Annotated in this window: 24 protein-coding genes and 1 tRNA gene (1 of these 25 running past the window's edge); 15 read left to right on the top strand and 10 right to left on the bottom strand. The window is 45.2% G+C overall.

What is annotated here, in order from left to right; translation table 11 throughout:
• Nucleotides 1-523 carry the 5' end (the start) of a peptidoglycan DD-metalloendopeptidase family protein gene (locus tag B0E43_RS06790; protein ID WP_077347984.1) on the bottom strand. Its footprint begins 782 nt before the window's first position, so the window shows 523 of its 1,305 coding nt (coding positions 1-523); its start codon is at nt 521-523; the stop codon falls past the left edge of the window.
• A gap of 294 nt (nt 524-817) precedes the next feature.
• Here B0E43_RS06790 and aspS point away from each other — a divergent pair, with 294 nt between their 5' ends.
• Nucleotides 818-2,572, top strand: a complete 1,755-nt coding sequence (gene aspS / locus B0E43_RS06785) for an aspartate--tRNA ligase (protein ID WP_077347982.1) — start codon at nt 818-820, stop codon at nt 2,570-2,572.
• A 43-nt stretch (nt 2,573-2,615) separates the two neighbouring features.
• On the opposite strand, the gene B0E43_RS06780 is transcribed toward aspS, so the two are convergent.
• Nucleotides 2,616-3,305, bottom strand: a complete 690-nt coding sequence (locus B0E43_RS06780; RefSeq protein WP_077347980.1) for a lysoplasmalogenase — start codon at nt 3,303-3,305, stop codon at nt 2,616-2,618.
• A 348-nt stretch (nt 3,306-3,653) separates the two neighbouring features.
• Between B0E43_RS06780 and B0E43_RS06775 the strand changes: the two genes are divergently transcribed.
• The 7 genes from B0E43_RS06775 (at nt 3,654) to B0E43_RS06745 (ending at nt 16,223) form a co-directional block, all read left to right on the top strand.
• Nucleotides 3,654-6,944, top strand: coding sequence for a carboxypeptidase regulatory-like domain-containing protein (locus B0E43_RS06775; RefSeq protein WP_077347978.1), 3,291 nt, complete (start codon nt 3,654-3,656; stop codon nt 6,942-6,944).
• Nucleotides 6,945-7,177: 233 nt separating this feature from the next.
• Nucleotides 7,178-8,236 (top strand): DUF481 domain-containing protein, encoded by a 1,059-nt coding sequence (locus B0E43_RS06770; RefSeq protein WP_077347990.1) that lies wholly within the window; start codon nt 7,178-7,180, stop codon nt 8,234-8,236.
• A 174-nt stretch (nt 8,237-8,410) separates the two neighbouring features.
• Entirely contained in the window at nt 8,411-9,193 is a 783-nt protein-coding gene (locus B0E43_RS06765) for an alpha/beta fold hydrolase (protein WP_077347976.1), read from the top strand.
• An 18-nt stretch (nt 9,194-9,211) separates the two neighbouring features.
• Entirely contained in the window at nt 9,212-10,294 is a 1,083-nt protein-coding gene (locus tag B0E43_RS06760; protein ID WP_077347974.1) for an efflux RND transporter periplasmic adaptor subunit, read from the top strand.
• 3 nt (nt 10,295-10,297) lie between these two features.
• The gene (locus B0E43_RS06755) at nt 10,298-13,360 is read left to right on the top strand and encodes an efflux RND transporter permease subunit (RefSeq protein ID WP_077347972.1); all 3,063 of its coding nucleotides are present in this window, start codon (nt 10,298-10,300) and stop codon (nt 13,358-13,360) included.
• Nucleotides 13,360-14,703 (top strand): TolC family protein, encoded by a 1,344-nt coding sequence (locus B0E43_RS06750; protein WP_077347970.1) that lies wholly within the window; start codon nt 13,360-13,362, stop codon nt 14,701-14,703. Before B0E43_RS06755 ends, B0E43_RS06750 begins: the two co-directional genes overlap by 1 nt.
• A gap of 125 nt (nt 14,704-14,828) precedes the next feature.
• On the top strand, nt 14,829-16,223 hold the full coding sequence (locus B0E43_RS06745) for a transglycosylase SLT domain-containing protein (protein WP_077347968.1): 1,395 nt from the start codon (nt 14,829-14,831) through the stop codon (nt 16,221-16,223).
• On the opposite strand, the gene B0E43_RS06740 is transcribed toward B0E43_RS06745, so the two are convergent.
• The 3 genes from B0E43_RS06740 to B0E43_RS06730 form a co-directional block, all read right to left on the bottom strand.
• Nucleotides 16,220-16,693, bottom strand: coding sequence for a RidA family protein (locus tag B0E43_RS06740; protein WP_077347966.1), 474 nt, complete (start codon nt 16,691-16,693; stop codon nt 16,220-16,222). The two genes, B0E43_RS06745 and B0E43_RS06740, sit on opposite strands and share 4 nt — an antisense overlap.
• A gap of 21 nt (nt 16,694-16,714) precedes the next feature.
• Nucleotides 16,715-18,028, bottom strand: a complete 1,314-nt coding sequence (locus B0E43_RS06735; RefSeq protein ID WP_077347964.1) for a gluconate:H+ symporter — start codon at nt 18,026-18,028, stop codon at nt 16,715-16,717.
• A 74-nt stretch (nt 18,029-18,102) separates the two neighbouring features.
• Complete coding sequence (locus tag B0E43_RS06730) at nt 18,103-20,409, bottom strand: T9SS type A sorting domain-containing protein (RefSeq protein ID WP_077347962.1); 2,307 nt, start codon at nt 20,407-20,409, stop codon at nt 18,103-18,105.
• 39 nt (nt 20,410-20,448) lie between these two features.
• On the opposite strand from B0E43_RS06730, the gene B0E43_RS06725 reads away from it, so the two are divergent.
• The 3 genes from B0E43_RS06725 to B0E43_RS06715 are packed head-to-tail and all read left to right on the top strand — an operon-like array spanning nt 20,449 to nt 24,404.
• Nucleotides 20,449-21,642: a DUF4105 domain-containing protein gene (locus B0E43_RS06725; protein ID WP_077347960.1), complete on the top strand. Its 1,194-nt coding sequence runs from the start codon at nt 20,449-20,451 to the stop codon at nt 21,640-21,642.
• A 59-nt stretch (nt 21,643-21,701) separates the two neighbouring features.
• Nucleotides 21,702-23,744 carry an excinuclease ABC subunit UvrB gene (gene uvrB / locus B0E43_RS06720; protein ID WP_077347958.1) on the top strand — a complete coding sequence of 681 codons (2,043 nt, stop codon included), beginning with the start codon at nt 21,702-21,704 and terminating at the stop codon, nt 23,742-23,744.
• A 24-nt stretch (nt 23,745-23,768) separates the two neighbouring features.
• Entirely contained in the window at nt 23,769-24,404 is a 636-nt protein-coding gene (locus B0E43_RS06715; protein WP_077347956.1) for a helix-turn-helix domain-containing protein, read from the top strand.
• Here the strand turns inward: B0E43_RS06715 and B0E43_RS06710 are convergent.
• Nucleotides 24,394-25,311 carry a 1-aminocyclopropane-1-carboxylate deaminase/D-cysteine desulfhydrase gene (locus B0E43_RS06710; RefSeq protein WP_077347954.1) on the bottom strand — a complete coding sequence of 306 codons (918 nt, stop codon included), beginning with the start codon at nt 25,309-25,311 and terminating at the stop codon, nt 24,394-24,396. The genes B0E43_RS06715 and B0E43_RS06710 overlap by 11 nt on opposite strands.
• A gap of 47 nt (nt 25,312-25,358) precedes the next feature.
• On the opposite strand from B0E43_RS06710, the gene B0E43_RS06705 reads away from it, so the two are divergent.
• The 3 genes from B0E43_RS06705 to B0E43_RS06700 all read left to right on the top strand — a co-directional run bounded on the left by B0E43_RS06705 (nt 25,359) and on the right by B0E43_RS06700 (nt 32,241).
• Nucleotides 25,359-26,393, top strand: coding sequence for an RluA family pseudouridine synthase (locus B0E43_RS06705; RefSeq protein WP_077347952.1), 1,035 nt, complete (start codon nt 25,359-25,361; stop codon nt 26,391-26,393).
• A gap of 1,255 nt (nt 26,394-27,648) precedes the next feature.
• Nucleotides 27,649-27,774: transfer RNA gene (locus B0E43_RS22920), tRNA-Asp, on the top strand.
• Nucleotides 27,775-27,927: 153 nt separating this feature from the next.
• Nucleotides 27,928-32,241, top strand: coding sequence for a hypothetical protein (locus B0E43_RS06700; RefSeq protein WP_139352685.1), 4,314 nt, complete (start codon nt 27,928-27,930; stop codon nt 32,239-32,241).
• A gap of 51 nt (nt 32,242-32,292) precedes the next feature.
• On the opposite strand, the gene B0E43_RS06695 is transcribed toward B0E43_RS06700, so the two are convergent.
• The 3 genes from B0E43_RS06695 to B0E43_RS06685 all read right to left on the bottom strand — a co-directional run bounded on the left by B0E43_RS06695 (nt 32,293) and on the right by B0E43_RS06685 (nt 56,546).
• Nucleotides 32,293-33,900, bottom strand: a complete 1,608-nt coding sequence (locus B0E43_RS06695; protein ID WP_077347949.1) for a hypothetical protein — start codon at nt 33,898-33,900, stop codon at nt 32,293-32,295.
• Between the two features lie 341 nt (nt 33,901-34,241).
• Entirely contained in the window at nt 34,242-43,193 is an 8,952-nt protein-coding gene (locus B0E43_RS06690) for a glycine-rich domain-containing protein (protein WP_139352684.1), read from the bottom strand.
• A gap of 903 nt (nt 43,194-44,096) precedes the next feature.
• Entirely contained in the window at nt 44,097-56,546 is a 12,450-nt protein-coding gene (locus tag B0E43_RS06685) for a PKD-like domain-containing protein (RefSeq protein WP_168171904.1), read from the bottom strand.
• A gap of 7 nt (nt 56,547-56,553) precedes the next feature.
• On the opposite strand from B0E43_RS06685, the gene B0E43_RS22915 reads away from it, so the two are divergent.
• Nucleotides 56,554-56,973 carry a hypothetical protein gene (locus B0E43_RS22915; RefSeq protein WP_168171903.1) on the top strand — a complete coding sequence of 140 codons (420 nt, stop codon included), beginning with the start codon at nt 56,554-56,556 and terminating at the stop codon, nt 56,971-56,973.
• Between the two features lie 187 nt (nt 56,974-57,160).
• Here B0E43_RS22915 and B0E43_RS06680 read toward each other — a convergent pair whose 3' ends face one another.
• Complete coding sequence (locus tag B0E43_RS06680; protein WP_139352683.1) at nt 57,161-57,520, bottom strand: hypothetical protein; 360 nt, start codon at nt 57,518-57,520, stop codon at nt 57,161-57,163.
• Nucleotides 57,521-57,671 lie beyond the last annotated feature (151 nt).

Below are 57,671 nucleotides of genomic sequence, written 5' to 3'. Positions count from 1 at the left end.
GTGAAATTCCCTGCTTGACCATGTCCACATAAAGCGACGTTTCGATTACACCGCCGATTTCCCTTTTCTTAATGATGGCCGGCTTTTCAGCTTTATAGATCTCCATGGAGTCGAGATTAAACACTACATACTCGGCGGGATTTGGCTCGTAAATAAAAAATTGTGCCTGAGTAGAGTCATTCGACTTGAGAATCGTGAATTTTTTATTTGCCGCGATCCATCTTACATCAAATACGCTTTTAGATTTTTTGGCGATTTCGTCAATGATTTGGTAGGGAACATTAAATGGGGAAAGAATGGATGCCAGGGTTTGATTTTTGCTTACGGTTCCTTCCACAATGCTCAGGCCAGTGACATTGATTCCATAGAGGAATACTTCTTTTTGTTTTTCAATTGCCGCGCTATCGGCCGTTGTGGTCAGGTGAGCATCATTCAGAGACTCGTTCCTTTCACTGATTTGGAAAATGGCACCGGCTCCGAGGGTGAGTGCAAGAGCCACAATACCTATCCATTTATTGTTCATTAATCACTAAGTTTTATGGGATGGGTTTAAAATAATTTCCAATCAAGTGAAATCAGGCCTTTTTTCCAAATGGAAAGCCTCATCACATGTAAAAACTGCCAATTTTCGTGCCGCAATGTTGCAGAAAGAAAAAGAAAAATGAAAAAAGCTGATTTATAACTTTTTAAAATTTTCTATAGAAAATGTGACTTTTTTAAAGAGAAATCTTCCATTAATTGCGAATCTTCAAATCAGAAATGGTGATCTCTGAATCAAATATTTATCTTTGACCTCCCAAAAAATCAAGGAATCAAAATGTTGAGAACTCATACTTGTGGCGAATTGCGCCTCGACCATGTAAATCAGGAAGTGACTCTTGCAGGCTGGGTACAGCGGGTCCGTAACAAAGGAGGGTTGATCTGGGTAGATCTTCGAGATAGGTATGGGTTGACTCAGTTGATTTTTGAGGAAGGCTCTTCTGAAAAGAGTTTATTGGAAAAAGCCGCTCAATTGGGTCGTGAGTTTGTGGTATCCGCGAGTGGTAAAGTAATCGAAAGGACCGCCAAGAACGATAAAATGCCCACCGGCTCCATCGAAATTAAGGTCAGTCAATTGGATGTACTCAATGCTGCCAAAGTTCCTCCATTTATCATTGAGGACGAAACTGACGGAGGGGACGAACTGCGAATGAAGTATCGCTACCTGGATCTGAGAAGAAATGTCGTTCGGGAAAAACTCCAGTTGCGTCACAGAATGATGCAGGAAACCCGAAAGTACATGGATGGGCAAAACTTCATCGAAGTGGAAACCCCGGTTTTGATTAAATCAACGCCTGAAGGCGCGAGGGATTTTGTCGTACCAAGCCGTGTGAATCCTGGAGAATTTTATGCTTTGCCTCAATCCCCACAGACTTTCAAGCAATTGCTGATGGTTTCAGGATTTGACCGATATTTTCAGATTGTGAAGTGTTTCCGTGACGAAGACCTTCGCGCTGACCGTCAGCCTGAATTTACACAGATTGACTGCGAAATGGCTTTTGTGACCCAAGAGGATATTCTGAATACTTTCGAAGGCTTAGTTAAGCATCTTTTTTCATCAGTAAAAGGCGTAGAACTGGGCTATGTCGAGCACATGACTTTTGCTGATGCGATGAAAGGTTATGGAAACGACAAGCCGGATCTTCGCTTTGATATGAAATTTGTGGAGTTGGACGACTTGGCCAAAGGAAAAGGCTTTGCAATTTTTGACAGTGCAGAACTGGTTGTCGGTATTTGTGCAAAAGGTGCAGCGGAATACACCAGAAAACAAATCGATGAGTTGACCGAATGGGTGAAGCGCCCTCAGATCGGTGCAAAAGGAATGATTTACCTCCGATACAACACTGACGGAACGCTAAAGTCAAGTGTGGATAAGTTCTATTCCCCTGAAGATCTTAAAACTTGGGCTGATGCATTTAGTGCAGCCCCAGGAGACTTGATGTTGGTGTTGAGTGGTGATGCAAAAACAGTCCGCAAGCAGCTTTCCGAACTCAGACTGAAAATGGGAGAAGACTTGGGACTCCGAGACAGAAATGTCTTCAAACCGCTTTGGGTTGTTGATTTTCCGCTTTTGGAGTGGGATGAGGATACCAAGCGCTTCCATGCAATGCACCATCCATTTACTTCACCGAAGCGTGAAGATATTCCATTGTTGGAAACTGATCCGGGTGCAGTTCGCGCCAATGCCTATGATTTGGTGATCAATGGGGTAGAAGTGGGAGGAGGATCCATCCGAATTCATGATCGTCCGACGCAGCAGCTGATGTTTAAGCATCTTGGATTTACGGACGAAGAAGCGCAGAAGCAATTTGGCTTCTTGATGGAAGCTTTCGAATACGGTGCACCTCCACATGGAGGAATTGCTTTCGGATTCGACCGGATATGCGCGATTTTCGGAGGTTCGGATTCTATCCGGGATTACATTGCTTTCCCAAAAAACAACTCAGGTAGAGATGTGATGATCGACTCTCCGAGTACGATTGCAGATGACCAGTTGGAGGAGCTTTCGATCCGAGTGAGTTTGAAGAAATAAGATGTTTCAGTCAAAAATAATGAAAGAGGCTTCGGCCTCTTTTTTATTTGTGATTAATCAGGAAAGAACGGATTCCCATCACAATCAAGAGTTGGGCGATGGCATAAGTCCCCATGATCAAGATTCCGGATTCAGGGAAATCAGCGAAAAACCTGCTGATGGCAATGGCACCATCTGAAATGAAGAATAGAATTGCGCCGACGAATACCTGCCAGAAGGAGGCAGGATTACATTTTTTGAACCGGTCCCTGGCGGTAACCACCATGCTAACGATCACAATGATGTAGGCAATGACCGGGATTTTCATGTTTCCCAGATTGGGATTGATGAGGTAGAAAACGAAGGCCGCAGCCAGAAATATGGGCAGATTGTAGAAAAAAGACTTTACAAAATTAACTTGATCCAGACGGGTTGGGCCATTTTGCGCAAGCTTGAATCCGATGATGTAACAGATATGGGCCATCAGAAAAGCCCCCAATCCATAAATGAAAAGGTGGGACCACATCAGGAGAATGTCTCCTATCCATGAAAAAACCAATGCTCCCAGGATAGATTTGGTTAACAAAGTAGCCGCAATTGGTTTTGTGATTCGGTAGAAATAGAGAATTAAGCCTAAAAGAATCAGGGGTTTCGAAAAAAATCTCAGGTCTGAATTCCCTTCGATCACGAAGGCCAAATCCGCCAAAGTGGCTATCAAAAACAAATAAAGCCAAATAATGTTCTTATCTCTCAAGGGAATAATATTCTGTGTTTCGACCCAAATATAATCGAATTAGCTGCCAAAAAATGATTTGACAAAGTTCTTATTCGGAGTTTGAGAAATGTGCAGTTTTCATGATTAGGGTCAAAATCTCTTACAAATTTTGAATTTTTTATTGACTTCTTTTGAAACGACTTTAAAAACTTGATTGTTTGACGATAAAAATTATAAAAATTGTTCAGAGAGGGGTGTTAAGCTTTCGTTAAAAAATGTGAAATTTGAGCTGCAAAACTTAACGTTTACTACCCTAAGGATCAGGTGGCCAATCTTACATTTGCAGAGATTTTCAATCAAAACCTACTTTCACCTAAACAAAAACTTATGAGGAAAAATTTACTGAAAAACTTGTTGACAGTGATGTTTCTTGTGTTCACCACAGGGATTGCATTGTCACAGGGTGTTACTACTTCCGGGATCTCGGGTGTAGTGACAGAAGCAAATGGTCAGCCGCTTCCCGGAGCGAACGTTGTTGCAACCCACCTTCCGTCCGGTACCCGCTATGGCGCGGTATCAAATCTTGATGGCAAGTATTCTATCCCAGGCATGAGAGTAGGTGGTCCATACCGACTATCTGTTTCATTTATCGGTTTTACCACTCAGGATGTAGAAGGAATCGTTCTTTCCCTTGGGGTGTTTTCCAATGTGAATGTGATCTTAGTGGAAGACGGACAGGAACTTTCTGAAGTTTTGGTGACCGCAAGTGCCAACAACCTGTTTTCCAGTGAAAGGACTGGCGCCAATACCTCTATTGACAACCAGGCAATCAGTAAACTGCCTACCATTTCCAGAAACATCAATGACTTCACCCGACTTACTCCTCAATCTAACGGACAGTCATTTGCAGGTCAGGACTCAAGATTGAATAACATCACGGTTGACGGTTCATATTTCAACAACTCTTTCGGTCTAGGTAGCGGAAGCAATCCAGGTGGTCGTACAGGGGTATCTCCTATCTCTTTGGATGCAATCGAGCAAATCTCGGTCAACGTGGCTCCCTATGACGTTAGACAAGGTAACTTCACAGGTGCAGGTGTAAATACAGTTACTCGTTCAGGCACCAATGAATTTTCAGGTTCTGCCTATTATTTCTGGAGAAATAACAACAACGTAGGAACTGAAGCAGGTGAAAACACATTCAATCCTGGTGATTTTAACTACAGCCAAATCGGTTTCCGTGTAGGAGGTCCCATCATCAAGGACAAATTGTTCTTTTTCGCATCATTTGAAGACGAGGCAGAAGCCCGTCCAGGCACTACCTGGAGAGCAAATAGCGGTAATGAGCCAATTGAAGGAAATGTGACCAGAGTACTGGCATCAGACCTTGATGGAGTGAGCACCTTCTTGAGAGATAAATTTAACTACGAGACAGGTCCATATCAGGACTATGACAATGAGACTGTTGGTACTAAGTTTTTGGTGAAATTGGACTATAACATCAACGACAAGAACAAGCTCAGCTTGAGATACAACCATCTTGATTCCTCTACTGATGTATTGATGTCCAATTCCACTTCGCTCGGTTTTGGAAACAGAAACTTGAGATCAGAATCCATGAGCTTCCAAAATTCGGATTACAGCATCATGGAAAACATCCGTTCGTTTGTGGCTGAATTGAACTCCAGGCTCAGAACCAACATGACCAACAGCTTGATCGTAGGGTACACCTATCAGGACGAAAGCCGTGGTTCTAAAGGCACTTTCTTCCCAATGGTGGATATTTTGAATAACGGTTCCACTTACATGGCTTTTGGTTTTGAGCCCTTCACTCCAAACAACGAATTGAGATATAAGACTTTCCAGATTCAGGACAACCTCCAGATTTTTGCAGGAAAGCACACCATTACTGCAGGGTTTAGCTATGAGCGCTATGAATCTGAAAACGTATTCTTCCCAGGATCTCAGTCAGTCTATGTGTATAACTCACTGGATGATTTCTACAAGGATGCCAATAACTTTTTGGCAAATGGAAATGCAACACCTTCTAACGTTAACCTGAGAAGATTCCAGGTGAGATGGAACAATATTCCAGGTTCAGAGAAGCCAATTCAGCCTCTTGAGGTCGATTACCTTGGCTTCTATTTGCAGGACGAAATCCAGTTTAGAAGCAATATCAAAGGTACTTTTGGTTTGAGAATGGACGTCCCATTCTTTGGAGAGACTGCCTTGAGAAATGAGGCTGTGGAAGATTTGTATTTCAGAAATCCAGGAAGTGCCTATGTTCAATTCAGAACTGACAAACTTCCGGATCCCAATATTCTTTGGTCCCCAAGAGTAGGTTTCAACTGGGATGTATTCAGCAACCTGAAGACCCAAGTACGGGGTGGAACTGGTATTTTCACCGGACGTCCAGCATATGTATGGATTTCCAACCAAGTGGGTAACAACGGTATCCTAACTGGCTTTGCTCAGGCTGACAATACTACTACCAGACCATTCAACCCTGATCCAAACGCCTATAAGCCTACGGAGGTTACTGGTGCTCCTGCTTCTTCCTACGAATTGGCTTTGACCGAGTCTACCTTTAAATTCCCTCAGGTTTGGAGATCAAACATCGGTATTGATCAGCAACTTCCAGGTGGAATAGTCGCCACTGGTGAATTCATCTATAGCGCTGATGTAAACGGAGTCGCCTATTACAACGGTAACCTACCTGTGCAGCAAACAAGATTCACAGGCCCGGATGACAGAGCAAGATGGACTCGAAACAGGATTAACAATAATATTCCTAATGCTATAGTTTTGGCTAATCAGGCAGTGGGTAATTCTTGGGTAGCTTCAGTTTCTTTGGAAAGACCATTTGCAAATGGACTTTTTGTCAAAGCAGCCTATAGCTATGGAGAGTCCAAAAATACTGTCGATCCTGGATCCATTGCAGCTGGTACTTGGTTTGGAAATGCCATTTCTGAAGATCCAAATAACCCAAGCCTAGGGTTCTCTTCAAACAACCTTGGACATAGAGCATTTGCAGTAGTAAGCTACAGCAAGGACATTTTCAAATTTGGTAACACTTCGGTGTCCCTTTTCTGGGAGACCAGAACTATCGGTAACGCCAGCTATGTATTCGGTGGTGATATGAACGGTGATGGTGGTACAGCAAATGACCTGCTCTACATTCACAAAAATACCGACGAAATGAACTTCCAGCAGTACACTGTAACTGTTTCAGGGCAGCCGGTGACTTTCACAGCACAGCAGCAAAAAGATGCTTGGGAAGCGTACATTCAGCAGGATGAATACTTGAGAGAGAATCGTGGTAAATATGCAGAAAGAGGTGCTGTGATCATGCCAATGGTTTCAAGAGCGGACTTTACTTTTGCGCAGCAGTTGTTTACCAACATCAGAGGCAAGCGCAATACCTTGGAATTTCGTTTGGATATCTTGAACGTTGGCAACTTGCTAAACCCAGATTGGGGACTCAGCCAGACCTTCAGATCTACTCAGCCTCTGGTGGTACCTTCCACTGCTCAGGGTGGACCGGCAAACGCTCAAGGTGTATCGCAATATAGACTTAGAAACTTTGGAGCGGACCTTATCTCTGAGACCTACACTCCTTCCGCCAACGTAAATGACGTTTGGAGAATGCAATTTGGTCTGAGATACATCTTCAATTAAAATATGATTTAAATCAGAATTAAAGCGCCACAATAGTTGTGGCGCTTTTTTTTTGTATTTTTCTCCCATCTGATAGGGCAATTTTAGCATCTGCTAATAGGTCAATTGGAGAATCTAACTACCAGGAATTCCGGACTTCTTCGGGCTTTCTGTTTAGATAATTTTTGTAAGTCTATGAAGAGGCAAAAAGGCCTAAATTCTAATTCTTAAAATAAAAAGCTGTTTCTATGAAAATGTGGAAGATTTTTTCACTCCTTTTCTTTGTCGTAAGTGGGGTGAACGCCCAGACCGATACCCTCGTGCTGAGCAACAACGACTTGATTATCGGCGAGATCAAGAGTATGAATAAAAATATACTCGGCATTGAAACCGACTATTCCGATGTGGACTTCAAGATCAAGTGGGGCAATATCAAGCGTGTGTATTCCAAAACAAATTACCTGATCACAATCTCAGACGGGAGCCGATACAACGGGAAAATCCGTAGCATTAATGACAGTATTATCGGAATTGATGCTGTAATGCCTGATTTGGTTTTAAAATTTTCCAAAAACCGGGAAGATATTGAACAACCTGTAGGTGGCAAAGTAGAAGTTCCCAGGAATCAGATTGTTTATCTCAACGCTTTGGATGAGGGCTTTTGGAGTAGACTTTCTTTGAATTTTGACATTGGAACTAACCTCACCAAAGCGAATAATTTACGGCAGTTAACCTTCAATGCAGGTGTTGGATATCTTGCAGATCGCTGGAAAGGCAATCTTACTTTTAACGCGCTGAGATCAACACAGGACGATGTCGAACCAATCAAGCGAACGGAAGTTGGAGCCATTTACAATTATTTCCTGCCAAAGGATTGGTATTTGATATACTCTCTTAATATGCTCTCTAATACAGAACAGCTTATTGATCTGAGAACCTCCAACATGGTGGGTGTAGGAAATTACGTAGTCCACACCAATAGGTCTTACCTGGGTTTTTCTGCCGGAGTCAACTTCAACAATGAAAAATTCCAGGGTGATGAGAAAGCCACACAATCCGGGGAGGCATTTCTGGGAGCCCAGTATAATATCTTCGATATTGGAGACCTGGATCTCTTGACCAATGTGACAGTCTACCCAAGCATGACGGAAAAGGGTCGATTGAGAACTGACTTCAAATTTGATATCCGGTACGAGTTCAAGTTTGACCTTTATTTTAAAGTCGGGACTACTATGAACTATGATAATCAACCAACCGAAGGAGCCTCTGAGTTGGATTACATTTTTCAAACAACCATCGGTTGGTCACTCTAAATCAAAACTTCAGGAGAAAATTTGTTGAAAAACAGGAATTCCAAATTAGCATCCCCTTTTTTTCCCATTGATAGCGAAGATTTGCCACCAGTATCTTTTATTTATCCTTGGTCTTAATATGCCGTATTTTAGCTATCCGGTAAACTTTTATCCTTTTTGGGAGTCTAAGCTGTTATGTTGTATTACAAAGAATTTATACATCCGCAGAGTACACAATGGGTGGTATTCATCCATGGTGCCGGAGGCTCATCTGCGGTTTGGTATAAGCAGCTAAAAGACTTCAAAAAAGAATTTAACCTCCTCCTGATTGATCTCAGAGGACATGGAAAGTCAATTGACCTTCCCCAGGCTATCTGGAGCGATAAATATACCTTTGAAGCCGTCACCCACGATATCATAGAGGTTTTGGATCACCTACAAACCCCTCCAGCCCATTTCATGGGGGTGTCTATGGGAACAATCCTTGCCAGGCAGCTGGCCGAACTTGAACCGAAACGGGTGAAGTCGCTGGTAATGGCTGGAGCTGTGACCAGACTCAATGTTCAAAGCCGGGTTTTAGTCTTTTTGGGAAATACCTTCAAGCAGGTGATCCCCTATATGTGGCTCTACCGGTTGTTTGCTTTTGTCATCATGCCGAGAAAACAACATGCTGAGTCACGTAATCTCTTTATTCTCGAGGCTCAGAAACTTTGTCAAAAAGAATTTATCCGATGGTTTAAGCTGACCAGTGAAATCAATCCGTTGCTGAAATTCTTTAAGGAAAAAGACCTGGGCATCCCAACGCTTTATGTGATGGGTGACCAGGATGTCATGTTTTTGGAACCCGTTAAAAATCTGGTCAAAATTCACAAAAACTCAATTCTCACTATTCTTGAGAAGTGCGGCCACGTCGTCAATGTGGAGCAGCCCGACCAATTCAATCATCTATCTCTGGCTTTTATTAAAAACCAACAGTAACCAGTCATCCAGCTTTCAATGAAAAAACAAACCAAAATTGCCCTTATAGTAGGAATTGTACTGATTGCAGCGATTGCATTTTTCTATCCAAGACTTAATCTCAAAGAAGAAATTGCCCCCGCTACTGCCTCAGGTTCGGGTGGCGGAGGATCAGATCAGCCCATTCCTGTCAATGTTATATTGCTTAAAAAAGACACTCTCCAGACACAACTCCAGGTAACCGGTACAATTCTTCCCAATGAATCGGTTAATCTTCGGTCTGAAATTTCCGGTTTGGTAAGCAGGATCGCATTCAAAGAAGGTCAGTTTGTCACCAAAGGTACTCCCCTGATCTATCTCAACGATGATCAGCTTCAGGCACAGTATCAGCGACTTCAATACACGCAGAAGCTTTTTGAAACTCAGGAAAACAGACAAAAACAGTTGCTTGCTCGGGAAGCGATTTCACAGGAGGAATATGACATCGCACTCAATCAGTTCAATACCGCCTTGGCGGATATCAAATTGGTGGAAGCCCAACTTTCAAAAACAGTGATCCGAGCTCCTTTCAATGGAATGTTGGGATTGAGAATGATCAGTGAGGGAAGCGTTATCGGTACCAATGACGTGATCACCTCCGTTGTCAATATTGACCCTATAAAAATCGAATTCTCAATTCCGGAGCGATATGCCACTCAGGTGAACGTCGGATCTCCGATCTATTTCTCAAATGAAGACGCCAAAGAGGAAGTCCAGGGGACTGTATATGCTTTTGAACCTCAGATTGATTTGGCCACACGAACCTTGAAATTGAGAGCTCAAAGTCCCAATAAGAGCGGCAGATTCCTTCCGGGTATGTTTGTGAAAATTCGGTTTATTCTGAACGTGACAGAAAGTGCGCTGATGGTTCCGGCTGAAGCCGTTATCCCGGAGCTTTCCGGTTACAAAGTTTTCATAGTAGGAGCAGACAACAAAGCTGAAGCGCGTCAGATTGAAATTGGAACTAGAACAGAGTCTCAGGTACAGGTCATTTCGGGATTGAACGAAGGGGATCTGGTACTCACCACAGGTGTAATGCAGGTAAGGCAGGGTATGCCAATCAAACCGAGTCAAATTAACTAAGCAATGGCTAGTTTATCCCAAATCAGTATCAACAGGCCGGTTTTGGCCATCGTGATGTCCTTGGTGATTCTCCTTTTTGGAGCAATAGGGATTTCATTTTTAGGTATTCGGGAATATCCGAGTGTGGATCCTCCTGTGATCAATGTGAGCACAAGTTACGTTGGAGCCAATGCAGATGTTATTTTGGCTCAAATCACCGAGCCATTGGAAGAGCAAATCAACGGTATCCAGGGGATCAAGTCACTGACTTCGACTTCTGCAGATGGCAGAAGTAATATTACAGTGGAATTTGAAGTAGGAGGTGATTTGGAAGCAGCGGCCAACGATGTGAGAGACAAAGTTGCCGGTGCACAGCGAAACCTACCTCCCGATGCCGAGCCTCCGGTTGTATCCAAATCTGATGCGGATTCCCAGCCTATTGTGGCAATCAATGTAAAAAGTGAAAACAGGAATTTGTTGGAGCTCACTGATATTGCCACCAATATTTTCAAAGAGAGATTGCAGACCATTCCTGGGGTAAGTAGAGTTCAAATTTGGGGAGAAAAGCAATATGCCATCCGCCTCCGAATGGATCCTCTGAGAATGGCTTCGTATGGAATTACTCCTTTGGATGTACTTCAAAAGGTACAAAGTGAGAACGTGGAATTGCCATCAGGGCGGATTGAAGGAGAGAGTATTGAGCTCTCCGTAAGAACAAAAAGCAGGTTGAGCTCACCTCAGGAATTCAATAACCTGATCATCAAAGAGGATCAAAATAACATTGTCCGATTCCAGGATATTGGTATTGCTGAGTTGTCTGCACTGAACGAAAAGACGCTCCTGAGAAGAGATGGCGTACCCATGGTAGCTGTGGTATTGGTTCCGCTTCCTGGGTCAAACAACATTGAGATTGCTGACGAATTTTACCGTAGACTTGAATTCATCAAAAAAGACCTTCCTGCGGATGTGGGAGTGGAGATTGGCTTTGACAGTACCAGTTACATCAGGCAATCCATCGCCGAAGTGGAAGAGACCATCATCACCGCATTTATCCTGGTGGTTGCGATCATTTTTGTTTTTCTGAGAGACTGGAGAACTACATTCATTCCAGTGGTTACCATTCCGATTTCTTTGATAGGAGTGTTTTTCATTATGTATCTTATGGATTTTTCCATCAACGTATTGACGTTGTTGGGGATAGTCCTTTCCATCGGTCTGGTAGTGGATGACGCGATTGTAGTGCTTGAGAATATTTACGCCAGAATTGAAAAAGGGGAAAGCCCCAAAAAAGCAGCCGAGGAAGGTTCAGAGGAGATTTTCTTTGCGGTAATTGCGACTACTGTGGCTTTGGCGGCAGTATTCCTTCCGGTGATTTTCCTGACTGGGACCACCGGTCGGCTTTTCCGGGAATTCGGAATTGTGGTTGCCGGTTCGGTAATTATCTCCGCATTTGTAGCATTGACTATGACCCCGATGCTGAGTGCCAAAATGCTGAAAAACAGGAAAAAGCAGAACGCGATTTATACCTTCACAGAGCCGTTTTTTGTTTGGTTGAATGACCTGTATGACAGAAGCCTTTCTCAATTTATGAAAGTGAAATGGGTTTCATTTCCGATTATCTTAGTGATGATTGGGGGGATTTATTTCTTTTTCTCTCAACTTCAAACCGAGCTTGTCCCCATCGAAGACCGTGGCGAACTGCGAGTGAACTTAACCGGTCCCGAGGGAGCCACTTTTGGTTACATGGATAAGGTAGTCGATGAACTTGCCAAAGAATTGACGGAGGTAATTCCACAAGAGGAAAGGATTTCTATTACGACAGTCACCTCTCCTGGTTTTGGTACTGCAAATACCAATTCAGGATTTGTACGATTATATCTTACTGATGCATCCCAACGGACGCGTACCCAGCAGGAGATTTTCAGTAGCATTAATGCCAAGTTGAAAGATGTTACCTCCGTTCGGGCTTTTGCTCAGCAACCCCCATCAGTAGGTGATCGCAGGGGTGGTCTACCGGTTCAATATGTGATTCAGGCTCCTACTCTGGAAAAACTGAAAGAGGTTATCCCTCCTTTCATGGAGAAGGCCGGCCAAAGCCCCGCATTCATCTTTACCGATATCAACCTGAAGTTTACCAAGCCTGAACTTGAAATCGAGATCGATCGGGAAAAAGCCAGAAATTTGGGTGTGTCGGTTCAGGAAATTGCCCGTACGCTTCAGCTTTCTTATTCAGGTCAGCGTTTTGCCTATTTCATCATGAACGGCAAGCAATATCAGGTGCTTGGAGAAATGAGGATACAGGATAGAAATGAACCTGTTAATCTGAGAATGCTTTATGTAAGAGGAGGAAATGGTCAGCTTGTCCAATTGGACAATTTGGTCAAAGTGTTGGAAAAAAGTACCCCTCCTCAACTGTATCGTTTCAACCGCTTCGTAAGTGCGACCGTTTCTGCAAACCTTGCAGAAGGATATACCATTGGCGCAGGTTTGGACGAAATGGATCGGATCGCGGGAGAAGTATTGGACGGGTCATATTCCACAGACGTGGCCGGAGCTTCCAAGGAATTCCGCGAAAGTTCCAACAGTTTGTTGTTTGCTTTCATCTTTGCCCTGGTCTTGATCTATCTGGTTCTTTCAGCCCAGTTTGAAAGTTTCACTGATCCACTTACGATTATGTTTACGGTACCACTTGCCATCTTTGGTGCGCTTGCCACTCTTTGGATCTTTGATTTCACCCTGAATATCTTTAGTCAAATTGGTATAATTATGCTGATTGGTCTGGTGACCAAAAATGGGATTTTGATCGTGGAATTTGCCAACCAACGGAAATCTATGGGATTTAGCGTTGAGGAAGCTATTTTCGGTGCCGCAGTATCGCGATTCCGACCTATTTTGATGACAAGCTTGTCTACCATTTTGGGGATTTTGCCGATTGCTTTGGCACTTGGCGCCGGTGCAGAGAGCAGGGTTCCTATGGGTGCAGCCGTTATTGGAGGATTGACCTTTGCGACCATTTTGACTCTGTTTGTTATCCCGGGCATTTACACATATCTCACCTCTAAAAAGGGAAGCTTAGCAAGAACTTAATGAAGAAATTAGCCTTTTTATTCGCCTGGGGAAGCTTACTGACCTCTGTGTCGGTTTTTGCCCAGGAAAATTTAGATTTGGAAAAAGCAATCCAAATTGGTCTTGAAAATAACCTTCAAATCAAGATTGCTGTCGAAAATGTCACCCTTCGAGAAGGGGATCAAAAGATTGGTGTGGGGGAACTGTTCATGCCAACAGTGGATGCTACTTATCTGCGCTCATTCAGCAACGAGGACGTTGTTCAGCGATTTGTGAATGACCCCGCGCCTCGGGAGATTGATAATGCGAAATCCAGAAGTGAAAACTTCAACGTCGTGGGCCTCTATGGCTTCAGGCCAGAATCCGTGGTCATCATGAAGCGTCTGGGTCAATTGACAGAAATCAGTGAACTGGATGCCAAAATCGCTGTTGAAAATACTGTAGCAGGGATTTCTACTACCTACTACCGCCTGATCCTCGAGCTTCAGCGATTTCAGGTATTAAAAGAAACTCTAAATCTCAGCCGTGCGCGACTTAACATAGCAAAGGCTCAATATGAACTTGGTGGTGCCGGAAAAAGAGACTACCTCACTGCAGAAGTCGATTACAATGCTGACTCAAGTTTGTTATTGACCCAGGAGCAGATTATCCAAAATGCACGGGTTAATCTCAACGAATTGATGGCAGTGGATGCCCAAGAGGAGTTTGTGGTCAAGGACACCATTCTGGTGGGTGAAATTCTCACCCGATTGGATTTGGAAGAAAATGCGTTTTTGGAAAACAAGCAATTGCTCATCAATCAGCGACTTAACAATGTCGCTTTTCTCCAGACCAGAGAGCTTCAGGCATCTAGACTACCGATGCTCAACATAAACGGAACCTACGTCAACAACACATCCAATTCCGACGCGGGCATCGTAGCACAAAACCAACGTGCGGGATTTAACTACGGTGGAAATATCACTGTGAATCTGTTTAGTGGCCTAACACTCAACAGACGGATCCAAAATGCAAAAGTGCAGCAGAGGATTCAGGAAGACGCCTTGGAGTTATACGAAATCCAACTAAAATCCGACATAGCCAGGGCCTATAACACCTACGCCAATAACCTCCGGCTGTTGGAAATTGAGCGCAAAAATTATCAGGTAGCCAGAGAAAATACCGATATCGCCTTAGAGCGATTTAGACTTGGGATTGCCTCCTACCTCGAATTTAGAGATGCCCAGGTGAATCTCCTGACAGCCGAAAACAGGTTGATCACATCTATTTACCAGATCAAAGAACAGGAAATCGAGTTGCTCAGACTCTCGGGAAAAATTTTCTTTGACAACAGTATGGAACCTCTCCAACTGCCCGAAAATTGATCAGGGAACGGAAGTCTGTCAGGCTTCCGTTTTTTATTTGCTTTTTTTAAGAATCGCTTTGTTTTTATATTGGCATAGCGTTTGCCAATTGGGCTTCAGAACCATCAGGGGTTTTCCCCCTTGGAATGAAAAAAGCACTAATTGCGGCATGTTGTACATTAATCTTGCTCGTTTCGGGAGTACAATGTACTTTCTTGGAAGACCGATTTGATCAGGTACTTCATCACTCCTATATGTTTGATTTGCCCGAAATCAAGACCCGGGGATCAATCAGAGTCGCTGTGGATAATAATTCCACTTCCTATTATATCTACCGGGGTAGACGAATGGGTTATGAATTTGAGCTCTTAAGGGATTTGGGAAAAACCTTGGGCGTCCAGTTGGAATTGGTCGTGTTAAGCGACATCGAAAAAGCATTTGACTATCTTGGATCAGGCAAAGTTGACCTGATTGCAATGAATCTCGATATCAGCAACATCCAGCGCCAAAACCGATCGGCATTTACCCATTATTTAGGAACCAGAAGTACAGTAATTGTCGGCAAAAAGCCGGCAGAAAAAAATTTGGACTGGAGCGATATTGGTATCGATACCATTTTTGTAAGGAAGGGAACAGTTTATCCTTTGCAACTTAAGGAAATCCGTGATTCACTCAATTTGGGATTTACTGTATTCGAATCAGAGGATCATGAAGAAAACCTGATTGACCAAGTGGCTGAAGGGAAAGTCAAGTGGACTGTAGCTGACCGGAATATTGCCAAAGCCAACCAAACTTACTACGAGGGATTAAATGTGTCTCTCAAGGTCTCAGAAAATGGTGCAGTGGGTTGGGCGACACGAATAAACTCACCTAAACTCCTGGAAGAGATTAACAAATGGCTTGCTGAAAAAAAGAAACGATTCATTCCGGAACTCTATGCAAAGTATTTTTTGAGTTCCCGCAACACGTATTTCAGAACGACCAGTCAGTTCTCTTCCGTAGCAGGCAGCAGAATATCTGTCTATGATGAAATAATCCGGGAAAGTGCGGGAGAATTGGGATGGGACTGGAGACTTCTGGCCGCTTTGGTATACAAGGAGTCAGGATTTGATACCACAGCGATGTCGTATGCCGGAGCGGAAGGGCTACTTCAGTTGATGCCTGTGACCCTGGAGCGGTTTGGCGTCACGAATCCAAACGATCCGGTGCAGTCGCTCAACGGAGGGGTAAGGTACCTCCAATACCTCGATAAGTTTTGGAGGGAGCGCGTACCGGATACCAATGAAAGGATCAGGTTTATTCTTGCCTCTTATAATATCGGTCAGGGACATGTGGAGGATGCCTGGAGGCTGACGCTGAAGTATGGCAAAAACACCCAAAGTTGGAAGGATGTGTCCTATTTTCTGAATCTAAAAAGTGATCCCGAATATTATCGGGATCCTTTGGTCAAAAGTGGGTTTGCCAAAGGCCATATCGCAGTCAATTATGTCCGCGATGTACTTAGCCTTTTTGATTCGTATAAGGCACTGGTTGAACCTTAATGTCCCTCGTGAAGCTCAAACAAAGCTTCGATTTCCACCGGGATATTGTCAGGTAATGAACCCATTCCCACTGCCGATCGTACCCCGATTCCGTTTTCCTCTCCCCAGACACTTGCAAAAAGTTCACTGCATCCGTTGATAACAAACGGGTGTCTTTCGAAATCCGGCGTACAGTTTACCATTCCCAGAACTTTGATTACCCGTTTGATTTTATTAAGTGATCCGATATTCGCTTTGATGGTAGCAAGCATGGCAAGCCCGACTTGTCTTGCAGCCAATTTTCCCTGATCGATATCCAAATCGACTCCGATTCTTCCAATGATCAGACTTCCGTCCGGTTTCACTGTTCCGTGCCCGGACAGGTAAAGGTATTTTCCATCAATCAGGCAAGGTTTGTAAACGCCAAGTGGCTTAGGGGCAGGAGGAAGTGTCAATCCCAGCTTTGCAAAGTTTAATTCAGGTGTTTCCATTGGGTAAATTTTGGATTGAAATTAGACAAAAAGATCCAAAACAAGGACCCCAAACAGTCCGGCAACAGCTACAATTGTCTCCATCAAGGACCAAGATTTGATGGTGTCCTTGATACTCACATTGAAAAATTCCTTGTACATCCAGAATCCGCCGTCATTAAAATGGGAAAACATCAAACTCCCTGCGCCTATCGAAAGGACCAGCAAATTAGGATCTACGTTCATGGTCGTCACCAGTGGGGCGATGATTCCAGCCGTGGTCAAACCCGCAACAGTTGCCGATCCCACACAGACCCGGATCACTGCAGTGATCAGCCAGGCAAGAATAAGGGGGTGCATTTCCCAGGTTTTCAGTCCTTCTGCGATCGTCAGGCTTACACCTGTGTCCGTGAAAATCTGCTTTAAGGCCCCGGCTCCTGCCACGATCAGCAGGATCATGGATACGTCTTTGGTGGCTACGGTATAGATATCCATCAGCTTCACCATATTGGTTTTTCGGCTTAAGCCCAGGGAAAAAGTGGCATAAAGCAAGGAAACCAACATCACCACTCCCGGATCTGCTATGAATTTTACGATTGGACTTAATGGATCATCTTGGGAAATATTCAAGCTCAAAGCTGTGGTTCCAATCAACAAAATCACCGGCAGAAGCGCAGTGAAAATGCTGTTCCCGATACCCGGAAGTTCATTTTCAGGTTTGGGTTCTGCCTGAAAGGTCTTTAATGGTTCGGATTTGATGTTTTTTAGAAATGGGGCGAACAGCGGTCCCGCAATGATGATGGTAGGAATTGCAATCAAAAATCCATAGAAAAGGGTCAAACCCATATTGGCTCCAAACTGTGCCACCAAAGCAGCAGGAGAGGGATGCGGAGGCAAAAAGCCATGCGTCACCGAAAGAGCAGCAAGGAGTGGAATTCCTACATAAACTGCAGGAAGCTTGTATTGGTAGGAAACAGTGAAGGCGAGCGGGACCAAAAGGACAAATCCCACATTGTAGAACAGGGGAATACCTACGATCAAACCAGTAAATGCCATTGCCCAAGTCATGTACTTTTCCCCGAAGATTTTCATAAGAAATCCTGCAATCCGCTGTGCAGCCCCACTTTCGGCGACAAGTTTTCCAAGCATTGCCCCCGTCACAATCACGATGACCAGATCGCCCAACATGGCACCCATTCCTTTTTGAACGGATTTGGCAACTTGGTCTGCAGGAAGTCCCAGCATCAAACCGGCAGAGATGGATGCAATCAGAAAGGCAAGAAATGGGTTGAGCTTGGCCCACACGATCAATAGTACCAGGATCGCGATGCTGAGCAGGACAAAAACAAAGGTCATAGGTTGGATTGGGGTTTGTGGAGAAAGATAGGAAAATCAGGGAAAAGTGCCTTTCTGCTCAAAAAATAATGAGATTATTTCCTGATCAACTTTCCCGAAAACAGCCGATGATCATACACTACATGGATTATATACAGTCCAGGCGCAAGGTTCTGTACTACTTGGGTGAAGCTGTATTCATCATAAATAAAACTGTAAATCAATTTTCCTTGGCCATCAAAAACAGTCAGCATAGCTTTGGAACCCTCTTCAAAATTCGGAATAAATAAATTCAGGTCCCCTGACACATAGGGATTCGGATATATGACCAAACCTTTTGCAAAAGAATCGGTTGATTTGGATGCTTTGGTCACCTCACTCCAGGAGTATCTTCCGTCCCAATCTACCTGTCTGATTCTGTAATAGTATTCTTTGAACCGATCGGCGGAAGTATCCAGAAACTCATATTCATTGATAGTTTCGCTTCGTTCATCTGAATTTACCAATCCGACTTTCTCCCATTCAGTCATTGGAGTGAGGCTTCTGTAAATTTCAAAAAGGTGGTTGTCTTTTTCTTGTGCAACTTTCCAACTGACTAAAGTCCCCTTGTCTGTGAATTTAGAACTCATTTCAAGCCAGGTTACGGGCAAAATAGAGAGAGTCCGATAGCTTCCAACAGTGAAGTTTATGTCTTCAAGGTCTGCAAAAGTCAGGCTTCTTCTCGCCCAGAGCTCCACGGGATCCGATCCTGGAAGGTGCGATCCCGGTGCGGCGTATCCGGTGCCTACAATCCGAAGATCATCGACATTGTCAACGATGAGCTTGTCTGCCGAAATTCTCATTTCAAGATCGTTGGCGCTAGGACTTAGACCTGAAAATTGGAAGTAGCTAAAAAGGCGGTATAGAATATCCGTGCCATCAGCATCATCAAAACCGGAATTGTACTCAGCCCCTTTGTATTCAGTAAATTGGATGGATAGGTTGCCTCCGTTGGAATTTCCAAGGAGTTGCACTTTTCGGATTCCTCCGTTTCGGGTGTCTTCAAACGGGAAAGTGGAATTGGTTCCATTTAAGGTGGCCGGGAGGCCGTAATAAGTTAACAGTCCAACATTTTTCCAGGATCCTCCTGAATAATTTATGGAGCCTGTGAGACCGGTGTTTATAAACAGGTCATTTCCTTTCAGGTCTATGGTTCCTTGAGTCAATGTCAGATTTCTCTGGATGTTCAGATCAGTATTTGGATAGAAAATTCCTCCGGGCTTGTTCAAAATCAAGTCTCTTACATTCAGAGGGAATCCTAAAATTTCCTGATCATTCGATCCCATAAGGGTCAGGCTAGTCGTGTTGGTAATAAAATTCCCGGTACCGCTTTTTTCAAGATTTCCCAACAGGAAAAGTTGATTGGGTAGATTTAGATTTTGAGGGCCTTGAAGTTCCAAGTCCCGGATTGACTGTGGGAGGACAGCATCTGCAAAAGAAGAGGTAAGGAAGTTTTTGGTCACAGAGCCTCCTCGGATAATTATTTTGCCGTTAAGCTGGAAATTGGCGGCTTCTATTCGAGGGGCATTACCTTCTAGAATCAACGTGCCTCCATTTTGAAGATCGAAGTTGAGGGCGCTTATGGAGCTAGATCTAAATAGGATTTCGGAATTGCAGTCCGAAATGAGAGTTGCGCCTGATTCAATAACAAATTCTCCAAATGGGCCTGTACCATATACTGTGGTTTCGTTGTTGAAAGAAAAAGTAGGGCAGTTTCCGGGAATGACACTGGTATCCAATTTTTGGATCACCGTTCCTGATTTTATGGTAAAAGAGAGGGATTTGAATGGCTCCTCAATGGTCAGTTCCTGGCCACTTCCCGGATCGAAAACCACTGAATAGCGGCTATTGGTACTGAATCCACTCCAAGCGCCGAGAGGAATGATGATTCTTGAAGTTCCTTTGAAAATCAATTTGCTTGTTATCGAATTTCCAATCCAGTTTTGGCTATTCCAAGTTCCTGATGAAATACCAGGCGCTGCGCCCGAGAATGCATTTAAGGAGCCGTAGATTTCAAGATCAAATCCATTCAGGTTAAGTTTCTGCCCTGCTCCGGTTTCTGCATTGATAAATACACTCTTTACACTCTCATTCCCAATTAACCTTAGCGTATGAGTCTGATCAATATAGATATCATGGGTAGCGTTTGGTTTAATCGTTGCCGGATTCCAGATAGCTCCGTCCCAAACTACCCAAATGGAAAGATCTGGAAAATCACCGCTGCCGGTAGTCTTGTAGGCATTTATTTCTTGTGAAAAAGCAGTTTGGAGAATAAAACAGACTCCTACAACTGCCAGGAATATCCAGTATATTCGGCAGGTAAAAAATCCCCAAAAGGAATTAAAAAAGGTAACAGTTTCCATAAAAAAATGTGGAATTAAAAAGTAGTTGAATTTAAAAAAATGGAATCTAAAAGTAAACTAGTTTATTTGTTTTTTTTGTTGATTTTCATGGGTTTAGCTCCTGCTAAGGCCCAGGTTTACGAAATCAGTCTTTTGACCTGCTCGCCGGGGGACCAACTTTATTCCAGCTTTGGTCACAGTGCTATCCGAGTGAGACAAGTCGTTCCCGAGGGAGAGGATCTTGTTTTTAACTACGGTACCTTTGATTTCAATGCTCCGAATTTCTACGGGAAATTTGCAATGGGGCAACTGGATGATTATTACCTCAGCGTTACCTCCTATGCTGATTTTATCAGGGAGTATGATTACTACCAGAGGGATGTGCGGGAGCAGGTTTTAGCCTTGAGTTCGGGCCAGATTGACTTTTTATTGCAGCACCTTTGGGCTCAATATGATCCGGCCCGGAGATTTTACCGCTATGAATTTTTCTTTAACAACTGCTCCACCAAAATCCGGGATGCATTTGAAATCGCGATGGGAGATCAATTGGTCTGGGATGATTCTGTAAAAGCCGAGGAAAAGACTTTTCGAAATCTGATCGATGAATATGTTTACCCGTTACCCTGGGCGGATTTTGGAATTGACTTAGCCTTGGGTTCGGTGATTGACCGCGATGCTACGGAGCGGGAAGAACAATTTCTACCTGAATATATGGAGGCCGCCTTTGCCAAAGCTACAATTGTAGGAGAAGGCCCCTCACGCCCTTTGGTCAAAGAGTCAAGGGTGATCCTGGAATATCCAAAAACTGAATCCAAGATGGATTTTCTCAATCCCTATACAGTGATGTGGTCGGTAGCCATTCTGTTTGTTCTGGTTACCTTTTTTGGACATAAGAAAAAGAAACTGCTCATCGGCTTTGACCTGGGTTTGTTTTCCATTCTTGGGATTTTGGGATTGGTAGTCACTTTTCTTTGGTTTTTCACAGTTCACTCTGCTACCCTATGGAACTGGAATATTCTTTGGGCCTTTCCTGGACATTTGGTATTGGTGTGGGGATTGCTGAAAAAGGAATACCGACCTTGGGTGAGGCAATACCTGCTTTTTGCCCTCATCATGGCGGATGCAGCAGTTGTATTCTGGATTTTGGGTTGGCAGTCATTCCATCCAAGTCTGATCCCAATTCTTTTGGTGATTATTCTCCGTACGAATTACCTCTATTATAACATTGCAGACAGAAAGCTAAAAACTGCTTGATTTTGGCCGATTAAAAACCTTTTTCCCGGCTTTTGGTGTTGGGATTGGAAGACTTAGCTATGGATTTTAAACTTACCTCCGACTACCAGCCTACAGGCGACCAGCCCAAAGCGATCAAGGAACTGACGGAAGGCGTCAATGCCGGTGAATCCGCTCAGGTATTGCTTGGAGTGACCGGTTCCGGTAAGACTTTTTCCATAGCCAATGTGATCCAGCAAACCCAAAAACCCACGTTGGTCCTGAGTCACAACAAGACTTTGGCGGCTCAACTATATGGGGAATTCAAGCAGTTTTTTCCCGAAAATGCGGTCGAGTATTTTATATCCTATTACGACTACTACCAGCCGGAGGCTTTTATCCCAAGTTCGGGTACCTATATCGAAAAGGATCTGAGCATCAATCAGGAAATTGAGAAGCTTCGCCTCAGTGCCACTTCCTCATTGCTCACCGGCAGGCGAGACGTGATTGTGGTAGCCTCTGTTTCCTGTATCTATGGTATAGGAAACCCGGACGAGTTTGGCAAAAATGTAGTCCGGCTGCAGGAAGGTGACCGGATTCCAAGAAACCAGTTGCTATTCAAACTGGTCGACATTCTTTACAGCCGAACTCAGCAGGATCTCACTCATGGGACGTTTCGGGTCAAGGGAGATACCGTGGATATTCATGTGGCCTATGGAGATTTTGCCTACCGCATCTTCTTTTGGGGAGATGAAATTGAGGCTATTCAGCGTGTTGAACCTGCGACTGGAAAGAAGCTGTCTGACGAAAAAATCATATCTATTTTTCCCGCCAATCTCTTTGTGACCGGTCGGGACACCATTGAAGTTGCTATTCGGGAGATTCAGGATGACATGGTGGCGCAGGTAAATTTCTTCGAGAAAGAAGGAAAATACCTGGAAGCAAAGCGACTGCAAGAGCGGACGGAATTTGATCTGGAAATGATCCGGGAATTGGGGTATTGCTCCGGAGTGGAAAACTACTCCCGCTACTTTGACCGCCGTCAGCCTGGCGCGAGACCGTTCTGTTTGCTGGATTACTTTCCCGATGATTACCTGTTGGTCATTGACGAAAGTCACGTGACAGTACCTCAGATCCGGGCCATGTGGGGTGGTGACCGCTCCCGAAAAGTCAACTTGGTGGATTATGGGTTTCGCCTTCCGTCCGCTTTGGACAATAGGCCTTTGAAATTCGAGGAGTTTGAGCAGATGGGCAATCAGGTGATTTATGTTTCTGCAACCCCGGCAGATTATGAGCTTTCATTGACTGAAGGTATTGTGGTGGAGCAGATCATTCGTCCTACAGGACTTTTGGATCCTACCATTGAAGTTCGTCCAAGTCAAAATCAGATCGATGATTTGCTGGAAGAGATCGACCAGACCATAAAAACCGACGCTCGGGTTTTGGTCACTACCTTGACCAAAAGGATGGCGGAGGAGCTTCAAAAATTCCTGGAACGTGCTGGAGTCAAGTCCCGGTACATTCACTCGGAAGTGAAGACATTGGATCGTGTGGAAATTTTGCGCGAGCTGAGGCTAGGTGTATTTGATGTCCTGGTTGGTGTCAACTTGCTCAGGGAAGGTCTTGACCTTCCGGAAGTTTCTTTAGTGGCAATTTTAGATGCAGACAAAGAAGGCTTCCTTAGAAATGAGCGATCCTTGGTTCAGACAATTGGTCGTGCCGCACGTAATTCCGAAGGCCGGGTGATCATGTATGCCGATCGGATCACGGATTCCATGCAGTCGGCTATCGATGAAACCAAAAGAAGGAGGGCTCTCCAAATGGCCTACAATGAGGAAAACGGAATCACTCCGACCACAGTGGTCAAGTCCAGGGACAGGATCATGGGTCAAACCAAAGTGGCAGATTCCAAAAAAGGAACAAAATTCTATGCCGAGCCTATGCCGGGTGAAGCACAGGTAGCAGCAGATCCGGTAGTAGAATACCTGAGCAAAGACAAACTGGAAAAGCTGATCCTGCAAACTCAAAAATTGATGGAAAAAGCTGCAAAAGAACTCAATTTCATGGAAGCAGCACGGTTGAGGGACGAATGGCAGGCTCAAAAATCCCGTTTGGAAGAACTAAAAAGGGGAGTTCTAAAATAAATTTGTTCATCAAAATTCGAAGCTATGACCCTTCAGGAAGTGAAGGCCTTGGCCGCGAAAGGCGAGGGACTGAAGATCGAATTCAAAAAGAAGGCTGCATTTCCCGAGAAAATTGTCCGGGAAGTAATTGCCCTGGCAAATACAGAAGGGGGCGATTTGCTGATCGGAATAGATGATGACGGTACGGTCAGTGGCACGAGATTTATCGAAGAAGAGATTTTTGTGATGGTTAAAGCTATCCGAGAACTGATTTTTCCAAAACTTGAATTTGAAGTTTTTACGATTAAGCTTTCTGAGAAAAAAGGAGTAGCTGTTTTCCGTATTCCACAAAGTCTCGATCGTCCTCATTATTTGCAAGAAAAAGATAGAAAGCAAGCCTACATCCGAGTTCAGGATCGGAGTGTGCAAGCCAGCCGGGAGGTATGGGAAGTTTTGAAGAAGAGCCGGATTATCAAAGACACAATTTTTACCTACGGTTGGAAGGAGGAGATTTTGATGAAGGCACTCGGAGAAAACGAAAAAATTACACTGAAAGAATTCTCCAGATTGGCAAAGATCCCCCGTTTTCTGGCATCCAAAACCTTAGTCCGGCTGGTTTCCGCAAATGTGCTCAAAATCCATCCCCAAGAATCCGAGGATTTTTTCACGATCAAAGAGTAGGCAGTTCTATTCCTGCTTTTTCTGCAAAACCTGCATTCCCTTGAAGACCTCCCGTGTGAATCAGAAGGATTTTTGATCCTGATGGAAAATGATCTTTCTCTATCAAATCCCAGACCCCAAAGACCATTTTGCCGGTATAGATCGGGTCAAGGGGGATTTTAAATTCTTTGTAAAACCAAAGCATAAAATCAATCAAATCCGGTTTATGCTTGCCATAACCTCCAAAATGAAAACCCGTTTGGATTTCCAATTTTCCTTCAGGCTTGATTCCGAATTTTGAAAGCAAGTTTTCAATTTCTGATTTAATAAAATCTCCTTTCAAAGATGAAAAACCGACCAGTGTTTGGTGACTTTTCAAGCTCGAAGCCAAGCCTGCAAAAGTCCCTCCTGTACCAATGGAAACGCAGATATGGGAATATTCAGAGTGTGAATTATTGAGGATTTCTTTTGTTCCATAGATAGCAAATTCATTGGTGCCACCCTCAGGGATCAAATAGAATTGACCGAATTGGGCTTTCAATTTTTCTAAAAACTCCGGGGAATCCTTGTTTCTATAGCTCTCCCGGTCTACCACTTGCAAGACCATGCCCATTTTTTTCGCATGCCTCAAGGTTGGATTATTCAAATCGGCATCTTCTCCCCGGATGATTCCGATACTTGATAATCCCGCCGAAAATGCTGCAAATGCTGTTGCATAAATATGGTTGGAAAAAGCACCTCCAAATGTCAGAATCCGTCTTTTCTCCTGTTTCCCAGCCTCCTCTAGGTTGTATTTGAGTTTGAAAAATTTGTTGCCAGATACTTCCGAATGGACCTTGTCAAGTCTCAAAACATCCAACTGAATTGCTTTTTCCTCTAAAATGGGATGAGAAAGTGTTTGGATTGGAATAGGCTGTTGGACAAGCATTCGAAGACTTTTGCCAAAGTTAAGCTACATCCTTCTATTTTTGCGCCATGAGCCAACAGCCCGAAGAAGAGTTTGAAGATGACGAGTTAGAATTGTTTGAACGCCATCGCATTTTGGTAGATAAAGGACAGTCGCAGGTCCGAATCGATAAATTCCTTACTGAAAAAATCGCCCACGTCACCCGTAACAAGGTCCAGCAAGCCATTGAAAATGATACCGTGTTGGTGAATGGGAAACCCGTCAAGTCCAATTATAAAATCAAACCGCTCGATGATATCCAGGTTTTTATGGATAAGCCGAGAAGGGATACCGAAGTAATACCTGAGGATATTCCTTTAGATATTGTTTTCGAGGATAAGAGCCTGCTGATCGTGAATAAGCCTCCGGGAATGGTCGTCCATCCTGCCCAAGGCAACTGGAATGGCACCTTGGCCAATGCACTGGTTTACCATTTTCAGCATTTGCCTGAAATGAAAGGGAATGAAGGAAGACCTGGCTTGGTTCACCGGATCGATAAGGATACCTCGGGTCTTTTGGTGATCGCCAAATCCGAGGAGGCCATGACACCACTGGCAGCTCAATTTTTTCACCATACGATTGACAGAACCTACTTAGCACTTGTTTGGGGAGAGCTTGAAGGAGACTCAGGTACAATCCGTGGTAATGTGGGCAGAAGTGCCAAAGATCGCAAGGTGATGGATGTATTTCCGGACGGAAGTCAGGGCAAGCATGCCGTGACCCATTGGAAAGTAATTAAGCGGCTTCGCTATGTCACTTTAATCCAATGTAATCTGGAGACAGGCCGAACCCATCAGATTCGTGCACACATGAAGTATATCGGACATCCACTTTTCAATGACGCGATGTACGGCGGGGATAAAATCCGAAAAGGCACTCAGTTTGCCAAGTACAAGGCTTTTGTTCAAAATTGTTTTGATCTCATGCCCCGTCAAGCCCTACATGCCAAGAGTTTGGGATTTATTCATCCGATCACCAAAGAAAAACTTTATTTCGAGGCTATCCTTCCGGAGGATTTCAGTGCTGTCCTCGGCCGATGGGAAAATTATGTCAATTTTGAATGAGTCAATTGTAATTACGTTAACATATAAAGGATTTTGATTAAGAAACGGCAATAAAAATACGTTTTTTATGTCAAAAACATATAAAATAACTCTATTGTTAATGAATCGTTAAAATTTAGTATGAATAGTAACCTCTATTTGATCAATCGTCATAATTCAATCGATTTCATTAAAAATACTGTAAATATTCAATCAAAATATTGAAAAATTTGCAATACTCGATCAACACCTGCTATATTTGAATCATCAACAGAGACAAAAGGTCTCTATCACAATGTAGGATGTTGAAATTGGCAGACAAGCCCTCCTGTCTCGGGGGTGGAGGTCATAGGATAAAGCATTTAGCGAGCTCGTAAATTTGCCTAACTACTCCGTGGAGGTTCGAATCCTTCTCCTACAGCAGGTTATTTTGGGTTTATTGTTAATTGACTAAAACCATGAAATTTTATTTCATGGTTTTTTTATTGCCCAATTTTTTAAAAAGGGGACAGGTATATCCGCAATGACACCACCACAAAGATGAAATTAGAATAAGATTTATAAAGTCGAACATTCAAAAAAAATCAAATCGCCTTCTTATGTAGCTCCGAAGGAGCCAAACCATTCATGACCCTGTACGAAGTGCAGGGTAGCCATTGAATTTCCTTCCTTTGAGCCCTGAAAGGGTGAAACTTCAACCTATCACCCCTTCAGGGTTCCTTTTTTCTTATGGTGACTTTACCCCCGGCTATACCGGGGGTTATGAATTGTTTTGATCCTTCGGATCTTAGACTTCCAGACTTTGAACTTCCTATCTACCAATTCAATTTGCCGATTGGTGTCATCGCGGACATTCAAAGAAGGGATTAATGTTTTATGATTATCGGCTTCTAGAAACTCCAAATAATTTCTTCTGGCAAAATTGTCTGCGCTCCTATATGATTTTGTTCTTGTCTTAAAAGGCAAAATTTATATGAGGTAAAACGGAATTTCCTGGTCTGTTAACAAATTCTTAATAGAAACAGCATTTTAGGAAGATTCATTTTTCAAAAACTCAATAAATCAATGGTTAATTGAAAATAATGTAATAAATAAAAATAAAACTTGCCAAAATTTTAATAAACGAAGGGTATTGCTAATTTTGAAGCACTAAAGTTCTCAAACCTATTCAAACTATTAAGAAAAGCTCGCAAGAGCTTTTTGATTATCAGGGGGTTAGGACAATATCTGCCAAAGGGCAGATTTGATCCTTTCTCCTTCTTTTAAACAGACACAGTGTAGGATGTTGAAACTGGCAGACAAGCCCTCCTGTCTCGGGGGTGGGGAGCACAGCACAAAGCGTAATTCAACCGGACTATTGCCTAACTGCCTCGTGGAGGTTCGAATCCTTCTCCTACAGCCATTCAAAAAGCAATGCTAAGCATTGCTTTTTGTGTTTTTGGGATTTATTTGTTCTATCTTTTGTTGATTTTAAGCTTATATCACTTTTATGGAATCAGGGAAAAGGGAGAAACATTTTGCCCATCCTTTTCGAAAGAAAATTCTCCGGTGGGGAATGATCAGTATTCTTTCACTGCTTTTCCTGGAATTTATTGTTTACTTCGGATCCAATATCTTCCTTAAGAAGTTTGCCCAAAGGAAAATCAATGAAGCCACTGAAAATGTCTACCTGATTGATTTTAATAGGTTCAGCTTTTCACTAATTCGAAGAGGTTTTTTTCTTGACGGAATTGTGATGCAGCCGGTAAATTCGGCCAACAGAAAACAAGATCAGGCCCTTTTTGACATGACTTTGGACCAGGTTGCCTTTCGAGGGCTTTGGTATGACTTTTTTGAAAACAAATTAACCATCGGGAAAATCTACATTGACAATCCCAATATCAAGCTGGATCTCCCTCCAAGTTCCCCATCCAAAAATCAACCTCCAAAATCCGGAAATTCCTCAGAAAAAGAGAAGATTTCACCTATTAAAGCCCTTGAGGATGAAATAAAAAAAACGGTCCGAAAGATGAATTTAACCGGACTGCTGATAAAGGAAGTGGAGATCGACCACGCCAACTTTTTCTTTTTCAATTTTCTCAGCAATTCCCAACTTAAGGCAGATAACACAACCTTATTGGTCAAGAACATCGATTTTTCGACACAGGAGGAATGGAAATCCCCATTCAATGCAGAAGGATTTGAGTTTGGATTGGAAAATGTCACCTTCCCTCTGCCTGACGGTGTCCACCTCATCAGTGCAGACCGCGTGCTGATTTCCTCCCTCGACAATCTGATCGACATAGAATATTTCAAGCTTACCCCAGACCGGACACGGGAAAGCAAAGCTTACTACCAGGTTGGCCTCGAAGAATTGCGTGTGGGAAATGTTGACCTCAACAAAGCTTTCATGACCTCCATTTTGGAGATAGATGAATTGATCCTCGACAAGCCTGACTTCAAAGTAGAAAGCAACCCCAAAGTCAAATCTGACAGTGCCGCCTCCGGTGATCTGAATGATTTCATCAAAGGCAACCTTCAATCAGTCACCATCAAAGAACTGTCCATCAATCAGGGGAAATTTGTAAAGTCTGAACTGGTGGACACGCTCAAAAACCGGATCGAACTCGATGAGCTTAATTTCAAAATGGTCGGATTTTATTTGGGAGAAGATTCGGTCCGAAAAGAAAACCAATTTTTTTACGGGGATGATGCCTCTATGGAGATCAAAGGAAGCCGGGTATATCTCGGTGATGGGATCCATTTGTTGAGGGGTGAGGCCGTGAGTGTTTCTTCTTTCAAAGATGACCTTATCGTAAAAAACCTCAGTATTCAGCCCAGACAGGAATCTCTTGCCTCACAAAATCCTGAAAAACTTTTGGAGCTGGATTTGGCTGAGTTTTCAATTGAGAATGTCCATCTGAGGCAGTTGTATAACCATGGTATCCTGCACGCCGACCAAATCAAAATCCTTCGGCCCAGCCTTGAATATACAGAGCTTCTGGAGTCCCAAACCAAGAATTCAAACCAAGTACCCCTAGGGGAGATTATTGGCGGATTTTTAAATGAAGTAGCGATCGGATCATTTGAAGTAGAGGAAGGCACCATCCAGTTCAAAGATTCCAGGGGACAGAGAAGCAATGCTATCGGATTTGAAAAATTCAGCTTCCGCCTGGACCAAATCTTATTTCAGCCGAAAATTTCAGGATCACTGCAGGAACAATTGCAATTGGAGGAGATCTATTTGAGTCTGGATAAGTATCAGCTTAAGCTCAAGGATAACCTTCACGTTATTCTGGCTGATCAACTCACCATTGATACCAAGGGTCAATTGCTGTTGGTCAAAAACCTGACGATCCAACCTGAGAATGAAGACCAAATTCAGTCCTCACTGGACGCTTACGGCAAAACGGCGGTCATTGATTTTTCCGTGCCGGAATTCAGGGCAGAGGGAATAGACCTCAAGGCTGTTTTTTATGAGGAAAAACTCTTTGTCCAACAGATCCTATTGCCAAGTCCGGTATTCTCCATTTCAGTCTACCGTGAAAAGGCCAAGTCAAAAGAATCTCCAGAGTCAAGTGATGAAATGAGAAATCTCCTTTTGGGGTATTTTAAAGCAATTACGGTGGATTCGGTCAGGCTTGACAAGGCAAAATTTCAATACCAGAGCCTGGTTGAAAACAAGCGTTCAAACTTTCAGGAGGAGAATTTTTCCCTGGGGATGAAAAACTTTGCATTGGATCAGGAAGCCTTGGTTCCAAATGATAAAACCTTGTTTTCGGATGAAATTGATCTCGTTTTCAATAATTACTCCTTCAGTCTTGCGGGTGGAAAATATGAAGTGACCACGGATAAGCTTCAGTACAATTCACTGAAAAAATCCATCGAAATCAGTGATTTGGAATTGGTTCCCAATGAAAGTTTTGCGGGAAGGATCCAGCTGGGATTGAATTTTCCAAAAGTAAGTTTCAAAAATGTCGATATCGAGCAATTTTTCTTCGATAACAGACTGGAATTGGATATGCTGGAAATTGACCATGGGCAGATTGAAGTTGGGATTGACCGAAAAATTGCATCCAAATCAAAACCAGAGCAGAATAAAAGCAGCCGAAAGAGAGCTTTGGATGAAATTTTGATCGATACTATCCAAACCAAAAACTCAAGGCTGTCCGTCAATTATCAGCTTGCCCAATCCTCTATCAATTCCATTGAAACGGATTTTGAACTGATGATCCGGAAGTTTCGATTGGATTCCTCCATTGCCGTATCCAAGGACATAGGAAGCCTTTATCAAAGTGTCAATCTGGGTCTCAAAGAATTCAAATTTGCACTGCCGGACAGTGTACACACCCTGGGTTTTTCAAAAGTTGACATCGGTACCGAAAGGGATGAAATCATCTTTTCTGATTTTTACCTGACTCCCAAAGATCAATTCGGAAAACCGGGAAACCCGGTTTTGGATGCAAAAATTGGCCAATTGATCCTGAAAAACAACCATTTGGCAGAAATCCAGGATACCGGTGTGCTCGATTTGAAGGAAATCCGGATGGTTAATCCTGAGCTAAACCTGTATCTGGACACCACCAAAGTGAAGAAATCCGGGAAAACCCCCAAGGCGAAATCTTCCTCGGCATTGGTCCAGTCCATTTTGCTTGGTGATCTGCAAGTGCAAAATGGCGAGCTGACATTGCACAGAAAAGGGCAGGGGCCTATTCCCAGACTGGATTTTAATGAAATCGATTTGAAAGTTGAAGACCTTAATCTAAATGTGCTGGACGGTAACCAAACCTTAAACCTGAGGAATTTCGCAGAAAAAAATGCTCAGTTCGGCTTGAAAAACTACTCCTTGGTCACCCCAGACAGCCTGTATAAGGTAGACATTGGAAGTGTCGACTACAAAGACAGAAATTTGGTTTTGAAGGGGATTTATTACCGTCCTGTCGGTGGGAGTTATGCTTTGCTGAGAAAACTCCCCTTCCAAACCGATGCGGTCACCGCCCGTGTTGATTCTGTCCGCCTCACACAAATTGATCTGGAAAGCTACCTTGAATCCAACTTAATCAAGGCGGATGAACTGATTATAGAAAGTCCGAGGGTGGATCTTTTCAGAGACAAAAGAATGCCTTTTGACAGCTCGGCTCAGAAGTCTATGCCTCAGTATTTACTTGAAAATGCCGGAATTGACGCTGATTTGACCACCTTTAGAATCCGAAACGGCCAGGTCAGGTATTTTGAATTTGCTCCAAAAGGGCTTGTTCCCGGAATGATTTCATTCAAGCGGATAAACTTGGACATGGCCCCTTTTTATCTGAGAAAACCCGGCAAAGATTATCCCCTAGACCAACTTAGAATGGGAATGGAAGCCTACATCATGGATACGTCCAGAGTCAATCTGAACGCTTTGATGTATTTCAAAGAGAACTATCCAATGGATGTCCAGGTGAGGATGGATAGTTTTGCCTTTGGGGAGGCAAATGACTTTTTGTCAAAAACCTTATTTGTCAAGGCAATTGGTGGAACAGTAACCGATGGAAAATGGGATTTCCTTCTGGATGAAGATGAAGCGATTGGGGAGATGGAGTTTGGTTATACCGATTTGAAAATCCAGTTTTTGGACTCTCTTACCCTAAATCAGGGCATGGGTAAATTGAAGTTTTACACCTTTGGAGCCAACCTCATAGCCAAAAATTCCAATCCCCGTGCCTTGTCTTCCAGAGTTGTCAAGCGCAAAATTTACCAGGAAAGAGACAAGCGGAAGTTTGTGTTCAGCGCTTGGTGGAAGGCAACCTTCAGTGGGCTTAGGGGCACGGTCGGATTGGGTAAGGCAAAAGTTCCAAAAAGAAGGGAAGAACCTCAAGCATTGGAATCGGTGAATCCCGAAAACAACTAAGGCCTTGGATTTCCAAGGCCTGTGTTGATAGGAAGGACATCGGCTGAAGTCTTATTTCAGTTTTCCTTCGGTGTCATTAAAATTTCCGGAAATGCTGGCGCCGCTGTTGACTGTCACATCGCCGTAGATAGTAATCGTGTTGTCGTCCCCAACAAATTCCAGTTTGGCCCCGCTGTTGAGCCTAAGGTCACCGTAAATGACAGTGGAGCCGGACAGTCTCAAGACAGATTTACTGTTTACATTGATGGAGGTATTTTTCTTGTATTGTCCAAAAGCAAAGGATCCATATACTTCCATCAGCCCATTGGAGTTGACGTTAAGGCTGTTTTCGATTGCCAAGGAACCGCAAAACAGAAAATTACCTCCGATGTTTACGTTTTTGAGCTGGGCAGATCCTCTAAAAGCAGCAGATTCATTGCCGTTTACATTGAGATTTGAACTTCCGGAATAAGCTTCCAAGTCTTCACACTTGTCCTCAGTTTCCTCAGTATCATTTCCCATTTTAAGTATCTGAATTCCCCCTGCACCAGTGGCTACAAAGATGAATTTGTTTTCAAATCGCACAAAATTCGAAGAACCGTCCAGGTCTAACACTCCATGCTGCTCGACGTCATCCGCCAATGCAATGGAAACCCCAGCGGCACCATTGGCCATAAACATCAATCCTCCATCCACTGAAACGGCATTTGTTACGATGTCGCCTGGCTCCACATTTTCAGGATTGATGGGGATGGCAAGTTTCGTAACCTGCTGTCCACTTGATAGATTATAAACACCTGCTCCGTTTTTCCCTTCTGAAATGTAGAGATGTCCGTCTTCGATATCGATCGTTCTTTTGGTTTGTGGCACATCTTGTTCTAAACCAATGGTGGTGACAGGTGTTTGTGAATTTGAATTAAAGATACTTGCACCCTTGGTTCCACTGAGGACAGCAAGTCGGTTTTCATCCGTAGCAACACTTCGCAAATCCTCGATAGGCACTTCACGTAGTAGGTTAAGATTTCTGTCAAAAACAGTCAAATTCCCATTGCTGCCGCTGACCAAAGCGATAAAATCACTGGTGGCAGTGACATCTGTCGCCACAAAACCGGGAACAGACACGAATCTGAAGTCGGAAGTAAACTTGCCTTCGGAAACTGATACCACGCCTAGGTTGGCTGGTTCTGTTACATCAATTTTATCCACATCGATTGCCATGGCCAAAAAGAGTTGACCGTCACGGTATTCCAAAGCACTGACTTCGGAATCTTCTAATATAGCTTGGGAGACAATTTTTGGCTTGTAAGGATCCGAAATGTCGATGATTTCCACCGCTCCCAAATAGGTACTTCCTGCAGTATTGTATCCCACATAGGCATAGTTACCCTCAATATCTATATGTGTGGCCTGAAGCGTATTTCCTTCGTGGGTAGGTGAGGAAGCATGGGAAATCAACACCAGTGAGAATTTTTCCGCATCCTCATCATTCATTACTCTTCCTGATGGATTGGCGGGAGAGGAGATTCCGATTACCCCGCTTCCGTCTAGTGAAAGGCGTTTGCTCAATTCTTCCGAATCGGTATTGATGAGGATATGGTTTTCAGATAATGGATCTGGATTGTCCTGGCAGGAAAAAATCATCCCAGCCAGCAAGGCAAGATAAATTAGTTTTACTTTCATTGATAAGTTAATACGGGGGAAAAAGCGCTTGGAATTCAGCGATTTGAGGGCTGATTTTAAAAGAAAATATTACCAATTAAAAAATAATAGATAAATATAATTTTTAGGTCATTTTAATGTATTTCAATTCTCTAAAAAGGAATTGTATAAGGCTCTGATACGGACATTCCGTAGATAAAAAAAGTATAAGGTGTTGAGGATTTTAAAAATACATCAATAGGTGAAATAATTATTCAGGCTAAATTTGGCCGTTTTTGAATCCAAAATGATCCACTTGGCTTAATCATGTTTTCAATTTTATGCCATTTTTGGGAAAGTCATTCTGAGAAGACAAGCATTTCTTACCTCCTCAGAATGACCTTATGGTATTCTTTGAAATTACCCCAACTGATCTCCAGGGTATAAATTCCTGCTGCTTTGGTTCTCAGTATCTCAGACAGCTGGCTGCTTAGTAGCGTTGCAGAGCTTCCTTGCAGGGTTTCAAACTGGCCAGTTGCTGAGATTACCCGAACGGTAATTTCCTCATCATTGTAGGCTCCGGTATCCAGCATTTCCAAATTTATCGGATCACCGGTAGTTGGATTCGGATAGACTCTCCAATAGGTCGTTCCAGGCATCGCTTCCACTTGGATAGCCTTGGTATCACTGTAGGTCGAATCCCCGTCAAAGTCAACTTGCTTCAGACGATAGAAGATATTTCCACCCGCCAGCGGCAGTTTCATATCCTGATAGGAGTAATCTATCGGAGCATCGGAATATCCCGCACCATTCACCTGCCCGATGGTTTCCCATGACTTGACATCATTGACAGACCGCTCGATTTCGAATCGGTCATTTTCCCATTCTTTTGCCGTAGCCCAAGTCAGATCACCCGAACGGAAGCCCGGATTGTACTTGGCATTGAAATAGAGGTATTCGACAGCAAGGATACGGTAATTGGGGTAGCGGATGTAGACAACGCCTGGGAAACCATCACCACCTCGACTTCCTCCGGCTCCTCCACCCGATCCAAAAGTGGTGGCGGATTTACCTTCGCCAGAATTAGTACCACTTCCACCTGCAAAATATGTAATTGAGTTAACTGTGTATTGACTTCCACCTAATCCCTCAATATTAGAGATTGCTCCAGAGGAGGTTCCTCCACCTCCAGCACCATAAAATATATCTTCGCCGGAAATACTCAATTGTCTTCCACTTCCACCATTTCCTCCGTTCATTTGGGTCCCTCCTCCAGAACTTGAACCATTGGCACCAGGGCCATTTACGCCTCCGCCTCCTGCTCCCGAAGTGCCAAATGCATCAGAATAAGCGGTTCCCCCACTATTACCAACACCTGAGCTGGAGCCTCCGGAAGAGGCATTAGTTTGATAGGCAGCACCACCACCTCCAGATGCGTCACCTAGACCATTTTCTCCTTGACGAATTGTTAGATTGGTATTTGAAGAACCTCCACCTCCGCCACCTTCAGCTATTAGAGGGTCAAAAACATTTGGTCCCGTATAATCAAAAAGAGGTCCAGTAAAAGTAGAAGCAAGGCCATTACCTCCTTTTACGCCTGAGTTTGCACCCAATCCTCGATTTCCAATTGAAAGGGTAAAGGTTGCATTTTGAAGGCCGGTTTCTCCGCCCATGGTAATTCCTGTGTATTGTTCGTAAACAACAGCACCGCCACCACCACCACCGGCAGCAGTTCCGAAGCCGCCGCCACCGCCACCGCCGACTACCAATACCTCAAATTCTTCTAATCCATCTGGTGCATCCCAGGTACATGGTCCTTCAAAACTAAATCTGACAACAGTAAATCCTTCTGAATCAATATAATTACTACCATTATCCAGCTGAGTAGAGCAAGGAGGCAAAGGATTGCAGGCAAAACTGAAAACAATCCTACCATTTGGCCCTGTCGCATGGACGATGGCACCATCAATCCTGTCAGAGATAGGTTCGGATGCGGGAACTTCTGTGGCAAAAACATCACTGCCATCAAAAACAACAAATATGGCACCACCCGGGACTACTGTCATTGTTTCAGCACTCGAGGATGATCCATCCCCAAATGCCTGAATGGTTACTTGGGTAATACCAGTAGGTACATAGAAAATCTCGTCTCCATTAGCTTCCAAATATTCTGTACTACAATTTACGCCATATGGCACAGAAGTATTTGTAGGAGGGAAGTAGGTACAATTGTCAGCATTGTTTCGAATCGAAACAATAGTTAAAATACTCGTCCCCTCATTGGAATAAGGTTGAGAATTGAAAGTAAGAATCCCATTTGTAGAAACGGAGGCAGTTGTTGTCTGATTTGTAGCTTGAATAACTCCGGAAGAGTTGTATACCACTGTATAAGTTCCCGTTGTGAATCCTCCGCTATATACAGTAAATGTAGAGGTGTAGGGAGGGGATCCAGCCAAAGGGTTTACTACATCAATATCAGTAATAGGATAGTTTGGATTACTCACCGTTATCGTACCTCCTGTGGTAGCCGGTATACAAGAATTGCCGATAGTGGTTACGGTGTAATTAAAGGTTCCTGAGACGGTAGGGGTACCGCTTATGGTAAGGGTTGTGCCTAATACGCTATGAGTCACACCCGTTGGCAGACCTGTTACAGTTGCTCCTGTAGCTCCACCTCCCAAAGTCATTGTGATAGGCGATATTGCAGCATTTTGACAAACAGTTTGGTCACTTCCAGCTGTGATGGTATGATTTGGATCTACGGTGATTGTTCCACCTGTAGTAGCCGTTGCACAAGAATTGCCGGTTGTGATTACAGTGTAAGTAAAGCTTCCTAATGTTGTTGGGGTACCACTTATGGTAAGGGTGGTACCTGAAACGCTAGCCGTTACTCCAGCTGGCAAGCCTGTTACCGTTGCTCCAGTTGCTCCACCACCCAAAGTCATTGTGATGGCCGTCATGGCAGCATTTAGACAAACTGTTTGATTGCTTGCTGCTGTGATGGTATGGATCGGATTTACAGTAATTGTTCCTGATGTAGTAGCCGTTGCACAAGCACTACCGGTGGTAGTTACCGTGTAAGTAAAAGGGCCTGAAACGGATGGAGTACCGCTTATCGTAAGGGTTGTACCTGATACACTAGCCGTAACACCCGCAGGCAAGCCAGATACGGTTGCTCCGGTTGCTCCACCACCCAGTGTCATGGTGATAGGAGTCATTGCAGCATTTTGACAAACGGTTTGGTCACTTCCTGCTGTGATGGTATGGATAGGATTTACAGTAATTGTTCCAGTTGTGGTAGCCGCAGTACAAGCATTACCGGTAGTAGTTACCGTGAAATTAAAAGGACCCGATACGGTTGGAGTACCACTTATAGTAAGGGTTGTACCTGATACGCTTGCAGTCACACCCGCTGGCAGGCCTGTTACGGTTGCTCCGGTAGCCCCACCGGCCAGAGTCATAGTGATAGCTGTCATCGGAGCATTTTGACAAACTGTTCGATTACTTCCTGCCGTAATAGCATGGATAGGAGTTACAGTAAGTGTACCACCAGTGGTAGCCACTGTACAACCATTGCCGGTGGTAGTTACCGTGTAAGTAAAAGGACCTGTGGCGGTTGGTGTTCCGCTTATCGTTAATGTGGAACCTGATACGCTAGATGTCACACCCGCTGGAAGACCTGTTACAGTTGCTCCGGTAGCGCCACCGCCCAAAGTAAGGGTAATAGGAGTCATTGAAGCATTTTGACAAACAGTTTGGTCACTTCCTGCTGTGATGGTATGAATCGGGTTTACAGTTATTATACCGGTTGTGCTGGCTGTTGCACAAGCATTACCGGTAGTAGTAACGGTGTAAGTAAAAGGACCTATGGCGGTTGGGGTTCCGCTTATCGTAAGGGTTGTGCCTGTTACGCCAGCAATCACACCTGCTGGCAGGCCTGTTACCGTTGCTCCTGTAGCTCCACCGCCCAAAGTTAGGGTGATAGCCGTCATTGGAGCATTTAGACAAACTGTTCTGTCACTTCCTGCTGTGATGGTATGGATTGGATTTACTATGATGGAACCTGTCGGAGCGGATTGACTTGAGGTACAGCCTCCCGTCATATTGACCGTGTAAGTAAATGTTCCTCCTGCAGGCACATTTGGTGTTCCGCTGATAGTAACAACATTTCCTGACCATACCCCGGTTACTCCAGTTGGTAATCCTGAGACAGTAGCTCCCGTCGCCCCTGTGGTAGCATAGGTGATAGTGGTGATGGCGACACCACTGCATACAGTTTGGTTAGTTGTGGCGGGTGCTGAAGTCCTTGTAATTGTATTCGTTGGCGTAACTGTAATGTCTACAGTTCGCGAGGCTCCCGTACATCCCATGGAGCTCGGTGTGATGATGTATCGAACTACAGCAGGTACAGTGCCGGTATTTGTAAGCGTTTGATTTATTGGACCTGATCCCGAGGTAGGCCCCGGTCCAAAAGTTATAGATCCAATTGGCCCGCTAATTTGGCTTGCTGTCCAGGTATAGGTAGTTGGATTATCGGTGATGTTACTAGTTAAAGTAATAGCAGTACCGCTACCGCTGCAGATGGTCGGCGAGGCAGGCGTCGCTGTAAGGACAGGAGTTGGCCTGATCGTTACCGGAAACGATACTGATGTTATGTTACATCGTTCCGTAGAACCTAAATAAGCGATAGGAATGACCTCAATTGTTGTTGTTACAGTTGTATTGGTAGTATTGGTAACTGTAAACTGCGGAAGATTAGCTGTAGTGGTAGCTAAAAAGCCTGAAGAAACGGTAGTACCTATTATTTGCCCAGTTGACGCAGGAGTTATAAAATTGGGGTCATAACTTAAAATGTATCTATAGGATAGGAAGGATGCATGGTTAGCTGTAGAAATGCTAATTGGTGACCCTGATGAGGAAAATGTACCACCAGGACAAAATGGGGTAGTGGACGGCGTATTGCTTAGGGTCGTTGTTGCTAGATTACCAAAACTAAGAATATTTTCAACTGTGATTACATTACTTGGTAACGCATTTCCGCAAATGTTATCAGTGACTACTAGTCTGTAGTAAATGGTAGGGTCAAACAAACCTACAGCAGGAGGCTGGTAAGTCAACCCGGTTGCACCTGCAATGTTATCAGTAGCTGACCAGCCAGTAGGTGAAGTCCTACTTTGCCATTGGTAAGAATAACTTCCACTTCCACCGGTAGCGGAAGTTCCATTTAGAGAATTAGGGACACCTCCCACACAAACTCCTTGATCATCACTGATCACTGGCGCTACCAGAGGGGCATAAATTGTCACGGTCACATTCACCGGCACACCCCGGCAAAAAGTAGGAGCCGGTCCCACCGGAGTAATGGTATAGGTTGTAGTTATGTTAGCAGTCGTGTTGTTTTTATATGTACCTACTAAGGTAGTTCCGGAGGTAGTTCCTGAAAGAGCAGTACCTGCTCCAGTTCCCACTAGACCTGCCGGGTTGGTTCGAGTCCATTCATAGGTGGTTCCGGCTAGGTTAATTGGTGCATTTGAAAGGGTAATAATAGTACCCGAACCAATGTTATCACATCTAAACTGGGATGCTGGAGTAGCAGTGACGGAAGGTAATTGATTAACAGTGATTGTCTTTGTTGTAACTGCCGTGCAAGTACCCAATGTGGCAGTCAAGGTGAGGGTGATCGTACCTGATTCTGATGTTCCTGCAGTATAAGTTGCTGTTGCAGGGTTGTTTGCATTGGTCCAAGTACCGGCACCACCTGTCCACAGTCCTGTGGCACCACCTGGGCCCACACTTCCTCCCATTGCCGGTGAAGGCTGGCCTTGGCAGATAGGACTGGTAAATGCAGTTCCTGCTGAAACTGTTGGATTTGGATTTACGGTAATGGTTTTTGTAGCAAAGACTGTACAGGATCCAAGTGTTGAAGTCAAGGTTAAGGTAATGACTCCCGATTCGGATGTTCCTGCAGTATATCTCGCAGTGGTTGCGTTATCCGCGTTAGTCCAAGTTCCGGCCCCGCCCGTCCAAAGGGCTGAAGCACCTGCTGTAACGCTCCCTCCCATGGCTGCAGATTGTTGACCTTGGCAAATCGCAGTTATTGCAGGCCCAACATTAATCACTGGATTTGGATTAACTGTAATAGTCTTGGTACTACTCGAAACGCAGGTACCATTACTGGCGGTCAAGAATAAGGTAATAGCACCTGATTCTGATGCACCAGCCGTATAGGTTGCGGTAGCAGGATCGTTGGCATTGGTCCAGGTGCCTGCTCCGCCACTCCAAGTACCGGTGGTAGCCCCGCCACTGACACTTCCACCCATAGCAATAGAAGTCGCACCTTGGCAGATCGCAGGTAAGGCCGCTCCCACATTGATAATGGGGTTAGCATTTACAGTAATAAATTTTGTCACTTGAATAGGCGTGCAGGAACCGCCGGTTGTAGTCAAGGTGAGCAGGACGTTTCCTGACTCAGATGCACTTGCAGTGTAGGTTGCGTTGGCCGGATCGTTTGCATTGGTCCAAGTTCCAGCTCCACCGCTCCATGTTCCTCCTGTGGCTCCTCCACCAAAGCTACCGCCCATTACCGCCGAAGTACCAGCTTGACAAATCGAAAATAAGGCAGGCCCTGGATCAGCAGTTGGGATTGGATCTACGGTGATAGTTCCGGTTGCGTTTATCGCCCCGCAACCGCCAGTCAAAGGAATGGAATAGTTGAAGGTGCCGGAGGCAGTTGGAGTTCCGGATATAGTTATGGTGTTTGATGTCCAGCTAGCTGATACTCCGGCAGGCAGGCCGTTTGCACCTGAGACACCCGGATTGGAGATTCCTGTAGCTCCTGTTGTAGTAAAAGTAAAACCGGCTGCCAATGCGGAATTAATACAAAGTGTTCGATTTGCACCGGCATTAGGAATTACAGTATTGTTAGGGGTGATGGTTATGGTTCCGATCGCATTCCCTGGGCCGCAACCACCCGTCAAAGGAATGGAATAATTGAAAGTTCCTGATGTCGTGGGAATTCCCGTAAAAGTAATCTGGTTACTGGCCCAAGCCACACTTATTCCCGGAGGAAGGCCTGTGGCACCTCCAGCATTGATCCCTGTTGCTCCCGTAGTGGATTGGGCTACTCCAACAGGAAGCGCAGAATTTATGCAAAATGTATTGAAGGTTATTGTTCCAGTTGTGTTGTTTGGAGATACTGTGATAGTTCCTATGGCATTTACAGCCGGACCGCAACCCCCATCAATTAAAGGAATCGAATAGTTGAAAGTTCCTGAGGAAGTAGGAGTTCCGGAAATGGTTAGGGTGTTTGAAGCCCAGTTAGCAGATACTCCGGCAGGCAGTCCGTTTGCTCCTGAAACACCCGGGTTGGAGATTCCGATAGCTCCTGTTGTGGTAAAGGTAAACCCTACTGGCAAGGCAGTATTAATGCAGACAGTTCTGTCTGTACCTGCAGTAGGAGTGGCCGAATTATTGGCAGTGACCGTGATTGTTCCGGTGGCATTTACCGTCCCGCAACCACCAGTCAAAGGAATTGAATAGTTGAAAGTGCCGGAGGCAGTCGGAGTTCCGGATATGGTTATAGTGTTTGAAGCCCAGCTAGCTGATACTCCAAGAGGTAGGCCGTTTGCACCTGAAACACCCGGATTTGAGATTCCGGTAGCTCCAGTAGTGGTAAACGTAAAGCCGGCTGGCAATGCGGTATTAATACAAAGAGTTCTGTCTGCACCGGCATCAGGAGTGGCCGTATTGCTAGGTGTGATGGTTATGGTTCCGGTAGCATTGACCGCTCCGCAACCACCAGTCAAAGGAATGGAATAGTTGAAAGTTCCTGCCGTAGTGGGAGTCCCGGTAAAAGTAATCTGGTTACTGGCCCAAGCCACAATTACACCTGGAGGAAGTCCTGTGGCACCTCCAGCATTTATCCCTGTAGCAACCGTAGTAGATTGGGTTACTCCAGCGGGAAGTGCAGAATTTATGCAAAATGTATTGGAAGAGATGGTTCCGGCAGTGTTGTTACCCGTGACTGTTATGGTTCCAGTAGCATTCACTACCCCGCAGCCGCCAGTCATGGGGATGGAATAACTGTAAGTTCCTTCTGTATTCGGAGTGCCTGCAAAGGTAATCTGGTTACTGGCCCAAGACACAGTTACACCAGGAGGAAGGTCAGTCGCCCCGGCAGCATCAATTCCAGTTGCTCCTGTGGTGGATTGAATCACTCCGCCTGGAAGGGGAGAATTTGCACAAAACGTATTTGAGGAGATGGTGCCGGCCGTGTTGTTGGGTGTGACGGTGATGGTTCCCGTGGCTGTTGTAGTAGTACAACTGCCAGTTGGGGTTATAGTGTAAGTAAATGAACCAGAAGTTGTTGGATTCCCGCTGATTGTCAAGTCGCCATCTACATAACTTGCAGTTACCCCTGTGGGTAATCCAGTGACAGTAGCTCCGTAACCACCAGCGATCACAAAAGTGATTGGACCTATACCAGTTCCCTGACATACCGTGGGGTTATTGGTTCCAGCACCAGAGGTTAATGTAGTCGAGCATGCCCAAGTGACAATCACTCGTCCATTTCCACCTGCACCACCGGATGTGCCTTGTCCACCTTCTCCACCGCCACCGCCACCAGGAGGTGAGCCGTTGACACCGACAGCATCGTCTGCTCCACCATTTCCTCCTGATCCAGCGCCATTTACTCCAGTTCCGCCTGCTCCACCAGCTGGACCTGTTCCAGAAGTCAAACCAGATGCCCCGATACCGGTAGAACTGCCAGCAGCTCCCCCACCTGAACCTCCTCGGTCATTGCTGGATGAAGCAGGTACAGAGGGACCACCCGCAGAGTTTATATTTCCGCCTGTACCGGCAACACCTCCAGCTCCGGGTGTATTGCCATTACCTCTTATACCCCCATTTACCGAAATCGTACCACCAAAGGTAGATGGTCCTCCGTTAGTTGAAGCAGAAGTACTGGTTTGGCCATTGCCACCTGTTCCAACAGTTACAGCAATTGTTGCATTTGGTGTGACTCCAAATGAATTGTATCGAGCAAAAGCTCCTCCTCCCCCTCCTGCAGCGGGTCTTCTACTATTGATAAAACCTCCACCTCCACCTGCTCCCCAGATATCGAGCTGGACATTAGTGATTTTGTGAGGGACAGGAAAGTTTCCACTGGCATTAAATATCTGTGATTGTCCGAAAGACTCCGTAATTCCAATTAAGAAAAATACCACCCCAAAGACCAAAAACCCGGCAACCGCCCTTTTCAACAAAGAACTGCCTCCTGAATTATTGGAAAGATCTTGGGAGTTTTGCCTGCCGGAAGTTTCACCCGAAGCCATAGTTTTTTCCGCCTTTTCAACCCCCAGTCGGACCAAAAAAGAAGAAAAAAAGCCTATAAAAATCAAAATGGAAATCTTTGGCAGCATTGCTGAACTTAAGGGCAAGGGATAAGCTCCGTAAAAGTACAAAAAAATGCATTTGAAAGTCGAAAAATAGCCGAAAATCCCAGTTCTTAGAAAATTATATATTCCTGTTCGGAAATTGGCTGATTTAGTATCCCCCTGATACTTAGATTCCTTGGTTTAGGGCCTGGAATCCCGTTCCTCAGAATTTGCAATTCTGAGGACTTGTTCTAGGATTTTTAATCCGCCCTTTCTATCTGGACTGTTGACAAAGTACTCGTCTTATTCAGGAAACCTTTCTTCGATTCACTTATCAATTGCCTCCAGCTTCATTTGGGGATTTATAAAATCAGCCAATTGCCTGGCGGATAAAGGCAAATTCCTAATCGCGTTTTGTGAAAATTGGGCTAAAGCCTGATTGAGAGAATGATCCCTAGAGGAATGGGCCAAAGCCACATCTATATTCCTTGCACAATAGCTTTCTTGGGTATTTAAATTCAATTGCCTCCAGCTTTAGTTGGGGGATAGAAATTAGACAGAGCAGTTCCGGCCTTCAGCCCAATCAATTATTATAATCTTGGGCTAAAGCCCGATTGAGATTATGGATCATAGAGAAATGGACTAAAGCCACATTCCTATTCATTGGACAGTAGATTTTTCGGGATTTAAATTCAATTGCCTCCAGCTTTAGCTGGGGGATAGAATTTAGACACAGCAGATCCGGGCTTTAGCCCAATCATTTCCAGCAAGTCTTTTTACAGTGAATTCAAAAATATTCATCCCAATTTGGAGGACAGGACTCCAATTTGGGATGATTTTTTAGGCTTGTTTTATTAAGCCCTATCGAACCAAAATCACTTTATGGTACTCACGATTAGCTCCCCAACTGATCTCCACGGTATAAATGCCGGCAGCTTTGGTTCTCAAAATTTCGGAAAGCTGAAGGCTCAGTTCCTTACTTGATGTGCCTTCGATCACTTCAAACACACCGGTTGCAGAAATCACCCTGACTGTAATTTCCTCATTATCGTACGCTCCGGTATCGATCATTTCCAGATGGGTCGGATTCCCGGTAGTCGGATTCGGATAGACTCTCCAATAAGTAGTTCCAGCCATCGCCTCGACTTGGATAGCCTTGGTATCGCTGTACGTAAAATCCCCGTCAAAGTCAATCTGCTTCAGTCGGTAGAAGATTGTTCCACCTGCCAATGGAAGTTTCATATCCTGATAGACATATTCCACTGCCTGATCGGAATAGCCGGCACCCTGCACCTGTCCGATAGTTTCCCAAGACTTGACATCATTGACAGATCGCTCGATTTCGAATCGGTCATTTTCCCATTCATTTGCCGTCTCCCATGTCAGGTCACCCGAACGGAAGATCGGATTATACTTGGCATTAAAGAACAAGAACTCTATAGGAAGGATACGGAAGTTGGGATAACGGATATAGATTACCCCAGGGAAGCCAGAAGCACCCCCAATTCTACCTGCACCACCGCCTGAACCATAAGTTGTTGGGGATTGTCCTACTCCGTTATTGGTTGCACTGCCTCCTGCAAAATAATCCACCCCGGCTATGGTGTAAGGATTTCCACCTTCTCCTGCCACATTGGTGATTGCTCCGGAAGATGTGCCTCCTCCTCCTGCGCCGTAATATATATTCTCACCGGAAATAGTCCTAGCCACCCCGATTCCTCCTGATCCTCCGGTCATTACTCCTGTATAGCCTGCAGCTCCGCCTGATCCGGCTGCCCCACCACCGCCGCCGCCGCCGGTACCTGAAGTTTCTCCGTATCCGGTTCCTCCAATGGAGCCGGTACTTCCTGCACCACCAGCGGATTCATCCGTTCCGAAGGCCGCGCCACCACCGCCGGAGGCCCCAGATGCACCTTGTCTTATCGAAGCAGATGAATTGGTAGATCCACCTCCTCCGCCTCCATCGGCGCTAAAATTAGTGAATGTTCCCCCTGAATGGTTAAACGCAGGTCCTGTCATAGAGGAAGACTGCCCATTTCCTCCTTTGTTTGCTGAAGTTGTTGCTCCCAAACCTAAACCACCCGGCGTGATAGTGAAGGATGCGCCTTGTAGACCCGGTAATCCACTCATGGTGATTCCAGTGTATTGTTCATAGATAACGGCACCGCCGCCGCCGCCGCCAGCAGCTTCACCATAGCCACCGCCACCGCCACCGCCTACGACAAGCACTTCAAATTCGTCTAATCCATCAGGTGCGCTCCAAGTCCATCCAGAACAATCTCCCGTCACCCGGATCACCGTGTACCCTTCGGAATCGGTGTATTGGTAGACATCTCCTGGAGAACTACAAGGAGGAGGTGGAGAACAGTCGTAAGTGAAAACTATTCTGCCATTCGGGCCAATCGCAGAGACAATGTAATCCGCGGGAGATGCAGTAGCCACGGGGGATTCGGTGGCAAAGATTGTATTCCCTGCAACTCCTATATTGATGACACCACCTGGTATCACAGGCATTGTTTGGGAATCGGATGGGGAGTTATCTCCATAAGCCGTTACTGTAATTTCAAAAACATCAGCAGGCACAAAGAAGGCTTCACCCACGCCAGTCTGGAGATATTCAGAGCTACAGCCAAACCCATAAATTGCCGTATTGTTATTTGGTGGGAAGTATGGGCACGGATCGGCTGGATTAGGTATAATTCTTTGAATAGAATTGATAGTCAGGACTGTAGTTCCCTCATTAGAATAGAGTGGAGATGTCAAGGTAAATTGACCGGATGTGGATACCACAACGGTAGTGAGGACATTGTTTGCTCCACCATTTACTCCATTGGTGCTGTAGCGAATCTCATAAGTTCCCGGAGTCATATTTGGGCTATATACCGTAAATGTGGAACTTCCAGGTAAAGAAGTCGGATTGACTACATCAATATTGGTGATAGGGTAACTTGGATTATCCACTGTGATTGTGCCTGTGGCATTTACCGACCCGCAACCACCTGTCAACAGAATACTGTAAGGGAATACGCCTTGCTCTACGGGAATTCCCATGATAGTGATAGTATTGCCTGACCAAGTCGCAGATATTCCAAGAGGTAATCCATTGGCACCAGATACACCATCGTTGGCGATTCCTGTGGCACCTGTAGTGGTGTGGATAATTGTTGAAATCCCAACGCCGACACACAGACTTGGGTTGGGTGTTACAGGAGTTACGGTGTTAGTTGGGGTTATAGTTACTTCAACCGGAGTTGTTGGTGCTGATTCGCAAGCCACGCTGTTGAGGGTAGAAATTGTAACTCTACGGTATTGGGTGGTAGCTATTAATCCAGATGGAGGAATGTAGGTAGCTCCATCGGCGCCAGAGATTGCCGTCCAGCTGCTGAATGGACCTACCGCACTTTCCCAACGGTAAGTGATCGTTCCATCACCCGTTCCATCTATGGTGCTGGTAAATGCTGCCGGGTCCTCACCAGAACAAATGGTTTGGGCTGCTGCAATCACTCCTGCAGTGGGGGTGGATTGTACAGTAACCTGAATTGGGTTAGTGGGAATAGATTCACAAAGTATTCCATTGGTAGTAGAAATTGTAACTCTTCGGTATTGAGTGGTAGCTATTAATCCCGATGGAGGATTGTAGGTACCACCATCTGCGCCGGAGATTGCAGTCCAGCTGCTGAATGGGCTGACCGCACTTTCCCAGCGGTAGGTAATTGTTCCGGATCCTGTACCGAAGGTTGCATTGGTAAGGTTGGCAGGGTCACCTCCGCTACAAATGGTCTGTGCACCGGCGATTACTCCTGGCGTTGGCACTGCCTGAACTGTAACCTGTACAGGTTCTGTAGGAATGGATTGACAAACTACCGTACCAGAAGTGGCTATGGTTGTTCTTCTAAATTGAGTTGTGGTTATCAATCCTGCTGGTATATCGTAAGTAGCCCCCGTTTCCCCTGAAATTGTTGTCCAGTTTGGAGTGGTCAGATTGGTATTAGATTCCCATAGGTAATCAATTAACCCGGCTCCAGTTCCGTTAGTGCTACTAACAATTGTTACCGGGTCACCACCGCTACAAATAACCTGATCAGCCGAAATAATACCAGAAGTAGGAGTACTGAGAACTGTAATGGTTCCCGTGACGGTTGCAGGTGAACAATTTCCAGTATTGGTAACAGTGTAGGTAAAGGTCCCTGAGGCTGTCGGTGTACCTGTGAAACGAAGGGTAACACCATTCCAAGAGGTAGTCACCCCTGATGGTAATCCGGAAACGGTAGGACCTGCTATGCTACTACGGGCGGCGTAAGTGATATCATCTATTGGAAAATTTTGACAGACTGTTTGATTATCTGAATCTACGGGAGAAGTCAGCTCAATAAATGTTGAGAACGTGCCAAAGGAGATATCGTCGATTGCAAAGTCATTTCCTCCAAGTGCAGGCTCTAGGTTTACTATTTGGACAGTAATAGGACCGCTTACACTTCCTGAATTCCAGGTGCCATTAAACCGCTGCCAACCATTGTTTGTATTATCGTTTACTCCGGAAAGTAAATTTGCGATTGTTCCCACCTGCGCCCCATTCACTTGAAACCGTAATCTTGCAAAAGGGCCAACAGCATTGACACTCATTGCCCATGCAGAGAAATAGTATTCTGTGTTTGGTTTTACAGTGATGGTTTTCTCCCAAATCCTTAACGCTCCACCTTTGCCATTAACGATCATCATATTTCGTGGACCCACCACATTATTAGTGTGGTCTTGTCCAAAAAATAGGGTGTGAACATTCTGACCATTTGTGGTAATGCTGTAACCTCTGGTTCCATCGTCTTGAATCAGTTCATCATTTACACCAGTAAGATCCTCCAGATACATGTAATCTGTTGCAAATCCGGTAATTCCTGCAGGATCCACGGTATTGCCAGCTGTGAAACTGCCATTTATGACCAGTTCTTCGGCAACGCTTATGGAACCTATACCTACACACGATGCACCTGATGTGGCTGTTACCACATAAGTTCCGGCGATGTCAACATCAATGGTTTGAGTTGTTTGGACAGGGTAGGTATTCCAAGACCATGTGACACCAGAAACACTGGAATTTGCTGTTAAACGAACCTTTCCGGCGACCACACAATAGTCAGCTTGGATGGAGACGACGGGGGTTGGATTGACTGTGATGGTGAATGTTTGAGGGGTACCTGAACAGCCATTGGCTACTGGGGTCACGGTTATTGTAGAAGTAACTGGGCTACTTCCTGTATTTAAGGTTGTGAATGCAGGGATATCTCCAGATCCCGAAGCTGCTGCTAATCCGATAGAAGTGTTACTGTTTGTCCAATTGTATACTACACCCGAAACCCCATTTCCTGTGAAGTTCACTGCTGCGGTTGAAGTACCGGAGCATAGAGTTTGATCGGCTGGGTCTATTACAGTAGGAATAGGATTGACATTTACTTGAACTTCAAAGGAAGCCCCAGGACAAGTTCCATTTCTGGGAGTAACGGTGTAGATAACGGTTTGAACCGATGTGGTAATGTTTGTTAGGGTTTGCGAAATAGAGGGTTGGGGAGTGGTTTGATCAGTTTCTCCACCCACATTTCCATTGTTTGCTACCGTCCAAGTGTAGGTAGTGCCTGTTGGAACTAAACCATTTGTACCATTTACGGGCGAGATGTCAAAGGTTTGGCCACTGCAAATGGATGTTGTGATTGGAGAAGGTGAAATGGCTGGTCTTGGGTTAACCAGGACGGTGTAGTTTGTAGTAGGGCCGGGACAGCCATTGAAGCTAGGCGTGATGGAATAGGTCACAGTACCCTGGGTGTTGGCTGTGGTTGAGATGGTTTGTACCGGTATGGTATTGGTGCCACTGGCGGTAAATCCGGTGACTCCGGCAGTTGCAGTTGCGGTCCAAGTGAAGCTAGCACCGGGCACTGCAGAGGTGAGAGTGACGGCGGTAGTGCTTGCACCCGAGCAAATGGTTTGAGTGAGCGAAGGGTTGCTTACCGTTGGAATTGGGTTGACCAGTACGGTATAGTTTGTAATAGGTCCGGGACAGCCATTGAAGCTAGGCGTGATGGCATAGGTAACCGTACCTTGAGTGGTGCCTGTAGTTGAGATATTTTGTACCGGTATGGTATTGGTACCACTGGCGGTAAATCCGGTGACTCCGGCAGTTGCAGTTGCGGTCCAGGTGAAGGTAGCACCGGGCACTGCAGAGGTAAGTGTGACGGCGGTTGTGGTTTCACCCGAGCAGATGATCTGAGTAAGTGAAGCGTTGGTTACCGTTGGTCTTGGATTGACCAGGACGGTGTAGTTTGTAGTAGGGCCGGGACAGCCATTGAAACTAGGCGTGATGGCATAGGTAACCGTACCCTGATCGGTACCAGTGGTAGAGATGGTTTGTACCGGTATGGTATTGGTACCGCTGGCGGTAAATCCGGTGACTCCGGCAGTTGCAGTTGCCGTCCAGGTGAAGGTAGCCCCAGGCACTGAAGGAGTGAGTGTGACGGCGGTTGTGGTTTCGCCCGAGCAGATGGTCTGAGTGAGTGAAGCGTTGGTTACCGTTGGTTTTGGATTGACCAGGACGGTATAGTTTGTAGTAGGGCCGGGACAGCCATTGAAGCTAGGCGTGATGGCATAGGTGACCGAACCTTGATCGGTACCTGTGGTTGCGATGGTTTGTACCGGGATGGTATTGGTACCACTGGCGGTAAATCCGGTGACTCCGGCAGTTGCAGTTGCCGTCCAGGCGAAGGTAGTCCCGGGCACTGCAGAGGTGAGTGTGACGGCAGTTGTGGTTTCGCCCGAGCAGATGGTCTGAGTCAGCGAAGGGTTGCTTACCGTTGGAATTGGGTTGACCAGGACGGTATAGTTTGTAGTAGGGCCGGGACAGCCGTTGAAGCTAGGCGTGATGGCATAGGTAACCGTACCTTGATCGGTACCTGTGGTTGAGATGGTTTGTGCCGGTATGGTATTGGTGCCACTGGCGGTAAATCCGGTGACTCCGGCAGTTGCAGTTGTCGTCCAGGCGAAGGTAGCACCAGGCACGGAAGAAGTAAGCGTTACGGCGGTAGTGCTTGCACCCGAGCAAATGGTTTGAGTGAGTGAAGCGTTGGTTACCGTTGGTTTTGGATTGATCAGTACGGTATAGTTTGTAGTAGGTCCGGAACAGCCGTTGAAGCTAGGAGTGATCGCGTAGGTCACCGTACCTTGAGTGGTGACTGTGGTAGAGATGGTTTGTACCGGTATGGTATTGGTACCACTGGCAGTAAATCCGGTAACTCCGGCTGTTGCAGTTGCGGTCCAAGTGAAGGTAGCACCGGGCACTGCAGAGGTAAGTGTGACGGCGGTTGTGGCTTCACCCGAGCAGATGGTTTGAGTGAGCGAGGCATTGGTTACCGTTGGTCTTGGATTGACCAGGACGGTGTAGTTTGTAGTAGGGCCGGGACAGCCATTGAAACTAGGCGTGATGGCATAGGTAACCGTACCCTGATCGGTACCAGTGGTAGAGATGGTTTGTACCGGTATGGTATTGGTACCGCTGGCGGTAAATCCGGTGACTCCGGCAGTTGCAGTTGCCGTCCAGGTGAAGGTAGCCCCAGGCACTGAAGGAGTGAGTGTGACGGCGGTTGTGGTTTCGCCCGAGCAGATGGTCTGAGTGAGTGAAGCGTTGGTTACCGTTGGTTTTGGATTGACCAGGACGGTATAGTTTGTAGTAGGGCCGGGACAGCCATTGAAGCTAGGCGTGATGGCATAGGTGACCGTACCCTGATCGGTACCTGTGGTTGCGATGGTTTGTACCGGGATGGTATTGGTACCACTGGCGGTAAATCCGGTGACTCCGGCAGTTGCGGTTGCGGTCCAGGTGAAGGTAGCACCGGGCACTGCAGAGGTGAGTGTTACAGCGGTTGTGGTTTCACCCGAGCAGATGGTCTGAGTGAGCGTGGCATTGGTTACCGTTGGAATTGGGTCTACAGTAATGGTACCTGTGGCGTACTGATTGGTGCATGCACCAATCAATTGAATGGAATAATTAAAAGGACTTCCCGCAGTGGAGGTCGGGGTTCCGGAAATAGTGATGGCATTTGCTGCCCATGTTGCCGTTACTCCCGGAGGCAATCCTGTAATTGTTCCAATTCCTGTGGTCCCGGTGGTACTATGTGTGATTACTGGATTTAAAGCGGTGTTTAAGCAAACAGTTTGATCTGGTGCCGCAGAAGTGGACCCTGTAATTGTAAATGCACCTGATACTTGAGATGGTACAGTTCCGCAATCACTTTTTGCCTCCACATAGTAATAAATAGGTCCAAAAACTGTGTTTGGAGGAGTAAAGCTTCCACTGGTTTCTCCTGCGATAAGTGTTCCACCCGAGTTACTTGGGGTGGTGTTACTGTACCACCTATAGGTTAGGTTTGGCCCTGTCGCAACAGCGGAAATGGGTGTAAATGAACCTCCAGGGCAGATGGTTTGCGGAGTGTTAGTCAGGTTTGTAGTAAACTGTGTGTCAGGAGGAGAAACGGTGTACTTGCCTGAGACATTTGAAGTAACGGTGCCACAAGTGCCAGTAACAACAGTATAGTAATAGGCCTCTCCTTCGGGTGTGGAGGGAGGAGTAAAGTTTGCCGATGTTGCGCCTGAAATAAGCGTTCCGCCGGAATTGATGTTCGTGGTATTGCTGTACCACTGATAGGTTAGGTTTGCCCCTGTAGCCGTGACAGAAATCGGGGCAAAGCCGTCACCAAAACAAACCTCATAATTTAATGTACTTGGTTGGTCCGTCAGATTGGTCAGAGGATTCACTGTCACTGTGACTGTAAATGATGATCCCACGCAACTTCCTGATGTAGGGATGACAGAATAGGTGGCAGTTTGTTGTGAGGTAGTTGGGTTATTCAGTGTTCCTGTGATGCTCGTCCCGCTTCCCGATGCTCCTCCGGTCATTCCCCCTGTCACATTGACCAAAGTCCAAGAATAAGTAGTTCCCGTAGGGACGATTCCATTTGTGCCATTTGCAGGTGTTACAGTGAAAGGATCACCGTTGCAGACTGCGGAAGTCATGGAGGTGACGGCAGGAGCAGGATTTACGGTGACTGTAAGGGTAAATGGAGTTCCCGCACAACCTCCGACACTTGGGATAACGGAATAGGTCGCAGTTTGGGCGGTATTGGTTGGATTTGTCAGCGTCCCGGTGATGTTGCTTCCGCTGCCGGGACCCGCTCCGGTAATTCCTCCGGTGACACTCTGCACGGTCCAGGAGTAGGAGGTACCTGCTGGAACAATTCCATTGGTACCGTTAGCTGGACTGGCAGTAAAGAGTTCTCCGCTACAGACTGATTCAGCCATGGCAGTGACGGCAGGAGCAGGATTTACGGTGACTGTAAGGGTAAATGGAGTTCCCGCACAACCTCCGACACTTGGGATAACGGAATAGGTCGCAGTTTGGGCGGTATTGGTTGGATTTGTCAGCGTCCCGGTGATGTTGCTTCCGCTGCCGGGACCCGCTCCGGTAATTCCTCCGGTGACACTCTGCACAGTCCAGGAGTAGGAGGTACCTGCTGGAACAATTCCATTGGTACCGTTAGCTGGACTGGCAGTAAAGAGTTCTCCGCTACAGACTGATTCAGCCATGGCAGTGACGGCAGGAGCAGGATTTACGGTGACTGTAAGGGTAAATGGAGTTCCCGCACAACCTCCGACACTTGGGATAACGGAATAGGTCGCAGTTTGGGCGGTATTGGTTGGATTTGTCAGCGTCCCGTTGATGTTGCTTCCGCTGCCGGGACCCGCTCCGGTAATTCCTCCGGTGACACTCACCACGGACCAGGAGTAGGAGGTACCTGCAGGGACAATTCCATTGGTACCGTTGACTGGGCTGACAGTAAAGAGTTCCCCGCTACATACTGAGGCTGTCATTGGGGTAATGGACGGTCTTGGTAAAACCTCTACATCAATTGTGAAGGAATTGCCAATGCAGCTTCCGGCAGCTCCAGAAGTTGGTATTACAGTATAGGTTACTGTTTGTATTGTATTGCTAGTATTGGTTAGGATTTGAGAAATTAAAGGTTGAGGCCCTCCCTGATTGGATTCACCGGTCACATTTGGGTTATCGGCTACTGTCCAAGTGTAAGTAGTCCCAGCAGGGACGATTGTAGCGGCAGAGGGAGATCCATTGATCGGGCCTACAGTAAAAGGAGCTTCGCTACATATTTGGACGGTTTGATTTGGGATTACCGGGGTAGGTCGAACTTCCACGGTCACTGTAAAAGGAGTTCCTTGACAGGACCCAGCCGCTCCTGATTTCGGAGTAACACTGTAAGTTACCGTTTGTACGGTATTGCTGATATTGGTTAAGGTTTGAGAAATGGAAGGTTGAGGTCCTCCCTGATCAGCTTCTCCGGTAACATTAGGATTATCGGCTACAGTCCAAGTATAAGTCGTCCCTGCAGGCACGATGGTAGCGGCAGTGGGAGATCCATTGATCGGCAGTAAAGTAAAAAGCTCTCCGCTACATATTTGGATGGTTTGATTCGGGATTACAGGAGTAGGGTTGACCGTTACTACTACATCGAATGGATCACCATCACAGGTCCCAACCCTAGGAGTCACGCTGTATGTAGCGGTCCTAGGAGTATTGGTTGGATTGACTAGGGTTCCTGTTATGCCCGTTGCAAAAGTTCCTGTCCCGGCGGCCCCTCCTGTAATACCTCCCGTAACTACCGGTGCGGACCAGCTATAGGTAGTGGTTGCGAGCACTACTCCATCAGTTCCGTTTGCTGGTATGGCAGAGAAGGGAGAACCACTGCAAACCGTTCTGGTCATGTCATTGATGATCGAACTTTGATCTAACGTAATGATTCCTATTGCATTGATTGCTCCACATCCCCCAGTCAATGGAATAGAATAACTGAATGGACTTCCCATGGTGGTGGTAGGAGTGCCTGAAATGGTGATGGTCCCAGCAACGGAATTCCCAACAAAAATTGCTGTAAGTCCCGGAGGCAGATTAACAGGAGTTCCTATGTTTGTAGCCCCCGTAGTGGTAAACAGAATGGGAGTTATGGGAGCATTGACACATCCGCTATAATTTGGGCTTGTTGTTGCTGTTTCTGTATTATTTGAGGGTACCGTAACAATAATTGTAGGTGAGTTAACACCTGCACAACTTCCTTCTGAAATTACCGCTCTGAAATAAGTTGTGGCAGTCACCGCCCCAGCTTCAGCAGGGAGCAAAGAAAATGAGTTGGTTCCAACGTTTGTAGGGGAAGAGAATCCGGGATTAGTTGCCCTTTGCCATTGGATAGTTCCTGTAGCAGAAAAAATATCCATTTTTTCAGGAAGGCTTCCACTACAAACGGTCTGATTGGGTGATATACCATCTACCCCAATAACCCGTACAGTTTTGCTTGCACTTGTCGGAGGGCAGCTACCCCCTGAAGCGGTAAGCGTAAGCGTAGCGACCCCTTCATAGGTGGCCGGCGGAGTCCAAGTGGCGTTTAAGGTGGTGGCATTAGGTACAAAAGTCCCTCCAACACCGCCATCATCCCATGTTCCTAATGTAGCGGTTCCTCCAATAGATCCACCAAGGCCCGCAAGAGATCCACCTTGACAAACAGTTTGATTGGATCCTGCGTTGGCAGTTGGGCCATTGACAATGGTGATATTGGGTGAAGTGAAAACGGAGTTCCCAGACGTATTTCCAAACCAAAAATTTCCTTCATTTACCAAATCAAAAATAATGTTGTTGGTACCTGCAGCCAATGGAGTGGTATACCCAGCTCCTACATTGTTTGATGCGGTTAAGGTAAGAGTATAGGGTTGAGTTAGACCCGTAGCTAAATTTTCAGCATCTGTCCTGATATAATAGTCCAGCCAATTTGGATTATTAGAATTCCATTTCACACCCACATTTATATCAGGACCTGAGTTTGTCCATGTCGCAGATCCAATGTTTTGGATGGTTACGGTTACATCTCTTGTTTCTCCGGCACACCAAGTGGAAGACCCGAAGTCTGCTGATATAAATCTGGATTTGTAAGCGACATTGGGAACTATCTCTCCATCAGGAAGAATAATCGCACCAGGGCTATATCCTGTAAAGGTTATTTGAGCCAATTGAGCAGGCGTTAGTCCTGTATTATTGTTCCCAACAAAAATTTTCCCACTGTTATTTAATCCTGTCCAACCGGTAATATTCAAAGTTCTCCCTGAGGTCCAAGCCACTCCGTTACTCGCAGCGAAATTTAGGGTGTGACTGCCAGTGCCCAAGGCCATTGTTGAATTGGTAGTGCCAGCAAGGCCTAAGGTCCCGGCAGTATCCGAGAATCCAGCCGTAGCACCAGTTCTGATGATACCTCCGGCTAAAACAACCGGCGACGCATCAGGTAAGCCACCGGTTGCACCTAATTGAAGTGTTCCTAAGCTTATGGTGGTTGAACCTGTAAATGTATTTACTCCTGAAAGCGTTAACGTACCTGTTCCGGTTTTTGTGATTCCACCTGTTCCACTGATCACTCCCGCATAGGTAGTACTTGAATTATTATTACCTAAAGTCAAAGTGCCTGTTCCTAGAGTTACGTTCCCACCGGTAGCACCTCCTCCAGCCAAGGACCCAATGGTGTTATTATTTCCATTAAGGTCCAATATTGCTCCTGCAGTATTGGCTAAAGTTACGGCTGAGTTTACACCAAAAGCCTGTGGACCTGCACCAGCTCTTAAAGTACCATTGTTAACAATTGTTGCTCCAGTATAGGTATTGGCCCCGGATAAAGTAAAAGTGCCCGCTCCGTCTTTTGTTAAGTTAAAGGCGCCACTTATTATAGACGAAACAGTAAGATCAACAGCAGGAGTACTATCATCCGCAACAGTAAAAGTTCGGTTTCCGCCCAATGCCAATGGTGCTGAAATTGTAGCTCCGCTAGTGCCTGTATTGGCATCGTTTACAGTGACATTACCATTTAGAGTAAGGGTACCGGTACCGGTAATGGAAGATCCTGTTGTTGCACCCCCTTCTAGGACCAGACTTGTAGGAGATCCTAGGTTGAAGGTGCTTAATGCCAGGGTAGTTCCCGCCCTGACGGTGACAGTACCGTTTGCGGTAGTATTTGCGGCGAGGGTTTTGGTTCCGTTACCAGAGGTGATTAAGTTATTATAGCCGTAATTCCCAATTGTTTGATTGGAACTTGTCCCTCCTGCTCCATTTCCATAATATTCAACTGTACCTGTGAAGGGGATTAAACTACCGCCACTAATGCCATTTCCTAATCTTAACAATCCAGCACCTGAAAAACGAATTGCATTTCTTGCGGCAGCTCCATTCATAGCTAGGTTGCCAATAACTGTAACCGTTCCTGTTGAAATCCTAATTTCATTATCTCGATTGTCATTTGTTGTAGTTGCCAGCGACATCGATCCGCACGTTAAACTTCCAGCACCAACATCAATAATTTTAGTTATGTTATTAGCAGTACCAGCCTCAACAGTAACAGCACCTGTTACTGTTAAAGAAAAACCACCAAATGTTAAAGAACTATTATTTGCTCCCGTAGCAATGGTAAGTGCCCCAATATTATTTGCTGGTGATACGTTCAAGGTAACCGTATGTCCATTCTGGATGGTTACAATACCTGGAACTGCATTCTGTCCCGGGTATCCTTGGCCTGCTGTTGGAACTACCCAAGCAGTTCCATTATATCTTTCCCATGTATTTAACACAGTCCAATTTTGCCCAGTTACCCTGGATCTATAATCCCCGGCAGTCTGACCATATACAGACTGAATTCCCAAAAAGAAAAGAATCAACAAAAGGAATTTGAACAGTGCTTTTTTCGTAGGGTTAACCTTGGTTTTTGAATTGGCTTGCTCAGCAAACAAAGTGGCCCCATTCCTCCTGTTTTCAGGAGGTGTGGTACAAAATCGATGCTGTTTAAAAGCTTTCATAGGTTGGGAAAAAAATGGTAAATGACCCCAGAAGCCCAATTGGCAGTCACGCCAGGTGAAGAAATTGCACTATTTTCATGTTTTTCCGAAATTGATCCAGAGATACTACCTAGGTTTGTGAATTCTAGGATTGAATTAAGATCATAAGTTATTGTTCTTTCATTCATTTCTACTTCCCAACCTACTTCAGTAATTGAAGGTCCTCCTTTTGGAAAAGCCAAGGTGCTTGGATAAGATAATAAGACACCGGTTTGACACTGCCCAATCACCTCTCCCGACCCCATAAAAAGGCAAAACCCCAAAATCAAGCTCAGTCCCGCAGATAGGCGGGAAATCTTAAAAAGAGCTTTAATCAACTGGGAAAAGGTCTTCACGGGTAAGTGGCGTATTCTAATGGACTGAAAATGAGTATAAATATAGATAATATAATTATTTCAAATAAATAAAAGTGCATTTTGACTTATATATTATTCGTTTCAAAGTCCAATTATCGCAATTGGAGGTTAT

This window comes from Algoriphagus sp. A40, from assembly GCF_002002735.1.
In the GTDB taxonomy this organism is placed as follows: domain Bacteria; phylum Bacteroidota; class Bacteroidia; order Cytophagales; family Cyclobacteriaceae; genus Algoriphagus.
This window is presented reverse-complemented; position numbering and strand designations above follow the sequence as displayed.

What these genes read in the sequence shown, in the direction of transcription:
- aspS (WP_077347982.1), top strand. Translation starts at nt 818, where the DNA reads ATGTTGAGAACTCATACTTGTGGCGAATTGCGCCTCGACCATGTAAAT.
- B0E43_RS06775 (WP_077347978.1), top strand. Translation starts at nt 3,654, where the DNA reads ATGAGGAAAAATTTACTGAAAAACTTGTTGACAGTGATGTTTCTTGTG.
- B0E43_RS06770 (WP_077347990.1), top strand. Translation starts at nt 7,178, where the DNA reads ATGTGGAAGATTTTTTCACTCCTTTTCTTTGTCGTAAGTGGGGTGAAC.
- B0E43_RS06765 (WP_077347976.1), top strand. Translation starts at nt 8,411, where the DNA reads ATGTTGTATTACAAAGAATTTATACATCCGCAGAGTACACAATGGGTG.
- B0E43_RS06760 (WP_077347974.1), top strand. Translation starts at nt 9,212, where the DNA reads ATGAAAAAACAAACCAAAATTGCCCTTATAGTAGGAATTGTACTGATT.
- B0E43_RS06755 (WP_077347972.1), top strand. Translation starts at nt 10,298, where the DNA reads ATGGCTAGTTTATCCCAAATCAGTATCAACAGGCCGGTTTTGGCCATC.
- B0E43_RS06750 (WP_077347970.1), top strand. Translation starts at nt 13,360, where the DNA reads ATGAAGAAATTAGCCTTTTTATTCGCCTGGGGAAGCTTACTGACCTCT.
- B0E43_RS06745 (WP_077347968.1), top strand. Translation starts at nt 14,829, where the DNA reads ATGAAAAAAGCACTAATTGCGGCATGTTGTACATTAATCTTGCTCGTT.
- B0E43_RS06740 (WP_077347966.1), bottom strand. Translation starts at nt 16,693, where the DNA reads ATGGAAACACCTGAATTAAACTTTGCAAAGCTGGGATTGACACTTCCT.
- B0E43_RS06735 (WP_077347964.1), bottom strand. Translation starts at nt 18,028, where the DNA reads ATGACCTTTGTTTTTGTCCTGCTCAGCATCGCGATCCTGGTACTATTG.
- B0E43_RS06730 (WP_077347962.1), bottom strand. Translation starts at nt 20,409, where the DNA reads ATGGAAACTGTTACCTTTTTTAATTCCTTTTGGGGATTTTTTACCTGC.
- B0E43_RS06725 (WP_077347960.1), top strand. Translation starts at nt 20,449, where the DNA reads ATGGAATCTAAAAGTAAACTAGTTTATTTGTTTTTTTTGTTGATTTTC.
- uvrB (WP_077347958.1), top strand. Translation starts at nt 21,702, where the DNA reads ATGGATTTTAAACTTACCTCCGACTACCAGCCTACAGGCGACCAGCCC.
- B0E43_RS06715 (WP_077347956.1), top strand. Translation starts at nt 23,769, where the DNA reads ATGACCCTTCAGGAAGTGAAGGCCTTGGCCGCGAAAGGCGAGGGACTG.
- B0E43_RS06710 (WP_077347954.1), bottom strand. Translation starts at nt 25,311, where the DNA reads ATGCTTGTCCAACAGCCTATTCCAATCCAAACACTTTCTCATCCCATT.
- B0E43_RS06705 (WP_077347952.1), top strand. Translation starts at nt 25,359, where the DNA reads ATGAGCCAACAGCCCGAAGAAGAGTTTGAAGATGACGAGTTAGAATTG.
- B0E43_RS06700 (WP_139352685.1), top strand. Translation starts at nt 27,928, where the DNA reads ATGATCAGTATTCTTTCACTGCTTTTCCTGGAATTTATTGTTTACTTC.
- B0E43_RS06695 (WP_077347949.1), bottom strand. Translation starts at nt 33,900, where the DNA reads ATGAAAGTAAAACTAATTTATCTTGCCTTGCTGGCTGGGATGATTTTT.
- B0E43_RS06690 (WP_139352684.1), bottom strand. Translation starts at nt 43,193, where the DNA reads ATGGCTTCGGGTGAAACTTCCGGCAGGCAAAACTCCCAAGATCTTTCC.
- B0E43_RS06685 (WP_168171904.1), bottom strand. Translation starts at nt 56,546, where the DNA reads ATGAATGGAGCTGCCGCAAGAAATGCAATTCGTTTTTCAGGTGCTGGA.